This window comes from Variovorax sp. OV084 (assembly GCF_900111625.1).
Lineage (GTDB): Bacteria > Pseudomonadota > Gammaproteobacteria > Burkholderiales > Burkholderiaceae_C > Variovorax.
Genome location: NZ_FOII01000033.1, coordinates 1 through 43,935, shown reverse-complemented (window position 1 = coordinate 43,935; position 43,935 = coordinate 1). Strand labels below are relative to the sequence as shown.

The window sequence follows — 43,935 nt, the reverse complement described above, 5'->3', positions numbered from 1 at the left end:
TCCCGTCCCGACGGTCGTGCCTTGCGTTCCTCCCGCCGAACTGCAGGCGATGGCCGCACCCGTGGCCACGCAATCCGCCGCGGCCGGCATTGACACCGTGGCCAGAGCCAGTGTCACCGCTGCGCCTGCCGCGCTCACAGTGGCGCGAGCCTTCGCATGACCACGACTCAATTCCGAAGCTACTGTCCATGCTGCGAGAGCATCGTTCCACACGATTCGAAAGACTTTGTTCATGATGTTCCTGGTTGATTCCGCCGCCGCGGAGTAGCGACGCAATCCAAGCCAAGATCAGGGAGAACGGCCCTTGCCGAACAAGCCCTCAGTACTGGAGCGTCTAGCGTGAGGGCGCGAGCATATGTAACAAGTGGTCGCGCGGGGCGATGCTTTGTTAACTCTAGTTAACTTTTATTAACTAGTTCACACATATAACGGGATTTCGCTTCAAAACCTTGTTGCCTGGGCCCGACAGGGCTTGTCCGGCTTTGAGAGCGGAATGCCGCTCAACTGGTGGCGAGGCGCATGGGTAGGTTGCTTGCGCATGCAAGCCAAGACCAGGCGATGTCACGGAGGACGACGTCGATCATGGTCCTCAATACAACCCCGTCAGACGGAGCGGAGACAGGCGAGGGCCGACACACCAACCGACGTGAACATCATTGCGCGTGCGCGGCAACTGATACCACGGCACGCAGACCGAGCAGGTAGCTGTCCACGCCAAAGCCGCAGATCTGTCCTTTCACGATTTCGGCGAATACCGAGTGATGGCGAAACGTCTCGCGCGCGTGGATGTTCGACATGTGCAGTTCGACCACAGGCACGGTGAGGATCGCCAGTGCGTCGCGAATGCCGTAGCTGTAGTGCGTCCAGGCACCGGCGTTGATGAGCACCGCGTCCACGCCCTCGGTGAAGCCGCGGTGGATGCGCTCGCACATCGCGCCTTCGCTGTTGGTCTGGAAGCTCTCGACCTCGGTGCCCAACTCCTTGCCGAGTGCCTGCAACTGCGCATCGATCTCCGACAACGTCACCGTGCCGTACTGCTTCGGGTCGCGCTTGCCGAACATGTTGTGGTTGATGCCGTGCAGCATGAGGATCTTCATGGGGGTCGTCTCCTGCTCGTCGGGTCAGACCAGGGGAATGGTCATGCGGTCGATAAGGCTGCGCGTGTCGGGCCGCACGCCGCGCCACCACAGGAAGGCTTCCGCAGCCTGTTCCACCAGCATGCCGACGCCGTCGGCCAGCTTCGGCACCCCGGCGTTCTGCGCCAGCCGCAGGAAGGGCGTCAGGCCCTTGCCGTAGGCAAGCTCGTAGGCCAGCTTCGCACCCTGCAGCGCCTGCGCGGGCAGGGGCGGCAATTCGGCCCTGAGGCTCGCGGAGGTGCCGTTGATGACGATGTCGAATCGCTCGCCTGCCAGATCGCCGTAGCCGCAGCCTTGCACGCGGCCGTGCCCGGCGAACTGTTTTGCCAGGTCGACGGCCTTGGCCTGCGTGCGGTTCGCCAGCACCACCACGGCTGGTTGTCGCGCGAGAAACGGCTGCAGTGCGCCACGTACCGCACCGCCCGCGCCGAGCACCAGCATGCGCGCGCCCTCGAGCGGGAAGCCCAGGTTGCTCTGGATGTCGTTGGTCAGGCCCACGCCGTCGAAGTTGTCGGCAAGGATGCGGTCGCCATCGAACTTGAGCGCATTGGTGGCGCCTGCGAGTTCGGCGCGTTCGAGCCGTTCAGTGGCCAGTGCATAGGCCTGCAGCTTGAACGGGGCGGTGACGTTCATTCCACGCCCGCCCGCCTTGCGAAATGCGTGCACGTCGTCGGCGAAGCGCTCCAGCGAGCCTTCGATCGCGCTGTAGTCGATGTCCTGGCCGGTCGCCTGCGCGAAGCTGCCATGGATCATCGGCGACTTGGTGTGTCCTATCGGGTTGCCGATCACGGCGTACTTGTCGGTCATCGCTGTTTCCTTACTTGCTGTAGAGCACGCCGTCGGCCTGCATGTCGGCGATCTGCGCGGCGTCGAAGCCGAGGCTCGCCGCGATTTCCGCGTTGTGCTCGCCCAGTTCGGGCGCCACCTGCGTGATCGAGGTGTCGCAACCCGACATGTGGAAGGGCAGGTTCGGCAGGCGGATCTTTCCGAGCACCGGATGGTTCTGCTCGACCACCATGCCGCGCGCGCGGATCTGCGGGTCGGCCAGCACTTCATCGATGCGCTGGACCTTGGCGGCAGGCACGTCGATGCCGTCCAGCATCTTCAGCACCTGCGCGACCGGCCGCGCCGCCACCCACGGCTTCACCACTTCGAGGATCTCGGCGCGATGGGCATTGCGCCCGGCCGAGGCGTGCAGCCGCTTGTCGCCGCCGAAACCCGCGGGGCCGCCGTTCTGCTCGACCAGCGCGGCAAAGCGCTTCCAGGCGTCGTCCACCTGCGCGGCGATCACGAGGTCGCCGTCCTGCGCGCGGAACACGCCGTAGAGCGTGGAATTGGGCATGTCGTGCCCGGTCTGCACCGGCACCTCCTGTCCGTTGGAGAGCGTGTAGCACTGCACCGCGTACTCGTGCATGGACACCAGCGTGTCGTACAGCGCCATGTCGATGTGCTGCCCGCGGCCGGACTTCACCCGCCCCAGCAACGCGGCGTTGATTGCGGCGACCGCGTGGATGCCGGTGTACATGTCGCCGAGCGAGATGCGCAGCAGCGGCGGCGCCTCGCCCGGATTGCCGACCATCTGCATGATGCCGCTCTTGGCCTCGGCGATGAGGCCGAAGCCGGCGCGGTGCGAGTCGGGGCCGGTGTGGCCGTACGCCGAGATCGAGCAGTACACCAGGCCGGGGTTGGTCTGCGCGAGTTCGGCGTAGCCCAGGCCCAGTTTGTCGAGCGCACCGGGGCGGTAGTTCTCGACGAACACGTCGGCGCTGTCGACCAGCTTCTTCATCAGTGCCCGGCCGCGTGGGTCCTTCGTGTTCACGCTGAGCCCCTTCTTGCCCATGTTCTGCTGCAGGAAATAGCCGCTGTGGTCGCCGACGAACCACGCATGCTGACGTCCTGCATCGCCCGTGCCGGGACGCTCGACCTTGATGACTTCGGCACCGAGCGCGGCAAGGCAGCGGCCGACATAGGGCCCGGCCAGGAAGTGGCTGTAGTCGACGACGCGGAAACCGGCCAGCGGAAGCGCTTGCTTCGGCGACGCGCTCATGCCGGCTTCCTCGGCACCATCACGCGGTGCTCGCCCTTTTGCACGACCTCGTCGCGCTGGTTGATGAGTTCGGACGGCAGCACGAGGATGCCCCAGCCCGGCTTGCTCTTCGATTCGCGCTTGCTGCCGACGTGGAATTTCACGCGCACCGTGTCGCCGAGCTTGATGGGGCCGACGAAGCTCCATTCCCAGCCGAGCGACATGCCCGGCATGAAACGCATGTCGCTCTTCGTCTTGAGCCCGTCGGCCACCGACAGGCCGAACAGCCCGTGCGCCACGCGGGTGCCGAAGGGCGTGGTGCGTGCATAGGCTTCGTCGGTGTGAACGGGGGTGTGGTCGCCGGTGAGGTCGGCATACGCCATCACGCGCGCCTCCGTCACTTCATAGGGCGGGCTGGTGCACTCCTGGCCGACGACGGCGTCGTCCCAGTACTTGTCTTCGATGGTCAAGGTGGTCATTGGTGTGTGTCTCTGTATTGGGGGAGCGGCTCTTCAGGCGCGGGGATCGATGGCGAGCGCGCGTGCCACGGCGCCGGCGCTGGCCTGGATGAATTCGACGGCCAGGCCGTCCGGCAGGCGCAGCCAGTTGCGGCCCTGCGGCATTTCGGTCACGCCGAAGGCCTGTGCGGCGGCGAGTGCGGCTTCGAGGTCTTCGCACATCACGCCGAGATGGCCGAGGCGGCCTTCAGGCCCTGCGTAGTCGGGCTTGGCCATGAACTGCATGCCGCCGAGGGTCCAGTACTGCACCGGCTCTTCGAGCGTGCCCTGCACTTCGCGCATCGTCATGCCGCAGACGTCGTGGAAGAACTTGATGTGCCAGTGGATGTCCTTCACCCAGATGGCGACGTGCTCCACGTAGGCGCGCGGCGTGCTCATTTCGCCTCCAGCCGGCGTTCGATGCCCTTGATGGCCGCAACCAGCGTCTGGTTGACCGGCGTCGGCACGTTGTGCAGGAGCCCGCCGCGCACCACCGCGCCGTTGATGAAATCGATCTCGGTGATGGAGCCTTTCTCCAGGCTCTGCAGCATGGAGGTCTTGAACTCGTAGGGCAGGCCTTCGGCGGCCATCACCCATGCATCGCGCGGAGACTGGATAGAGAGCTTCACGCCGACGGCCCGCGCGACGGCCATGGCCTCGGCCACGGCGGCGATGGCCGTGGCCTCGATCTCGGGCACCGCGTAGAGGCTTCCGTACACCTGGCCCGTGATGCCGCTCAGCGCGCCGGTCGAGACGTTGATGAGCAGCTTGTCCCACATCACGCCCAGGATGTTGTCGCTGACCTCGCAAGGGAGTTCGGCGTGCTCGAATTCGGCCGCGATGGCCCTGGCGCGTTCGCTCACGCTGCCGTCGAGTTCGCCGATCACCGTGCGCTTGCCGCGCGTGCCGGCAATGACGCGGCCCGGGCCGAGCAGGACGCCGCCGACGTAGGTCTTGCCGGCCAGCACGTGCTTGCGGCCGGCGACGTCGGCCAGGATTTCCTCGTGGCCCATGCCGTTCTGCAGCGACATCAGTGCGGTGTCGGGTCCGACGATCGACAGCGCGCCTTCGATGGCCGAGCGCGTGTGGAAGGACTTGACCAGCACGATCACCAGGTCGGCCGGCGGCAGACCCTTGATGCTGGTCGATGCGCGCACCTTGATGCGGCGTTCCGAGTCGCCTTCCTTCATGAGGAGGCCGTCGCGCTGGATGGCGTCGACGTGCGCCTGGAACGGGTCGATGAGCGTGACGTCCGACCCGCCGGCGGCGAGCGTGCCGCCGATGGCACAGCCGAGGGCGCCGGCGCCCAGGAAGTAGATTTTCATGCCTGTCTCTTGAAGGAGTGTCTCGAAGGGATGCGTCGAAGATAGGGTTCGACGAACATTTCGTCCATGACATGGAGTGAATGGTCTACATTCCGTTTTGAAATGAATGCGGACGACGACAACCTCGATGCGAGCGCGGGCCTGCTCAGCCTCAAGCTGCTGCGCCTGTTCGACCTGATCTACACCACGCAGAGCGTGACGCGCGCGGCCGACCAGCTCGGCCAGAGCCAGCCGACGGTGAGCAACTGGCTGGGCCGGCTGCGCAGGCATCTGGGCGACGAGCTGTTCGTGCGTACCGCGGCAGGCATGCAGCCGACACCGCGCGCGGAAGAACTGATCGTTCCGGCGCGCGAGGCCCTGGCGGCGCTGCGCCGCGTGGCCGCGCCGCCGGAAGTGTTCGACCCGTCGAGCGCGACGCGGCGCTTTCGCATCTGCATGACGGATGCCAGCCACATCACGCTGCTGCCGCAACTGCTGGCGCACGTGCGCGCCGTGGGCCCCGGCATTCGCCTGGAGGCTGCGCGCATCGACGAGCAGACCGGGCAAGCGCTGCAGTCCGGCCAGGCCGACCTCGCGATCGGGCTGGTGCCCTGGCTCGAATCAGGCTTCTACCAACAGGTGCTGTATCCGCAGGATTGGGTGTGCCTGGTGAATGCACGGCACCCGCGCGTCGGCTCGAAGGGCATGGGCCTGCGCGACTACAAGGCCGAGGCGCACATCGGCATCGTCGGCGGTACGGGCGTGCAACTGCTGGAGGCAGCGCTGCTGCGGCACCGCGTCGAACGGCGCATCCTGCTGGAGCTACCCGGCTTCCTGGGCCTGGCCGCCATCGTCTCGACCACCGACCTCGTCGCCACAGTGCCCCGCCAGATCGGCGAGACGCTGGCCCGCACCAACGGGCTCGCCGTGTTCGATTGCCCGGTGCCCGTGCCGCCCTTCACCGTCAAGCAGCACTGGCACGCGCGCTACAACCAGGACCCGGCGAATCGCTGGCTGCGCGGTTTGTGCGAACGGCTTTTTGCCAAGAAGTCGAACGCGCTAAATAGAGGATCGAGCCTGTCGACGGCCAGGGTGAAAAGCACGATGCGCTTTTGAGCGCCTGCTCCGGGCGATAGCTTCAACCCGGAGCGCGGTGAACGAAGTGGCCTTGATGGTGCGGCCCGACGGCACGACCGAATGGCATTGCGAGACCGACCTGGGCCCGATCACCGTCGCCCCAAGAAAACCCAAGTGGCCGATCAAGCTCTTGAGGGCCATGACCGAGCGCGTTTCGACGACCACGTTGGGCAGCGCAAGGTTCTGCCGCGCTGCACGTTTCGCCGTTTCGGAGAAATCCAACCGTCGCTTGGGCGGCACGCGCCACTGTTGGTCAAGACAGAGCCGCATCACCTGATCAATGCATTCACGCGTTGTCAGGCGAGCACCCCTCGCGAGACATCGAGCGAATCAGCTTCGCGCTTCCGGGGATGTCAGGTGCCGTTCGGCGTGTTGCGTGAGCGGCTCGCCGACATGGCTGTGGAGAAGCTCAGTCATCGGGATTGGGTGCCAGCATCCAGTGCATAGCGTTCAGAGGCTGCGCGCCCGCGTGAGAGAACAACGCCATTCCTATGAAAAATGAATGAGTGAATCTCGATTTTCGACGCATTCAAAAAGCAAGGGATGAAGTCTTGGTTGCTCTACTCCGTCGATCGCTGCATCGTGAATGGAGCGCCTTGTAATGCACAAGTGTTGGTTGATGTTAGGCCTGATGCGCCGGTATTTCCTTTTTTGTCGGACTCCACTTAAGAGCTGGCCATAACTTGTCACACGATGAATCCGAAGCGACGCTCCGCGTCACTTTCCGGGATCAATTGGCGCGTTCTTCTCCGGCGGGGTCTGAGGCATGAATCGTGCGCCTCATGGCGTGGTCGGCGAGTGCATCCGGGCCCGAGCCTGCGACATGCATGCTGGCCATGCACGACAAAAGTATTCCCCCGCATGCGAAGTACGCAACGCGTGGGGCGGCTGGTTCTCTTCAATCTCAAAAAAATCATTCCCATGATGATGTTTCCCCGAGGATGCGTTTCCGCACTGATGCTTTTGGTGCTCCTGTCTGGCTGCGGCGGTGGGGGTGGCGGCAACCAGGGCAGTGGCCTGGCCGGCCTGTCCGGTCTGGGCGGTGGCAGCCAAGGCAGCAATGGCACCGGCCAAAGTGGCGGTGGCACAGGCGGCGCGAGCGGCACAGGGGGCGGCATAGATGGGGGCACTTCGCCCGTCGCAGCGACCACAGCACTGGTGGCCAGGCTCGGCAAGCCCGCCCGGGTGCTGTTCGGGCTCGGCTCCGGTTCCATCGACGAGATGAAGAAACAGGACATTCACCCGGACATCGTGGACACCTACCTGGTAGGCACTGGCGCAGGCGCCTGGCCTACCTGGAACAGTCCCGACGGCGCGTACCTCACATACACCGCGCAGGCCAAGCAGGCCTACGGCGCGATTCCGATGTTCACGCTCTACCAGATGCAGGGCGATCTGAGCGGCATCAACGACGCGGCCTTCATGAACAAATACTGGGGGCAGACGCGGCTGATGTACCAGCTCATTGCGGACCTGCGCGGGCCCGTTCTGATCAACCTGGAGCCGGACTTCTGGGGATTCCTTGCGTCGAAGAGGCCCGATCACGATGCGACGCAAATTCCGGCCGTCGTGAACAACCAGCCGGAATGCGCCGGGCTGCCGAACACCGCCGCGGGCCTCGGCCAATGCCTCGTGCAGATGGGCAGGCAGATCGCGCCCAAGGCGCTGGTGGGATTCCCGCCCTCCTTCTGGAGCGGCACCGCTGCCGAGATCGGCGCGCAGATGCGCGTGGTCGGGGCAGACAAGGCGGACTTCATCGTCGCCCAGACCAGCGACCGCGACGCGGGCTGCTGGGAAGCGGACTCGCCGCCCGACGAATGCAGGGGCCGAACCGGAACGTTCTACTGGGACGCAAGCAACAAGACCAGTCCGAACTTCCACGACTCCCAGAAGCAGATTTCGGACTACCGTGCCGCACTGGGCAATGGCCTGCCGATCCTGTGGTGGCAGACGCCGATGGGAGTGCCTTCCGATACACCCGGCGGCACCGACCAGCACTACCGCGACAACCACGTCGACTACATGCTGCGCAATACCCAGGAGTACGGCGAAATGCACACCATCGGGATCGTCTTCAGCGCAGGCGGCAGCCACCAGACCTCGATCAGCACGGACGGAGGCCAGTTCGCCCGCCTGTCGGGCCAGTACCTTGCGCGAGGCGGTGCGGCCTTGAAGTAGCGATCGGACGCTGGAGTTGCACTTGATCCGACGGCGACGTATTCGACCACCATGTATGTGGAAGGCGCCCCGGTTCTACATCCTCTTCCTGGATGAACACCAGGATCAGTCAGCCTCGCGAGCCGAAAGGCCTTCAAGGCGGATCGCGGGCTTGTCAATGAAATCAGCGCCTCCAGGAAAGCTGGCGGCCCGTGCCGGGCTACGCGACTTTTCTGCGCATTAACCAACGGCTCCCATGTTTGACAAAACTGATTTTGCTGCTGCGTTGCTCGTGTTGAGCGCGGTCGTGCTCCCGGGTTGCGGGGGCGGAGATTCGGAAAATTTCCAGGCAGGCGCTACGGTCCCTGTTGTCGCAGGGGGCACCCCAGAGGTCCCAGCTGTCGCGGGAGGCACACCGGAGACTCCCGCCACCACGGGAGTCACCTCCGAAGTCCCCGCCGCCCCGGGAGACACCCCGGTGGCCCGCGTTATCAAGCACCCCGGTGTTGGGGTCACCCTCTCGGATCTCGCGACGCTCAAGGCATACGTCGACCAGGGCAGGGAGCCATGGACGTCCGGCTTCGAGCAAGTGGCGGGCAGTCCCATGTCCAGGCTCAGCTACGGAGGGCATGGCCCGTTCGCGAAAGTGAGCCGCGCCCCTGACGAGAATCTCTGGGCCTGGCGCAACGACATGGTCGCGATCTCGAATCTCTCGCTGATGTGGTACTTCACCCGTGACGAGCGATACGCGGAGAACGCGCGCAAGTTTCTGCTTGGGTGGGCCACCACCCAGACCGAGTTCTCGGGTCGCGAGTCGATGCTCGACCTGGGCGACTACGCGCTCCAGTTCGTGGGCGGCGCGGAAATCCTGCGCGCCACATGGCCGGGCTGGAAGGAGTCCGACACGGCGACGGTGAAGAAGTACTTCAAGGACGTCCTGATGCCGGCGGCGAACCCCTACGGCGAAAGCTCGTTCGGCGCCGCCAACAAGGGCGCACTGTCCCTCACCGCGCTTGGGCTGATGGCGATCTACAACGACGACATCGAGGCATTGGACAAGGTCGTCTACCAGGCCCGCACGCTGGCCCACATCGGGCTGCGAAATTCCAACGACATCGGCATGCTCGGCGACTCGCTGCGCGACCAGGGGCATGCCTATGGGCAGCTCAAGTCACTGACCATGCTCGCCGAGGCGCTCTGGAGCCAAGGCATCGACATCTATTCCGATTTCGACAACCGCCTGCTGGCCGCGGGTGAGTATTTCGCGAGAGTGAACGAGCGCGTGCCCACGGCAGCGCTTCCTTTCGGCACCACCGATCGCTACTACCTCACCGACGTCACCGGGCACGGCTGGGACGGCGCCAATGGCGGGAGCGTGGCGCTGACCCAGATCTATGGCGCCTACGTCCTGCGCAAGGGTCTCCAGGCCCCCTTCATCGCGCAGAGGCGCCTCCGAATGCCGGTGGACGGCAGCAGCTTCATGTTCCTCAAGGACGCCGACACGTCGAAGGCGACACCGCCGCCGGCGCTGCCCATTCCTTCGACCGCCTCGATCACCTCGGGATTCAGCAATGCCGACATCGGGGGCGCCAGCCCGGCCGGAACGGCCACCTACGCCGACGGCAAGTGGATCGTTCAGGGAGCGGGCAACGATATCTTGTGGGGCACCCAAGACGGTTGCCACTTCACCTACAAGGCCCTCGCCGGCAACAGCGCCATCATCGCGAAAGTCGAGTCGGTGCAGAACACCAGTCCGGTCGCAAGGGCGGGCGTGATGATGCGCACAAGTCTGGAACCAGGGGCTCCGCGCGCCTGGATGGCCATCGCCAGCAGAGGCGACGCCGGACAGAACATGCAGAAACTCGCCGTGTACGGTGGCTCGAACTATGGGACCAAAGCCATGGCTATCGCCAGCGCCACGGCCTCGTACTGGGTGAAGCTCGAGCGCATCGGGAACATCATCACCGGCTACGTTTCTCCCGACGGCACCAATTGGGCCGCCACCGATGTCGGCCGCATCGACGCCCCCGTTCCCGACACGATTTATGTCGGCCTGGTGGTCTCCTCGGTCGCCAATGGTGGCCTGAACAGTTCCACCTTCAGCAACGTGCAGATCACCGGCGGCGACGGTGGTGCGCCGAGCGTCATCCCGGCGGCGCCCGCCATGCTGCTGGCCTCGCCGGGCGATGGCACCGTCCCGTTGCGCTGGCAGGCGTCCTTCGGCGCCAACGGATACACGGTCGGCCGCTCCGAGTTCAGCGGCGGACCCTACGAGACGATCGCGTCGGGCGTCACGGGCAGCAGCTATGCGGACACCTCCGTGGTCAATGGCACCACCTACTACTACACCGTCACGGCGAGCAACTCCGCCGGAACGAGCGGCCGTTCTCCCATGGACAGCGCCACGCCGGCCCGTCCGATGGTGAACGTTGCCACCGGCGGCACCGCAAGCGACAGCGCGGGCAATGCGACCCAAGCGAAACGCGCCTTCGACCGGAACTCGCTGTCGCAATGGCTCTACGTGGGCACGACCGGCTGGCTGCAGTACGACCTCGGCCATACGGAGCGCGTCCAGCGCTATGCGATCACCAGCACCACCAACCCGGTCCCGCGCGATCCGAAGGACTGGCAGTTCCAGGCCTCCAACGACGGCGTCACCTGGACCACGCTGGACACGCAAAACGACCAGGTGTTTGACTACCGCCTGGAACTGAAGACCTATGCGATCGCGAATCCGGCCTCCTATCGCTACTACCGGCTCAACATCACAGCCAACAACGGCGACAGCACCCTCACGGATCTTTCCGAACTGGGGCTGTTCGTTTCCAAGTAGCCGTAATGAACCCGATGCGCCCTTCTGGGGATGGCCCGACGACATGGAGATCGATCCTGCCGACCGGGATCACATCCTGTACGGCCATGGCGGCGGGGTCTGGGAAACGCGCGACGCTTCCTCGGCCACGCCGAGCTGGAACGAGCTGAACGACGGCATCGAGGAGACCGCCGTCCTGGGCCTGGCCACGCCGCCGGCCGGCGCCACGTACACCGTGATCAACAGTACGGGCGACATCGGCACCTGGGTGCACACCAACCTCGCGACCAAGCCGACCCTGACGCCGGCCACCAGCTGGAGCAACGGCTTTGCCGCCGACATGGCGTGGTCCGATCCGCAATACATGGCCACCATCGGCGTCGTCCTGGGCAACAGCACCGGCTACGGCGTCTGGTCCGGCGATGGCGGCAAGACCTGGGCGAAGTTCGCCACCTACCCGCAGGGCGTCGCGGAAAACAAGGGTGGGGAAGCGAGCATCGCCGTCACCGCGCGCAACAGGGCGGTCTGGGCGCCCGGCTACTCGGTGCCGTCCTACACCACGGACAACGGAGCCACCTGGGTGCCGACCGATCTGCCCGCGATCGACACCATCTTCCCCCGCGCCTACCACCTGGTCGCAGATCGCAAGAAGCCGAACAAGGTCTATGCCTACGATTCCGGCGGCCACTGGTGGGGCACGCCGGGCAAGGTCTACGTCTCGACGGATGGCGGCCACACGTTCACGCTGAGCCAGGGCTCGGTGGACGCGGGGCTGGCCCCCAACTACTTCACGAACACCTCGCTGGCGGTCAACCCCAACGTCGAAGGCGAGCTCTGGCTGGCCGACGGCAACGCCATGTACCACTCGGTGGATTCAGGAGCGACCTGGACGAAGCTGAGCCAGTTTGCGTCGATCATGGGCAGCAACTCGTGGCCCGACGTCCAGGGCGCCACCTTGGTGGCCTTGGGCAAGGCAGCGCCTGGTGGGGCGTACTCGGCCTCAGTCTATGTGGTGGGCGTGGTGAACGGCGTGTGGGGTGTGTGCCGCTCCGATGACGCTGGCGTCACCTGGACTCGCTTCAACGACGACGCTCACCAGTTCGGCGGCATCGGCGTGATGGCGGCAGATCAGAACATCTACGGACGCATCTACGTGAGCGGCACCGGCCGGGGCGCGTTGTACAGCAACTGAACCCCGTCGCTTCATCCCCGCATCGCTCATGCGCAAGACCGTGCGGGGTGCTTCACATATCGACGCAGCGCTCGACTGCTTGTTCTTGCCGCCCTTCCAGTTGGCGATCTTGTGCCGGCCTTCAATGGCACTGAACACCTCCGCTTGCTGCCCTACGGAAGCTCCCGTGCGCTGACCGGATCGGCCGTCGGCGGCAGCGCACCGCGCGGGGAGCCGGGCGCAAGCTTGCGCGTATCGGGCAGCACCGGCGCGGCGTTCACCCCGCGCAGCATGATGTTGTCGGTGTTGGGCTGCGTCTGCAGCTGTTGGCCGCGGATCTCGTCGTAGCGGTCGTAGGCGAAGGCCTCGGTCGAGGCGCCATCGCGCATCACCGCCGGGCGCAGGAACATCATCAGGTTGCTCTTGGTGCGCGTGCGGTTCTCGTTCTTGAACAGGTTCCCCAGCACCGGGATGTCCCCGGCCAGCGGTACCTTCTCGATGTTGTTGTTGTAGGTGTCCGACAGCAACCCGCCCAGCATCACCAGGCCGCCGTCCTCCACCAGCACGCTCGACTCGATCGAGCGCTTGTTGGTGGTCGGGCCGTTCACGTTGGTCAGCGAGTTCTGGTCGACCGTGGAGGTCTCCTGGAAGATCGTCATGCGCACCGTGCCGTTCTCGTTGATGGTGGGGCGCACGCGCAAGGTCAAGCCCACGTCCTTGCGCTCCACGGTGGTGAACGGGTTCACGCCCACCGAGCCCGAGGTGCTGGCGTACGAGCCCGTAGGGAAGGGCACGTTCTGGCCGATGATGATCCTGGCCTCTTCGTTGTCCAGCGTCAGCAGGTTGGGCGTGGAGAGCACGTTGGCATCGCCATCGCTGTTGAAGAAGTTGGCGATCGCGCCCAGGATGTACTGGCCGCCGATCTTGCCGGCGATGCCCAGGTTCAGCCCTGGCTGGATCGAGGAGGCCAGCCCGGCGGCATTGCGGGTGGCCAGCGCCTGGGTCAGCGCCAAGATGTTGGTCTTGTTCAGGCTGGAGTTGGTGCCGATGACCCCGTTGTTGCCCAGCGCGCTTTGCCACTGCACGCCGAAGTTGGCGGCCTTGCTGGCGCTGACCTCCACGATCAGCGCCTCGATCATGACCTGCGCGCGCCGGCCATCGAGCTTGTCGATGACGGCGCGCATCTGGCGGTACTGGGGCTCGGGGGCGGTGATGATCAGCGAGTTGGTCGTCGGGTCGGCCTGGATCTGGCCGCCGGTGGAGGGCTGGTTGGCGGCTGGCGAGCCGCTTTGGCCGCCCGTGCTGTTCTGCGTGGCCTGCTGTGGCACGGCGCTGCTGCCGTCAGCCGCACCCGCACCCGCGCCCGTGGTGCCCGATGGCCGGTTCGCCGCCATCGCGGCGCGCAGCGTGGCCGCCAGGCGCACCGCTTCGGCGTTCTTCAGGTAGACCACATAGATGTTGCCGGCAGCGCCATTGCTGCTTTCGGCGGGCGGGCGGTCGAGCTTCTCGATCAGCGTGCGCACGAGCTGCGCTCGCGCCGGGTTGGCCGCGCGCATGAGCACCGAATTGCTGCGCGGGTCGGCCAGCAGCGTGGTGCGAAACGATGCATCGGCGCCGCCCGGCGCTTCGCTGACGCTCGGTGCGCCCGACGCACCGCCATCGATGAGCCGCTGCACCAGCGGAATCAGGTCGGTGGCGATCGAGTGCTTCAGCTGGATGACCTCGACATCGGAGGCATTCGGCACATCGAGTGCCGCGATGATGCGTGCGAGCCGCCGCATGTTGTCGGCGTAGTCGGTGATCACGAGCGAGTTGCTGCCCGGGTTCACGTTGATGGTGTTGTTCGGCGGAATCAGCGGACGCAGCACCGGCATCAGGGCGTTGGGCGACTCGTGGTTGAGCCTGAAGATCTGGGTGACGACCTGGTTGCTTGCCGATGCTGGCACGGCACCGATGGAGGTGTTCACGGCGACGCTCTGCAGCTTGGCGTTGGCTTCGAGCACCACCTTGTAGAGGCCGTCGGCCTCCACCACCGCAAAGCCCTGCAGGCGCAGCGCCGCGGCGAACTGGTTGAAGGCGGCGGCTGGCTGCACGGCGCGGTCGGTCACGAGGTCCATCGTGCCCTTCACGCGCGGATCGACCACCACATTGCGCCCGGTCACCACCGCCATGGTGCGCGCCACGGCCTCGATGTCGGCGTTGGAGAAATTGAGCGTGATCGGACTGCTGCGAACAACAGGCGCTGCCGCGGCATCGGCCGGCGCGGGCGCGGGCGTCTCCACCGTCCGTGGCTCGACAACGGCAACGGCAACCGCCTGAAGCGTGACCCGCACCGAATTGCCTTGCAGCTCTGCCGTGTACGGCACCGGCTGCCGGAGATTCAACACCACCCGGCTGCGCTCGCCGGCCTGCACCACATTGATCGAGCGCAGGTTGGGTTGATTCACTTCGATGGCTGCGCGCCCCACATCGTTGGTGGCGCCAAGGAAGTCCAGTGCGATGCGCGCGGGGCTCGCGACCGAAAAACTGCTGGGCACGGCGGCGAGCGGTCGTGCCAGGTCGATCTGGATCACCTCCACACCCTGTTGCATGGCGCTTGCGACCGCCTTGATCGCGTTCTGCGCGCAGGCGGTGTCGACCGCGCCGGCTGCAAGCAGGCCCAGGCACACGGCCCGAAGGCGGAACCGGAGAGCGCCCCGTGCGCCGAGGTCTTTCACTGGCGGGCGGTTTGTCTCAGATCGAATGACCGAGCACCATCGCGACGCCGGGTTGCTTGTTCGGCCGGACGAAGCTGTCGCGTGTCAGGCGTCCCATCTTGATGGTGAGCGTCTGGGTGTTGAACCACTTGTCATAGAGCGCATTGATCTCGCCGCTGGCGTACAGCTGCGAGAGGCTCCGGTCGACCGCCGCGAGCAACGCGGTGTCGCCCTTGCGCACCATCACTGCGTACGGTTCGACCGACAGCGCAAGCCTGCTCAGGCTGAGCGTATCGATCCCCTTGTCGTTCGACACGAGGCCCTGCAGCAGCGAATCATCCTGCGCAAACGCTTGCACCTTGCCTTCCTTCAGGGCTTTGTAGGCCTCGCCGTTGTTGTCGTAGGTGGTGAACTTCGCGTCGCGCAGCTCGCCGTCGCCCAGTTGCTTGAAAAGCTTCTCCGAGGTCGAACCCTTGGCCAGCGCGATCGGCATGTTCTTCAAGTCCTTTACCGTCTCCACGTGAAGGCTCTTGTTCGTCAGCACGCGCATCCCGGCGACGAAGAAGGTGTAGCTGAAGTCCACCTTGTCCTGGCGCGCCATCGTGTTGGTGGTCGAGCCGCACTCGAGGTCGATTTCGCCGGCGAGCAGCTTCGGAATGCGCTCCGGACCGGCCACGAGCTTGTACTGGACCTTGATGTCGGGAAGCTTGAGCTCGCGCTTGATCTCCTCGACCGCGTGCAGGCACAGATCGATCGAATAGCCGACTGGCTGCTTCTGCGCATTGACGAACGAAAAGGGCGGCACGGCTTCGCGCACGCCGAGCACGATCGTGTGCGTTTCGCGGATCTTGCTCATCGTGTCGGCGGCCTGCGCCGGCAGTGCCGCCAGCGCCATCAGCGCGGGGACCAGGGGAATCATTGCGGCATGCAGCAGCCGCAGGGGAAAAGGGAACATGGGGGTACGACGCCAACGGCGGTTTGAATTTCGATGTCGATCACACGCCGTTGCTGTCTCGCCGACCCTCGGGGGTCGCGTTCGCACCCACCGCCCGGCATCGCTCGCAAGAGATTCGGTTCTTGCGAGCGATGCGGACCCCATGTGTCATTCGGTAACCTTGCGCGTTGATTGTTTACTGAAACGTGTGCCTTCCATTGGCATGAAAAATGGAATTCAAACGCTCGTTTTTCGAGGCAATCGCCACGTTCTGCCGGCGCTCGAGGGAGCCATGGTCGTTCCAGCTTTGTCCTGGACTTGCGACAACTCGCCCATCGGGTCAAAGACGCTCACGTTCCAGTAGGTCGGAACGTAGTCGTGCCCCGCCAGCGCAAGGGCATTGCCGACAACGATGTGCACTATATTTCTGAACGCTGATGACGAAAAAGGCCGAATCCAGACTGCTTTGTTGAGTCGCTTCACTCACAGCCACTGCACGGCGTATTCCCTAGCGACGGGATAACCCGTACAAGCGAAGTTTGTGGGAGATGCCTAATAGTTCATGTTGCACTCGAAGGTGGGCAAAAAAATGCACTTTCTTGCAGCTGGCCCTAACTTGAAGGAGACACATGAAAACTCATCAGCCTTTGGCAGTTTCCGCAATCGTTGCAGCCGTTCTCGCCAGTGGGTGCGGTGGTGGCGGCAACAACAACACACTTCCTTTCATCGGAGTCAACAACCCGCCTGTCGCCACGGTGCCGCCCCCGTCAGGCCCAGCGGCGCTGACATGTGATGACACGCTCAAGGCCAATTTCAAGCCTGACGCCAGCACCAGTGTTGTTGCGGTCAAGTCATTCAAGAAGGGAGACGCCCTCGTCCTGGGTGGCGCGGCGACGGCGGCAACGCCGGTGGCTGCCAACGACGTCTGCATGGTCAAGCTCAATGTGGGGCCTGGAAACCCTGGACCCGAAGGCGCCCCTTCAACGTCGCCCGGCATCGGCATCGAGATCTGGCTGCCATCGAAAGCAGCCTGGAATTCGCGCATTCATGCGTTGGGAGGCGGTGGTTGGCAAGGGGGTGTCGCCGGCAGTGCGGCAGCGATTGCGAGCAGCGACGCGGCCAACGTGGCCGGCAAGGAGGGCGCTGTCTCATCGACCACGGATACCGGGCATTCCTCGCTCGCGGGCGGCTCGTTCGCAATGAACCCGGACGGCACCATCAACAAGACGTTGTGGACCGACTTCGCGAGCCGAGGCATTCATGAACAGGCCGTCAAGACGAAAGCACTGGCAGCGGCCTACTACGGAACGCCGGCCAAGTACGCCTATTGGGAGGGAGGCTCGACGGGTGGACGCCAGGGACTGAATCTGGCGCAGAACAACCCCACCGACTTCGACGGCATCATCGCCAACTATCCAGCCATCAACTGGAGCAGGTTCATCACCGCTGAGCTGTATCCGCAGATCGTCTTCCAGCGCGACCTGGGTGGTGTTGCACCGACGCAAGCTCAGCAGGATCTGGTTTCCAACGCTGCCATTGCCGCATGCGATGTGGTGGCCGGCCAGCACCTGGGCTATGCGCTCGACCCTGCGTCTTGTACGTACGACCCGACGACAGATCTCACGGTTCTCTGCACATCCGACGGTGGAACGAACGGAACGAGCGCGTGCGTCACGAAAGCACAAGCCACGGCCATCAACAAGGTCTGGTACGGCATGACCGCCGACGGCTCGGCACCGTCGCCAGCGACCGACAACGGCTGGTCTGCGGCTTCGTCCTCCACGCTGCTTGGCTCCGCAAACCAGCGCTGGTACGGACAGAGCCGCGGCACTTCGCTGTATGGCGCCATGTTCGCTTCTTTTGGTCTGAACGGCCTGACCAGCCCGAACGGTGCATTCCCCATCGCGTCTGATCAGGTGGCGCTCGAGTTGCAGAACTCGACCATCGGCGACCCTTCGTTCGTGAATGCGACCGGCAACGGCCAGTCGCTTTGGAAGCAACTGAGCTACGCGCAGTTGAGCAATGCCTACGACCGCGGCGTGACGCTGCAGCCGCAGTTCGGAAACATCAACACGGACAACCCGGACCTCTCCGCGTTCAAGAATCGCGGCGGCAAGATGCTGACCTGGCATGGTTTGGCCGACGAGCTCATCATGGCGCAGGGGACGGTCAACTACTACAACAGCGTGGTCGCCAGGAACGGCGGGTTGAGCGATGTCCAAGGCTTCTATCGACTCTATCTGGTGCCAGGTGCCGGCCATGGCGATCCGAACGGAACGTCCAACCCGGCAGCGGAAGTTCCCTACTTCACGCCGACCCAGTTCTACGACGCACTGACGGCGTGGGTGGAAAAAGGCACCGCTCCGGATGCCCTGGCCCTGCAGACCCTTGGCGGTGCCCCGACGAAAACTCGCCCCATCTGCGTGTACCCGAAGAAAATCACCTACACCAGTGGAGACATCGGCTCAGCGGCGAGCTATACCTGCTCGTAGTTGCGGCCACTGTCAGAACTCGTGGTGTGGAGTCAGGCGACTGAACTGCGCTTGCAGCCACTCTGCGAGTGGATCCCAGCCATATCAACCCATGGTGACTGCCGTCAGGGTCAAAGCCGGCAGGTGCCGAGAGACTTCCTCGTTCCACATCGTCAGCCGCTAGCACGAGCGGACTGAGAGCCACACCCAGGCCGGCAGACGAAGCTTCCACAAGCGCGGCGGCGAGCAGGGCGTTGGCGTTGTTCGCCTGCAGTCTGCCGCTCGCTGGGATGGCGATTTCACGGCCATCGCGCAGGAACCGCCAATCGGTCGACGGCGAGCGAGTGCCCACGAATGCCAGGCATTCGTGGCCCTCAAGGTCTTTCGGGTGACGTGGCGTTCACGTCGATGGCGCAGCACGCCAATGCCATGGCGGCAAAGCTCGCATCCGGCATCACCTCGGCGGGCCACGCACTGGCTGCGGATACCGAGACCAACCAGGTGTTCCCCATCCTGCCGGACCCGGTGATCGCTGCGTTGCAGAAAGACTTCGCGTTCTATGTGTGGGGAAGGGCGGGCGACGGCCACTCCGTGATCCGCCTGGTCACCTCATGGGCAACGGACGAAAGCCAGGTCGACTTGTTCTTGTCTCGCCTCGCCATTGCCGGTAGCGGCGCGTGAGCCGCTGCGTTCTTGCAAGCATCAAGACCGTGCTGACCAGCGGCGAATAGGCCCGCCGATTCGATCGCCCTTCACCAAGCGCCCAGAGCCGGCGCTTGACCATTGCCATCGATGCGAGTGCGGCCATGGTCTTGTCCTTCCAGCGCACAGGGGTGGTGTCGCCCGTCGGGTGCTTGCCTGCCAGCCACTGTGCGGGCAGATCGGGCACGAGTGCGAGCGCGGTGGCCATGCCGGCAATGGCCACGCCGCCTGCGATGACCTTCTCTGCCACCGCCATGCTCCGGATGCCACCCGTCGTCATCAGCGGCATCTTCGCCACGGCCGCGAGCTTCGATGCGAACTCGAGAAAGTACGCCTCGCGGGCCAACGTGCGGCCGTCGGCGGTGGCGCCTTGCATTGCAGGGCTTTCGTAGCTGCCGCCGGACAACTCGACCAGATCGACTGGCAACTCGTTCAGCCAGAGAATGACTTGCCGCGCATCGTCTTCCGAGAACCCGCCCCGCTGGAAGTCGGCCGAATTGAGTTTCACCGCGACACAGAACCCCGGCGAGACACGCGTCCGAACCGCTTTCACGACCTCGAGCAGCAATCGCACACGGTTGGCGAGGCTTCCGCCCCAACGGTCGTCGCGCCGGTTGGTCAATGGCGACAGGAACTGCGAGATCAGGTAGCCGTGCGCCGCGTGGATTTCAACGCCGGTGAAGCCCGCGCGTTCTGCCGCCGTCGCAGTGTCGGCAAAGCGGGTGATGATCTCGGCGATCTCGGCCTCGCTCATTGCCTTCGGCATGGCGAACAGCTTGCTGTGCTTGCCAAGATCGAGCGCAACCGCAGACGGCGCCCACGCCTCTTCGCCCATGTTGGCGCGCACCTGCCGGCCTGGATGGTTGATCTGCATCCACGCTTGCGCACCGCGGCTGCGCGCGACCCTCGACCACTCGATGAACGGCTCGATGGCCGTTCCGGCGTCGAGCACGATGCCGCCAGGCCCCGTCAACGCCCGCCCGTCGATCATCACGTTGCCGGTGATGATCAGGCCGGTGCCGCCGCTTGCCCACGCCCTGTAAAGCTCGAAGATCGCGGGCCCGGGCAACTGCCCGACGGCCGCCATGTTCTCTTCCATGGCCGCCTTGGCGATGCGGTTGGGAACGACGCTGCCGTTGGGCAGGGTCAAGCTGGAGAAGAGGGGACTGTTCACGTTGCGCTGGCCTTCCGTACTCACGAAGAGAAGAATGCGGGTGATGCTAAGTTTGAAGTCAACTTGAAGGTCAAGCGCCATGAAGATCGGTGAACTTGCCGCGGCAACGGGCGTGGCCCCGTCCGCCATCCGGTTCTATGAAAAGAGTGGCCTGCTGCCGGCGGCACGGCGTGGCAGCAACGGCTACCGGAGCTACTCGAACGATGCGATCGAACGGCTCAGGCTGATCCAGGTCGCGCAATCGCTCGGCTTCTCGCTCGACACGCTTGGGGGCGTCTTCGCAAGCGCCGAAGGATTCAGGAAGGACGAGTTGATGCGCAACCTCGACGTTCGGCTCGCCGAGATCGACGGGCTCATGTCGACGCTGAGGTTGCAGCGCCGCGAGCTTCGTGATCTTCGGGAAACGTTGCGCAGCAGCTGGGCTGCGGGTGATTGTGTCGATGCGGTGGCGCTGGCAAAGGAGATGTCGGCGAAACCGGCGCCGATGTCGCGGCGCCTGACTATCCGGTCTTCAGAGGCCCGTTGAACCTGTAAGCACTGAGGATGATTCCGGACGGCATTGCTTTCGTGCTGACGAGCTCGAAGGAGCGCGGTGGCGTTCCCTCCGCAAAGAGGCGCTTCCCGGTGCCCAGCAGGACCGGATAGACGATCAGCATGGCTTCATCCGCAAGCCCATGTTCGAGCACCGTCGATGTCAGCGTGGAGCTGCCCCAGAGGACAAGGTCCGGGCCTGCTTGCGACTTGATGCGTTGAATGCTCTCGACGATGTCCGGTCCAAGGCCTTCGAACGGGCCCCACTCAAGACTTTCCGGACGGTGGGTAACGACATATTTGGTTGCCGCATTCAAGCCGTCTGCCATCGGACTGCTCGGTGCCTTTGGCCAGAAGCCCGACCACATGTCGTAGGTGCGACGGCCGAGCAGCAGATCGAAGCGCCCGCCGTGCGCGGCGAAGACTTCATCCCGGCCCTCGGGCGTCCGATAGGGCGCGGTCCAGTCAGCGTAGGGAAAGTCGTCTTCGCCGGAGGACTGGATCACGCCGTCCAGCGACACGTGCTCCATGATCTTGAGCTTTCTCATTCGGGTCTCCTTGCTTGGGGCCGATAGTACCCATCCGCACGTATGGGTGGAAGGTCGGCATCAAGCCTTCTCGGGAGCCAACGCGCCGGCCTTGGCTCTTGACTGCCGAAACAGGATGACAAGTCCGGAAATCAGAAAGTACACAGCCCCGACCGCCGCATAACCGCCAAAGGTCTGCACAACGGGCGCCGCACTGCCTTGCTGCGCCACAAAAAATCCCCCCGCCAGCGCAGACTGAGCCCCGCTCAGCATCATCACCCACTGCCCTCGATCGCTCTTGCGGCGACGAATGGCCGTCGCCAGCTGAAGCAGCCCCGCAACGATGGCCCACACCCCGAAGATCACCAAGATGATCTGCAGCTTGAGCACAAGCGAAACCACCACGGCAATCGTGACCAGCCCGCTCATCCAGGCATTCAGGACCTGTGTGGGGTTGGCCTTTGCGCCCCCCGTCATCCTGGCGTCCAGCAGGTTTGCCAGCGCATCCCACGCGGGATAGACGATCAGCAGGCCACTTGCGAGTGCGGGCGACCCCTTGGCTGCGGTGAACGCCAGCGCGACCCACGCGAAGGAAAAGGCGGCGCGAATGAAGTAGAGCTTGCGCAGCCACGCGGCTCGCTGAAGAGGGGACTGGTTGGTGTTGGACATGGCATTGGCGGTGAAGACCGCGAGATCGGGTAAGAAGGAAGGTCGCAGCCCCTTGAGCGGGGCCGGTGCAGGAGATTCTGTTTCGGCGGCACCAGGCGCGGTATCGGTCGAATGACCGACAGGCCCCGAAAAAGAGCGACTGTGCGATGCTGGGCTTTTGCCCCAGCCATTTCATGTCCGACGACACGACCATTGCCGTTTTCGACGCAGTCCGCGCGCTTGCTTTCATCGGCGACCTGAGCATGGGCCAGCCGACCGACCATTCGCTGCGCACTGCGTGGCTCGCCGGCATGATCGCGACGCAGGCCCGCTGCGACCCATCGCAGGTCGAGGCCGCCCGGCACGTCGCGCTGCTGCGCTGGTCGGGTTGCACTGCCAATGCCCAGGAGTTCGCGGACTTTCTGGAAGACGACGTGCAAGGGCGAAGCGCCCTTCTTGCATCGCAGAAGCCGCGAACGGCGCAGCAGCCGTCCCGCAGCGTGCCCATTCCCAACGCCATGCTCGCCATGGCCAACATTCACTGCGAAATCGCCGGCGACATCGCGAACACGCTGGGCCTGGGTTCCGATACCGAAGCTGCGCTGCGCGCCATCTTCGAGACCTACGACGGCGGCGGCGTGCCCGGCCTTCTGCAAGGCAACGACGTGCCGCTTGCGACGTACGTCGTGGCCCTGGCGAGCGACCTCGAGATTTTCAGCCGCCTGTACGGGCTCGACGAAGCGCTCGCGCTGGCCCGCGGACGCGCGAACAGCGTCTACCCCGGCGCTCTTGTCGACGCCAGCGCACCGTGGGGCTCGACGTGGATGAAAGCGCTGGATTCCGCCGCCCCGCCGTGGACCGACGCTGCCGACCAGCCCGCTTCGATGCTTCGACGGGTCGGGCTGGAGCTCGTGGGCGACGTGATCGATCTCAAGCTTCCCTGGATGACGGGTTACTCGCGTCGCGTGGCCCAACTGGCGCGCGATTGCAGCGCGCGTGCCGGCCTGGACGAGGCCTTGTGCCGCCGCACGTACAAGGCTGGACTGATCCACGGCATCGGGCGGGCGTCGGTGCCCAATGCAATCTGGAACGCGCCCGAACCGCTGCCGGCCTCGTCACTGGAACGCCTGCGGCTCGTGCCGTACTGGACCTCCCGCGCCGCCGGACAGATCGACGGACTCGCGCTCGAAGCAGAAATCGCATCCTTCGCCTTCGAACGGCGCGATGGCTCCGGCTATTTCCGCGGCCGATCGGGTGCGGCGATGCCGCAGGAGGGACAGATCGTTGCCGCAGCCGAGCAGTGGGTTTCTCTTCGAACCCGCCGTCCGTGGCGAGCGGAGTTCACCGAAGCGGAGGCGCTCGATCGCATGAAGGAAGAGGCCGAGGCGGGCCGCTTCGACCAGGAAGTCGTTGCCGCTTTGCTTGCCAGTGTTCTGTCGCATACGTATACGCATACGCCCGCGAAACCCGTGGCGCCGGCGCGCGGCGAGCAGTCTCTGTCAGAGCGCGAACTGGAGGTTTTGCGCTGCATCAGCCGGGGCGAAAACACCAAGCAGGTTGCTCGTGCGTTGGGCATCAGTCCGCGCACGGTGCGAACGCATGTCGAGCGTCTGTTCCTCAAGCTCGAATGTTCGACGCGAGCGGCCGCGACGTTGAAGGCGGCGACCAGAGGGCTTATCTGACGAGACCTCGGGCATGGGTGACCCCAGCCCTTGCGGGACTCCTGAGCAAGCTCGCCACGCTCCCGGCCAATGCAGCCAGGGCCGCCACCGCCAGACCCCAGTGCACTGCGCTGTGGGACGGCAGCAGCCCGAACATCAGGCTCATCAACAGGCTGCCGAGCGTCAACCCCGTGAGTCGGGCGGTGCCCTGCGCGCCACCGGCCGCGCCACTGCGCTCCTTGGGTGCTGAAAGCAGCATGTTCTGGTTGTTGGGCGTCTGGAAGAAGCCGAAGCCCAGGCCGGCGAGGCTCGTGAACACGGCGATCGGCAAAGCCGGGTTGCTGCCATGCAGCGGCCACAAGGCACACAGCGCCAGCCCACTCGCGAAACAAGCGCTTCCAGCCGCGCAGAGCCATGCGCTCGGCACGCGCTGGGCCAGGCGCGCCGACAGCGGCGCGGCCAGCATCACCGCCAGAGGCCAGGGGGTCATCAAGAGGCCGGCGGTCACCGCGCTCTGGCCCAGCTCGTGCTGGATGTAGAACGGCAGCGCGACAAGGCTGGCCATCTGGCCGGTGAAGCAGCACACGGAGGCAATGACTGAGACCCGAAAGGAATGCACGCGCAGCAGGTCGAGCGGGATCAACGGCGCCGCCTTCGGCTTCTCGCGCCGTACCAGCAGGATCATGCAAGCGGCCGACAACACGAGCAACGCGCCGCCGTGCAACGGATGCACCACGAGCCGGTCGCTCCCGAGCACGAAGGAGGCGAACATGACCGCGTTGAGCGCGATGCTCCAAACGTCGATGCGGCGCACCGAGCGCGGCGGGCTCGGCAACCCCGCACAGGCGGCGAGCACGACCAGGCCGATCGGCAGATTCACCGCAAAGAGCCACGGCCAGCTTGCCGCGGAGAGTATGAAAGCGCCAAGCGTGGGCCCCGACGCGGAAGCGGCCGCGACGGCGAGCGCATTCCAGGCGATCGAGCGCGCCAGCAATCGACGCGGATAGGTAAAGCGCAAGAGCGCCAGCCCAAGAGGCATCACGGCCGCACTGCCCAGGCCCTGGAGGCACCTCGCGGCCACGAGCCATGGCAGCGACGGAGCCAACGCGCACAACACCGACGCCGCGGTGAACAGCGCGACGCCGCCAGCGAACACGCGCCGATACCCGAACCGCTCCCCGACAGCGGAAGCCGGCAACAGGAACATGACCACGGCCAGCTGGTAGGCCGTGATGATCCAGACGGCATCGGCGGGTGTCGCCTGCAGTTGCTGGGCGATGCCCGGCAGCGCGATGTTGGCGATGGCGCCGTCGAGCACCACCAGCACGCCCGCGCCCAGGATCGCGGCGACGGCTGCGAAGCGCCGCGGCAGAGGCAAGCCATCGGCGTCATGCACCGCGTTCACCTCCTGGGTTTCGGCGGTGCGGGCCATGGTGGAAGAAGAGTTCGGTCGAAGCGTGGAGGACAACATGATTGGGCAACTGGGAGAGGCACGCTCTATTGCGCCAAGCCAGCTTAGGACTGCACACACGGCTTGCCCAGCGCGTGGCGCGCAGCTTGTTCCTGCATGCGGCGCCTGTCGAAACCATCGCAGCCGTGCTAGGTTTCGGGCATGCCAACAGATGCCGACCTGAACCTGCTGTTTGCGTTGAACGCACTTCTTTCCGAGGGCAGCGTCGCGAAAGCTGCCGAGCGCCTGGGTCTGAGCGAATCGGCCATGAGCCGGGCGCTCGCGCGATTGCGGGAATCGACCGGGGACGAGTTGCTCGTTCGCGCGGGTCGCGCAATGGTGCTCACGCCGCATGCGCTGGCACTGCGCGACCGCGTCAGGGAGTTGGTGCAAGAGTCACGCGCAGCGCTTCAGCCCGCCGGCGCGAGCATGGACCCTCGCACGCTCCAGCAACTGTTCACCATACGGGCCAACGACGGCTTCATCGAGGGCTTCGCGCATCGGCTCGTGGCTCGCACGGCGCACGAAGCGCCCGGCGTTCGCCTGCGCTTCGCGCCCAAGCCCGACAAGGACGTTCGTCCCCTGCGCGAGGGATTGATCGATCTGGATGTCGGCGTTCTCGGCGAGGCGGGCCCGGAGGTGCGCGTTCAGGCGCTCTACCGCGACCGCTTTGTCGCTGCGGTGCGCGAGGGCCATCCCCTGCTCGCCGAACCCGGGATCACTGCCGAGCGCTACGCCGCCTGCGACCATGTGGTCACTTCACGCCACGGCCGGACTGTAGGGCCGGTGGATGACGCTCTCGCAGCGATGGGCCTGGTGCGCAATACCGCAGTCGTCGTGCCCAGCTTCAGCACTGCCTTGTCGATAGCGGCCGCGACTGACCTGGTGGCGCTGATACCGTCTTCGTACTTCGAACACCTGAGGGCGCGGGGCACGCTGCGCTCGTTCCCGCTGCCGATGCCCACGGAGCAGATCACCGTGTCGCAGATGTGGCATCCGCGTCTTGACCGAGACCCCGCGCATCGGTGGCTGCGCGCAGTGGTGCTGGAGGTTTGCCGGCCGCTGAATGAGCAAACAGGAGCGGCGTGAGTTCGTGCTCCCGGCCAGAACCGGACACTCCATGAACGGCGGGTCAGGGCGTGGTGGAAGTCGCCGTGGTGGCTTGAGTCATCACGGTGGCCCATGCACCGTCGATGCGCTTCCAGACTTCCACTACCCATAGCCCGCCGCTGAAAAAGCGAGTGACTACAAGGTCTCCTTGCTGTTCGTGTTGCTCGCGTTCGCGTGGGACACAGGGCCGCTGCTTCTGCGTTTGAAGGTTGCCGATACGTTCGGCCCGAGACATGAACTGGCCGTTCTGCTGGACAGTCGTGAAGTCGCTTGCGGTGTACTTGCCCCACTGCGCCGAATCGACGGTATAGAAGGCTTCGTCTCGTGCACGCATGGCGGCTTGCAGGTCAGGAGGGAGCATGTTTGTGTCGGTCATGAGAGCACTGTAGCTTCCACAGTCGCCGCCGCGAATGCCGCGACGGGCAGGAGGCCGAGCTTTTCCACTTGTGCCCACTATGGAGTCCAGTGCGACCTGCCACGCATAAGATGCGAGGGTCGGGAGCGATTTCTCTTTGAGACGCTGGAGTCTTCCAATGACTACGATTGCCGAGAACACAGGTTTCGTCACGCTCATCAACGTATGCGTTCAAACCCTGTCACGTCTCCATCCCTTCCAGCGAGGGAGACGTGCAGCATCTGGCTTCGCCCTCCGTCGCCCGCCCCTCATGTCATCCGTTAGGCCTAGGAGCGCCATTCATGCCAAGCGAACTCACACTAGTAAAGCCGGTTGCTCTCCCCAGGCAGTCTGCCGTCGCTACTATTTATGAATCAACGAATCTCGCGGACGCATTTGCGGTTCAACTTCCCTTTGGCACCTCCAGCGATCCAGATGTCCTGTGGCGATTCCTTATTTCGCAGCAGCCATCCTGGATCGGATGGCTCACCAACGCCCGGGATGCAATCGTTGCGTGCTTTGGTCTGAAGACCGCCAAGCACCTCGCGACTCTCTCCAGCGAAGCCAACGCCGACCGCATTGGCATCTTCAAGGTCTATGCCAAAAGCGAAACCGAGATCGTCTTGGGCGAGGACGACAAGCACCTCGATTTCAGACTGTCGGTACTCCACACCCCCGACTTGTCTCCAACGCTCGGTGGCCAACTGACTGTCTCAACCGTCGTCCACTGCCACAACCTCCTGGGCCGAGCCTACATATTGGTTATCGCTCCTTTTCATCGCCAGGTTGTGAAAGCCAGTCTTCGTCGCGCCGCACATATCGGTTGGCCCAAGGCAGCCGCAAGATAGAGGCGTGCCAGCCGCAACGACAATGCAGGGCATCACGCGCCGCCACCCGCCATGATCTCGCCCGACCTTCTGAAACGAATGTGCGATGCCCGCCATCGCCTCCAGTTCGAACTGGAGCCGCCGGCAAGCGTGGCGCATCTGGCGCAAGAGGCTGGCTTGTCGACTTCGCATTTCATCACCCAGTTCAGCGCGCTCTTCGGCGAGACGCCCTTGCAATGCCGGACGCGCGCACGCCTGGACCGCGCGCGCGAAATGCTCCTTGCCACTGACGAGCCCGCCACGCAGATCGGCCTGGCGCTGGGCTTCGAGAACCCGGGGAGCTTTTCGCGCCTGTTCAGCAGGCGCTTCGGTGTGCCTCCACGGGCATACCGTCGGACGGCCAAGCTCATCGTTGCGCCTGCAGGGTGCATCGCGCTGATGAACCAGTCCCATGCGGGCGACCTCAATTTCGGCGAAGTCGTGCCGGGCCATGTCGGGCAGGATGGTGGCCTCACACCTCACTGATCCCATTCATCATGCGCATCAACCTCACGAGCATCTTCGTCGACGACCAGGACAAGGCCCTGGCCTTCTACACGCAGGTCCTCGGCTTCGTGAAGAGCCAGGAGATCCCGCTCGGGGCATACAAGTGGCTCTCGGTACGGTCTCCTGAGGGCGGCGACACGGAGCTTTCTCTGGAACCCAATGCCAACCCCGCGGCCCTCGCGTACCAGCAGGCGTTGATGAGCCAGGGGATCCCATCGACGGCCTTCGAGAGCGACAACCTCGAGGCAGACGTGAAGCGCCTGAAGGAGCACGGCGTGCGCTTCACCATGGACCCGATGGACAGCGGGGCGGTCAGGCTTGCGATCTTCGCGGATACGTGCGGCAACCTGATCCAGATCTACCAGCATCGCAAGAAATGAAGCTGGCTTGAAGCCGGGCGCGGTAGCGCCGATTGTCCGTTCCGGCTTGTCAATCCAACAAGCGTTTGCCGTCTATTCGGGTGTGGGTGCGGCTCCTAGACTGCGTGGATATTGCGTCCGCGCAGCCAACCTGGGAGAACCCGATGAAGCATTTCGCCGCAGCCGCGCTGGCCCTTTCGATGTTGCCGCCCGTGGCAGCCGCCGAGCCCGAGTTGCAGATTTCCCGGGCCGGCACACGCACGGCAAACAGTGCATCTGCACAGAATTTCACAGGCAGCGTGCGTGTCGAGATGCTCTACACGCCGGCCGGGCCTGAGCGCACGTCCGCCGGCTCGGTGAGCTTCGCCGCCGGTGCGCGCACTGCATGGCACACACATCCGCTGGGGCAGACCTTGATCGTCACCGCCGGCGTTGGCCGCGTGCAGTGCCTCGGCGGCCCGATCGAAGAGATCAAGGCCGGCGACGTCGTGCACATTCCGCCGGGCATGAAGCATTGGCATGGGGCCGCTCCCACCAGCGCGATGGCGCACATCGCCATCACGGAAGCTCTCGATGGCAAGGCGGTGGATTGGCTGGAGCAGGTCAGCGATGCGCAGTACGGCGCGTCGCAGGCTGCCGCGGCCGCCGGGCCGTCGCAGGCCCAGCGCCTGCTTGGCGACGTCGCTCCGAAGCTGGCACAGCTCACCGACGACGTGCTGTTCGGCGACGTGTGGGCGCGGCCGGGTCTTTCGCCGCGCGACCGGAGCCTGATTACCGTGAGCGCGCTCATCGCAATGAATCGGCCCGACCAGTTGCGCTCGCACATGTCCCGCGCGCTCGACAACGGTTTGTCCAAAGACGAGCTGGCCGAGGCACTGACGCACCTCGCCTTCTATGCCGGTTGGCCCAACGCGGTGACGGCAACCGGCGTTGCCCGCGAAGTGTTCGCGACGCGGCCTTGATGAAAGAACTCGATATGCAATACGTGACTTTGAACAATGGCGTGCGGATGCCGATCCTCGGCTTCGGCGTCTTCCAGATTGCCGACCCGGCGCAGTGCGAGCAAAGCGTGGTCAATGCCATCGAGGCCGGCTATCGCCTGATCGACACGGCAGCTTCGTACATGAACGAAGAGGCTGTCGGCAAGGGGCTGCGCCGCAGCGGCGTGGCGCGAGACCAGCTGTTCGTTACGACGAAGCTCTGGGTCGAGGACAACGGCTACGAGCGCACCCTGCTGGCCATCGACAAGTCGCTGCGCCGCCTCCAGCTCGACTACCTCGATCTGTACCTGATCCATCAGCCCTTCGGCGACGTTCACGGATCGTGGAGGGCGATGGAAGCAGCCCACAAGGCCGGCAAGCTCCGCACTATCGGCCTGAGCAACTTCCATCCCGACCGGCTGATGGACATCAAGGTTTTCAACGAAGTGGCGCCCGCGGTGAACCAGGTGGAAGTGAATCCCTTCCATCAGCAGACCGACAGCGCGACGTTCATGCACCACAACGGAGTGCAAGCCGAGGCGTGGGCACCGTTCGCCGAGGGCCGCAACAACCTGTTCGGCAACGAGGCCTTGCTGGACATCGGTGGAAAGTACGGCAAGTCGGTCGGGCAGGTCGTGCTGCGCTGGCTTGTTCAGCGCGGCATCGTGGTGCTCGCCAAGTCGGTGCGCAAGGAGCGGATGGCGGAGAACCTGAACATCTTTGACTTCCAGCTGGACGACTCGGACATGCTCCGCATCGCAGAACTCGAAACCGGCACGAGCAGCTTCTTCTCGCATCGCGATCCGGCAATCGTCAAGTGGATGAGCGAACGGCGGCTCGGCGTCTGAGATGCATTCCAGGCAGAACAATTCGCCAGTGACTGGCGTACTCATTGCCGCTGCACTGGCGCTCGCGACCTGCGTGGTGCCCGCCGTGCCCGCCCATGCGGCCGATGACAGAAACGCGCAGCCGGCTGCGCTGATGATCAAGGAACAGGGCAGCTTCGCCGTCGGCGGCACGGTGATCCGCAGCCCCGGCGCAGAGGGCCAGACTTTGCACGGCGACCATGCGCGTGTCTTCTATCAGGTGCCGCTCGACGCCCGCAAGCTTCTGCTCGTGATGTGGCATGGCTTCGGGCAGTTCGGCAAGACGTGGGAGACCACCGCCGATGGCCGGGAGGGCTACCAGACCATCTTCCTGTGACGCCGCTTCCCGGTCTACCTGGTCGACCAGCCCCGGCGCGGCGGTGCGGCGCGAAGCACGGTAGGCACGACCATCAGCGCGGCACCGGACGACCAGCGCTGGTTCAACATGTTCCGTTTGGGCCGCTGGCCGATTTCTTCGCGGACGCGCAGTTCTCGCGAGATCCTGAGGCGTTGAACCAATACGTCAGGCAGGTGGTTCCGGACACCGGGCCGTTCGACTCGAAGGTCGCGACCGATGCCGTTTCGGCGCTCTTCAACCGCGTGAGAGGCGGGTCCGCGACGAATATGACTTCCTAAGGTGCTGTATGAGCATTTCAGACAGCAAACCCGCGATCAGGGTGATCGGGGTGCAGACGTTGTTGACGGTCCTTCCTGTCCTGTCTGGCGAGTTGTATGTCGTCGGTGTCCTGCTTCATCGAGGCCGTCGTCCGACGGCGTGCTGATCGACTGCCTCCACAGCACGACGCCTCCAATCGATGCGAAGACGCGGCAGCGCACCGCTGACGCGCGACAACGATCTTGCATGACAAGCAAGTGCGACGAGCCGTGGCTTCGCCCCGCTCGTGGGCAAGGCGAGTCTTCGCAGCCTTGATGCCCCGCGGAGCTTTTTGCGCACCAGGCAGGAGTTGATTCGGCGCGTTGTGGACGCAAGACTTGGCTTTCAATTCTCGAATCAGGTTTTGCCATGTCACTCTTGGTTTTTCGAACGCATGCCGCTCGTCTGCTCTGTCTTTTCGGGGCGCTCGCCTGTATCGGTATTGCCTGCGCGCAGTCGTCAGGCGCGAATCGCCCCGGTCCCGGCCTGGCGGGTGCCCCGAGCGCCCATCCTGCCGGCCTGAACTGGCCGACGCGACCGCTGCGGCTGGTCGTCGGCTTCGGCGGCGGCTCGTCGCCGGACTTCGTGGCGCGCATCCTGGCCGCTCCCATGGCGAGGGCGCTGGGCCAGCCTGTGATCGTCGAGAACCATCCAGGCGCCAGCGGCAACATCGCGGCGGACATCGTCGCGAAGTCCACCGACAGACACACGATCGGCATCCTGATCAACGGCAATATGACGATCGCCAAGATCCTCAATCCGGCGACCTCCTACGACCCGCAGAAGGACCTGGTGCCGCTGAGCATCATCTGCACGGCGCCACTGGTGCTCGCCACAACGTCGGAGGTCTCGAAGGCCGATCCCCGCAGCTTCCTCGAGGCGGCGCGGGTCGCAGGAAGCAAGTGGAGCTATGGCACGCCTGGCATCGGCACGATCGGCCACCTCGGCATGGAGCTTTTCAAGGCCCGCACAGGCATTGGCGCCGTGCATGTGCCCTACCAGGGAAATCCGCAGGTCATCACGGGTCTGGTCGGAGGGCAGTTGCAACTGGCGCTCCTTCCGCCGGGCCTCGCCCAGGAGCAGGTCAAGGCCGGAAAGCTGCGCGCAATCGGCGTGACCTCGGCGCGCCGCTCCGAACTTGTGCCGGACTACCCGACCCTGCAGGAAGCGGGCCTCAAGGATTTCGAACTTGAGATCTGGACCGCCGCGGCGGCACCCGCCAGCCTACCGGCTCCCATCGTGCAGCGCTTGACCCAGGTTCTCTCGGACGTCACTCGTCTGCCCGAGGTGCAGCAGAAACTCTTCCAACATGGCTACGAGGCCGCCGGCATCTCGGGCGAGGCGCTGGTGCGCCGGGTGAAGGCCGACACGACCACGCTCACCGAGATCATCTCGAGCCAAGGCATCAAGCTCGAATAAGGAGATATCCATGAATTCAGAACAAGGGCGCCCGAGCGGGCGCCAGGAAACCGCGGCAGCGGTCCATGACACAACCCCAGTTGATGCCGGCAGCCGAGAAGACGCCCAACGGATCCTGGGGTCGCTGCGCGACGAACTCGACGGGTTGGACAGAACGCTGCTCGAGACCGTAAGGCGCAGGCTCGATTGCTGTTGCCGGATCGGACTGCACAAGCGCGACCATGCGATTCCGATGATGCAGCCCCATCGCATCGGCGTGGTTCAGGCGCGTGCAGCCGCCTTTGCCGCCGAGCACGGCCTGAGCCCGGCGTTCCTGCATGCCCTCTACGAACTGATCATCACGGAGACATGTCGGCTTGAGGATGAGATCATCGGTGCGCCCTCGACGTCTGCATGAGTCGCTCGTTTTGCGCTCGAGCAAGCGCGGGTTCCGGCTTTGCCGACGCTCGCGCATGCCGCGAACCCCATCAGATGGCCGTCGAGGCCGACCCACTGTCACCGTCATGCGGCACCGCCAAGGCGAACACATGCTGATCTTTTCAACGCTGGGCCACGAGGGCAGCAACCATCACTTCGTTCTCCAGCAGTACCTTGCTGCGCATGGCATTGCGCAAGCCTGCCGCATCGTGTTGTTCGACGACTTCCACAGCGGTGCACGCGCGCTGATCGCCGGGGAGGCGGATTACCTGCTTCAGTGCGCCGTGCATCCGACCGCGGCCGAGATCACGGGCACCTATCGCACGGCCATGGTGGTGGTCGACGCCTTCATTTCTCCCAGCCAGCCCATGGCGCTGGTGCGGTCCATGGCAAGCGGGCAGGGCGTTGGCAAGGTGGGCGTGCAGACTGCGACGCAGAGCTATGCCGACCTTTCCGCCTGGCCGATCATCGTCCACGAGCCGACGGTGCTTGCGGTCCAGTCCGGTCTGACAGAAGGACGCTACAGCGCGGGTATCGTCTTCACTTCCTTCGCGATGGCGCATGCAGAGCGCTTCGAGGTGGTCCAGTCCATCGGCACCGTCTGCGATGCATGGATCGTCTACGGACGCAAGGCCGTCGACGATGGCAGGGCCGTCGTCTGGGACGACAGTCCGGTCGCACGGCAGTTCCGGATGCGGATCAAGCGATCGTCGTAGTCAGGCGGAAGTTGAAGCCGTGGTCCCCTGTCGTGGCGGTGCGTAGCTCCGGTGCTGTGAGGCGCTGTTCATCAGTGCGGATGCTGATGCCGATGTGGGGCGAAGGATTCGAATCGAGGATTTGTGTCTGCGTGGCGGCGGCGTCCCCTCTATTCATCCGGATGTCGCAGCCACCTGCGGTGAGCCGTCGATCGACAGCAGGCCGTCGAGGTGCGCGATGGTCCTTCGCAGTCCTTCGGCGAGGCTCACGTGGGGCTGCCAGTCGAACATCTGCTCGGCCATGCTGACCTCGGGCCGCCGCTGCACCGGGTCGTCGCGCGGCAGCGGCGCGAAGGCGAGCTTCGACGAAGAGCCCGTGAGCTCGATGACCAGTTGGGCGAGATCGCGCACGGTGAATTCTTGCGGATTGCCGATGTTCACCGGCCCGGTGCCGCCCGGGGCGGCCTCCATGAATCGGTGCAGGCCGGCGACCATGTCGTCAACGAAGCAGAAGCTGCGCGTCTGCAGGCCTTTGCCGTAGATGGTGAGCGGCTCTCCGCGCAAGGCCTGCACGATGAAGTTCGACACCACGCGCCCGTCCTGCGGATGCATGCGCGGACCGTAGGTGTTGAAAATGCGCGCGACGCGGATGTCCACGCGATGCTGGCGGTGATAGTCGAAGAACAGCGACTCGGCGCAACGCTTCCCCTCGTCGTAGCAACTGCGCATGCCAACCGGGTTGACGTTGCCCCAGTAGCTCTCGGGCTGCGGATGCAAGCCGGGGTCGCCGTAGACCTCGCTGGTCGAGGCCTGCAGGATGCGCGCGCGTTCGCGTTGCGCAAGATCCAGCATGTGAAGCGCCCCCAGCACGCAGGTCTTCGTGGTCTGCACGGGGTCGCGCTGGTATTGCACGGGCGAGGCCGGACAGGCGAGGTTGTAGATCCGGTCGACCTCCACGTGCAGCGGCGCGGTCACATCGTGGCTCATCAGCTCGAAGCGCGGGTGGCCGAGCAGGTGTTCCACGTTGCGCCGGGCACCGGTGGAGAAATTGTCCACGCACAGGACGTCGTGGCCCTCGGCGAGCAGCAGCTCGCACAGATGGCTGCCGAGGAAGCCGGCTCCCCCGGTCACAAGAGTACGCCGCTGGGCGCTGTCGACACGCATGGGAGGGCCTTTCGGGTTCTTCACCGGCCTACGGCCCGGTAGTCGAACCCCCGGTCGCGGATCGCGGGGTCGTAGAGGTTGCGGCCGTCGAAGATCAGCGGCTGCCTGAGCGTCGTCTTCAGCGCGTCGAAGTCCGGGTGCTTGAATGTCTTCCAGTCGGTGAGGATCACCAGCGCATCGGCGTTGTCCGCAGCCTGCAGGGCATGGCCTGCAAAGCGCAGCCGGACCGCTTGGTTCGGCTGGCCGTCGAGGTCGCTCGCAAGCGCCTTGCGGGCCTCGGCGATGGCTACCGGATCGTGCGCGACCACCTCCGCACCGCGCCTGAGCAGCGCCTGGATGACGATGCGGCTCGGCGCCTCGCGCATGTCGTCGGTGCCGGGCTTGAAAGCCAGGCCCCAGATGGCGAAGCGGCGCCCGCGCAGGTCTTCGCCGAAGTGCCGCACGATCTTGCCGACCAGCACGAGCTTCTGCGCATCGTTGACCGCGTGCACGGCCTCCAGCACCTGCAGGCGCTGGCCGTGCGTGGCGGCCGTATGCACCAGCGCCTGTACGTCCTTCGGAAAACAGCTGCCGCCATAGCCGACGCCCGCCTGCAGGAAGCTGTCACCGATGCGCGGGTCGGCACCCACGCCGCGGCGCACCTGCTCGATATCCACGCCCACCTTCTCCGCCAGGTTCGCGAGCTCGTTCATGAAGCTGATGCGCGTGGCGAGCATCGCGTTGGCTGCGTACTTGGTGAACTCGGCCGACTCCACGTCCATGTGGATCGTGCGGTCGCGCTCACGGTTGAAGGGTGCATACAGGTGGCGCATGAGCTCGCGCGCGTATTGCCCCACTTCCCCTGGCTCGCTTCCGAGCACGATGCGATCGGGTTGCATGAAGTCGGCGATGCCCGTGCCCTGCTTGAGGAACTCGGGGTTCGAGACGATCGAGAGGTGAGGGCGCTGCGCCAGGTCGTCAGCAGCAGCGTCGCCGCCCGTGCGCCGGGTTGCGAGCTCTTCCTCGATGACGGCGCGCAGCCTGAGGCCCGTGCCGACCGGCACGGTGGACTTCGTCACAACCACCTTGGCTCCATGCATGTGGCGGCCGATGTTGCGGGCCGCGGCCAGCACCTGCTGGAGGTCGGCACGCCCATCTTCGCCGGCAGGCGTGCCGACAGCGATGAAGATCAACTCGCCGTGGTGCACGGCGCGCGCGATATCGGTCGTGAAGGCAAGGCGCGCGGCGCGCACGTTGCGCTCGATGAGTTGCGGCAGCCCTTCCTCATGGATCGGTACGTCGCCCGAGCGCAGCATCGCCACCTTGCGTTCGTCGACATCGAAGCAGACGACGTCGTTGCCGGTCTCTGCGAGGCAAGTGCCAGTGACAAGGCCGACATAGCCGGTACCGAGGACGGAGATTTTCATGGAATGGCGACAGCGATCAGGCCTTCGATTTCGCCGGCTGGGAGCAGATGCGAAACCACAGCAGGTACCACAGCGCCTTGAGTCCATCGCGCCAGTTGATCTTCTTGCCCTCTTCGAAACTGCGGCCGCGATAGCTCACGGGCACCTCGGCGATCTTCCAGCTGCCGGATCGCACGATCTGTGCGCTCATCTGGATCTCGCAGCCGAAGTCGGCGCAGGTCACATGCAGCGTGTCGTTCACCTCTTTCGTAAACATCTTGTAGCAGACCTCGATGTCGGAGAACCTCTTGCGATAGAGAACGCCGAAAAGGCTCGAGATCAGCCAGTTGGCCGATACCTGCGACAGGGAAATGAACTTCGCACTCCCGGTTCGCCGTCCTTCGAAGCGCGATCCGTACACCACATCGGCGACTTGGCGGTGCACGATCAGGTCGTACATGGCTACCCAATCGGCGGGGTCGTATTCGAGGTCCGCATCCTGGATGACGATGACGTCGCCGGTGACCGCGGCCAGGCCGGTTGCCACGCCTGCGCCCTTGCCCTGGTTGTGCGCGTGATAAAGCGCACGCACCGTGAGCCGCGAAGCCGCAGGCTCAAGGTTCCATGCCAGATTCCCGTCGCCGCCGATCGCCAGGTGCGAAGCCGTGCGCAGCCCCTGGGGCACATGGGTGTGGATCCATTCCCGGGTTCCATCGGTGGATCCGTCGTCCACCAGAAGGATCTCCTTGTCCACCTCGGGAAGCACGTTGGACACAGCAACGAGCACGCGAGGCAGCGTGTGGACTTCGTTGAGGACGGGAATGACGATGGAAAGCATGAGGCGTTGGATGAGGGGGGTGCGGGGTCTGGCGCCGGACGATGCGGTTACCAAGGCACAACGGTGGCCAGCATGGCCAGGCCGATGACCACGTGGATGTTCCTGTAGACGGTCTGCAGCCGGCGAACGCTCGCGTAGGTCAGGCCGTCGCGCAGAGCCTGCCACGCCGCGCCCAGGTGCAGGGCGTACAGCACGATGGCCAGCGACAGCACAAGGGGGACGAGCCCGCGCAACGCCATCACGGTCAGGGTGATGTAGGCCATGCTGAAGAGAAACAGGCCGGTGAGGAACGATGTTTTCTTGCCGAACGCGACGGCGTTCGTGCGGATGCCGTTTCGCAGGTCGCTGTCGTGGTCACGGGTCTCGTGGACCAGATGCCCTGCGGCAAAGACGAGCCCGAAGTAGCAACCGATGACCACGCCCTGCGGCGACAGGGGCGACAGCGCGAGGTACCCCAGCAGGAAGTGCAGCGTGCCGCCGACGACGTGCAGCAGGGAGTTCAGCATCGGCACGCCCTTGCCGTTGAGGCCCGGCAACGAATAGATCGCGCTCAGGAGCGCGATGAGCAGTGCGATGACGAACGGCGCTTGGCCGATCAGGGCGAAGACCAGCAACGCGAGCGCGAGCAGCGTCCATGCCAGGCGGCCCATCCTCGCGGCGTTTTCGCCCTTGGCCAGGTAGGTCCCGTCGGCGCGCATCGGATCCCGCTGGTCGCCATGCGTCCCCGCCCAGTCGTTGAGCACGAACACATGCGCCACGAGCAGGAGATTGCCGGCGATCAGCGCGGCAATCGTGAACAAGGTCGCGGCACGGAGGTCGGTCATCGCGAAGCACGCACCGATCACTGGCGCCCCCTGCAGCACGCAGACCTCGTCGAAGCGGATGCACGACAGCAGGCGCCACAGCGAGGCGGGGCGCCGATGGGCGAGGCCGGTCCTGGCCTCCGGCCGCGTCATGGAACGTTCCCTTGCTGGGCGCCGCCGGACGGCTCGGGCGGCAACTCCAGCCCCCTCGTGGAGTAGTAGAGCCGCAACCAGAGCGCATAGCCCACTTCCTGCGACCAGTAGAAGCGCCGCACGGAGGCGCTCATGTCGTTGTGATATAGCAATGGCGGATTGCCAGCCAGCGCGGCGAATTCATGGGATGCCAGGACCTGCAGCAGTCGCGTCGCTTCGGTTTTCTGCCCGGCGGTGGGCGCCGCGCTCTGCAGGTGCGTCACGAGCGTGGCGACCTGCGCCCATATTGCCTGCGCGGGAACTGCGGGTTGCAGGCGCGATGGCGGCACCTCCAGTGCACAGCCGGCACTGCGTAAATCCGCCAGCCTCAGGCTCATGACCGGCGGCGCACCGGCGTAGTAGACCCAAAGGCGGCCGTCGTCGGCGCGACGCATGACCGATGCGCACAGCGAGCGCGCTGCGGGCGGATCCTCCTGGGCGAGCAGCAGGTACAGGTGCATCTGGATGCCGATGTCCGCCGGATTCGAATCCGTTCCCGGATCGAGACATTGGTAGTCCGCGCGTGCTGCGAGCCAGGTGCGGTACAGGCCATCGTCGGTGCGAAAGCGCCGCATGATCTGCATCGCGGTCGCCAGCTTCGCGCGGTCGTCGCCCGGTGCCACGCGCCACACCAGCGCGGTGTCGTCCGAGTCCGGCGTGATCGCGCATCCGAGCACGCCGATGGTCGATGCATCGGGCCTGCCGTGATAGCGCACGAGGCCGTTGTCCTCGATCTGCCGCGCAAGGAAGCCGCGCGCGCGGGCCAGCATCTCCTCCATGTGCGCGACGTGCGCAATGGGCGCGGCGATGTCGAGCATGATCGCGTTGAGATAGGTGTTGAGTTCGGTCTGCGGCTGCTCGAAGCGCGTGCCGCTGGTGAACGCGGTGAGCCAGTAGCCCGGCGCCTGCTGGCCGGCGGCGATGCGCTCTACGGCCTGGCGCGATGCCCTGTCGAGGAACCGCGCCACGGCGTCGCCCATGCCCTTCGGCGCCAGATCGAAGGCCCGCTCCCGCAGCAGTCGCGCCTCGCCGCCGGGGTTGGCGCGTACGAGGACAGTCAGCGTGTGGCGTCCGGGCTTCAGTTCGCCCGCCGGCACGCGTAGGCGCCACCCGGCCGGACTCTTTTCGGCCAGCGTCCGGGCCACGTCAGGGCGCTCGAAGAAGTGGCTCGTGCCGCCCACCTCGCGCCCGTCGATCAGCACCGCGATGTCCCGGGGCGAGTTGAAATCGACGAGCGCCCATCCGGCCACATCGAGTTGCCGCTCCAGGCGATCGCCCGTTGCCGCGTCATGCACGACCACGTCGAGCGTCTCGATCAGATCTACATTGCCGCGCAGATCCATGAAGAGATCGGCCGGCACGCGCGGGTGCGACAACTCCGCCACGAAGGCCGCGTTGCGCACGTCCCACATGGGTCGCATCCTGTCGTCGGTCTTCATCGTCAATACCGCCGTGTCGACGGCGCCGGTGTACCAGAAGGCCCCGATCACCTGGATGGCGATGGACACGACGCACGCCGCGGCGAACAACACGCGCGCGTTGCGCGACAAGCGCGCCACGATGGGCGGCAGCATCCACACGAGCAGCGGCACGATGTCCGTGAGCCAGCGCGGGCCCCAGGCGATGCCTTGCCGCCAGTCGACCATCGCATAGCCGATGACCTGCACGACGATGGCCACGCACAACGCCAGCGTCAGGCCGCGTGCGTCGCGATCACGGAGCGCAAGAATCAGCAGGCAGGGTACAAAAAGCAGAAAGGGCGAAAAGACGAACAGCCCGCGCGTCGGGCTGAACAGCAGGCCGGCGATGCCCTCGAGGGTGTTGTCGTTGAAATCGCTGGGGTGCACGGTCAGGGCATAGGCACCGGCCACGTGGCCGACCGTCCCAAGGTTGTAGGCCAGCGTGAGGAGGACCGGCGCGACGCCAGCCGCGATCAACCAGCCCCATCGCTTTCCCGCCCACCGCAGTCCGCACAGGCCGAGCGCAGCGGCCAGGATCGCGTCGGGCGGTCGATTCGCCGCAATTAGCGCGCACAGGAAACCGGCCATCGCCACGCGCGCCGGCGTCGCCTGCCCGGTGATCAGCCACATCGTCGCGAGGATGAGCAACTGCGCCAGGCCGTGCATCCACAACGCCTGGCTGCTGATCACCCATGCGGTGGTGCCGAACGCGAAGACAAGACTGAGCACGGATGCAGTGCGCGCATCGCAGCGCCGGCGCAGCAACAAGTACATCAAAGCGACCGATGCCGCCGCGATCAGAGAGGCACATATCTTCTCCATGATGCGGGCCACCTTGTCGACGACGTGCGGGTCCCAGTTGATCGTGTCGAGGTAGTGCACCGCCGGCAGGTACAGCGGCGCGACGACCAGCGGTACGACGACGGGATATTTGGAGACAAGATGCCCGTTGCGCCCGCGCTGGATCCAGAACGCCGTGCCGTCGTCGCCTGCTGAGGGGGCGGAGCGCCCCAGCGCGACGGCGCCAACGATCGGGTCGAGCAATACGGTGTGATGACGCAGAATCGAGAACGGCAGGTAGCGCGCCGCGAAGGTGTCGGCGGCGGAGATCAGGCGGCCGTTGGCGTTGTAGATCAGAAACGCGGCGATCGCGAGCACCAGAGCGATCGCCACGTCATGAAGAGGAAACCTCGCCCGCGGTCGTTGTTCTGTGCTGCTGCTTGGCCGTCCGGGTTCGTTTCCGCTCATCGCCATGCTTTCTGGATGCCAACTCCGCACGCCGTTGGCGGTTCTGCTGCCGGGCGGGATTATGCCTTTGCAAACTATAGTAACAAGGTCTCGCCGCCTCGCGGCCGGAGTTTTCAATGCTGCGCCGCCATTCTCTCGATCGGTATCCCACGTCCACCGATCTCGCCGTCTTCACCATCTGCGCAAGCAACTATCTCGCCCACGCCTGCGTGCTGGGCGCCTCGTTGCGCAAGCACCAACCAGGGACCACGCTGGTCGTTTTCCTGCTCGACGAGCCGCCCGAAGGCACAGAGCTGCCGGAACACGTGACCCTTCTCGCGGCCGAAGTGGCTTTCGAGCGCAGGGAATGGAACCATCGACGCAGCCACTACAGCCTGCTGGAGTTCGCCACTAGCGTGAAGCCGGCCTGCTTCCGCTATCTGCTCGACCAGGGCATGCAGCGTGTGGTCTATCTCGACCCGGACATTCAGGTGTTCCAGCGGATCGATCAGCTCTGGCAGGGCGATGGGAACGATGCCGAGCTCGTGCTCACGCCGCATGCCTTGTCGCCGCTGCCGGACGACGGATGCCTGCCAGACGATCTCGTCATCCTGCGTGCCGGCCTGTACAACCTCGGTTTTGCGGCGCTGCGAGACACACCGCGTGTGCGCTTCCTGCTGCAGTGGTGGGACCACAAGCTACGCACACTGTGCCTCGAGGACGTGCATACGGGCGTGTTCACGGACCAGAAATGGATGGACTACGCACCGCTGCTGGTGCCGGGTACGACCGTGCTGCGGCACATGGGCTTCAACGCCGCCTATTGGAATCTTCACGAGCGCGCCCCGTACTGGCTGGACGGCCGCTGGCGAATGCAAGGCCAGGCGGGCGATGTCCAGGATCTGGTCTTCTTTCATTTCAGCGGCTTCAACCCCGATTTGAAGCAACTCTCGCGCTACGAGAGCCGCTTCGGCTGGGACCTGCCCGGCGACGCGCGACGCCTGTTCGGCGAGTATGCGCAGTCGCTGCTGGACGCCGGCATTCACGAATTCCGCGCGCTCGGCCTTCCGCAGGTCACCTTTGCCGATGGCACCGGCTGGGACCGGGTATGCCGTGCGGTGTACCGTCAGTCGCTCGCGGAAGGTGTGGGCCTGGGTGACCCGCTGGAAGACCCAGCGTTCTTTCATTGGGCGGCAGGCGAGGCGCCGGGCGATCACCTGACGCGGTACCTGCGGGCGGTGCTGTGCATGCGCGGCGATCTCGTGAGCACCTTCGCCGATGGCCGAGACGCAGTGGGCCTGATGGCCTGGATGCGAACCTCGGGCGTGCGCGAGCTGGGCCTAGATCGCAAGCTCGTGGAACGCCTGGGCATGACCGGCAAGGCCCATCGCACAAGCGTGAACTATGTCGGCTACCTCTGCGCACATCTGGGCGTCGGGGAGGCCGCGCGCAACAGCGTCGCGGGTCTGGATGCGGCAGGCGTCGCGGTCCATTGCCACGACATCTCGTTCGACGCGTCGGCTCCAACGGGCAGGTACACCCTTCCGGCCCCGCGCTGGGCCGCTGGCGCGCCCACAGCGACCATCCTGGGCTGCAATGCGGACATGCTGCCCGACGTGCTGTCGAAACTCCCGCCGGAGCTTCTCACCCCCTATCGCATCGGCTGCTGGTATTGGGAAACGCCCGACTTCCCCGACGAATGGGCGGATCGTTTCGACCTGGTCGACGAGATCTGGGTCGGCACGCAATTCATTGCCGATGCCATCCGGCGCAAAACGAACCTACCCGTCAACGTGATGCCACCGATGGTGATGCCTCCACCTGTCCTGCGAGACCGCGCATGGCTTGCGACCGTGCTGCCGGAGGCCACGCACGACGAGTTCGTGTTCCTGTTCCAGTTCGATGTGGCCTCCGTCCCGTTCCGCAAGAATCCCGAGGGGGTGGTGGCTGCGTTCATCAACGCGTTCCAGTCGTCCGACGCCGTGCGCTTGATCGTCAAGGCGCTCAATGCGCAGGCGGCGCCGGCGCTGATGCAGTCGCTGCGCGATGCGGGCGCGGGCCACCGCGTGTCGTTCCTTACCGATGCGATGGAAAGCGACGATCGCTTTCGCCTGCTGGCGTCCGCAGACAGTTTCGTCTCGCTGCACCGTGCCGAGGGCTTTGGCCTCTCGATTGCAGAGGCGATGGCCTATGGCCTGCCTGTCGTTGCGACGGGCTGGAGCGGCAACGTCGACTTCACGCATGCCGGCAACGCCGCGCTGGTGCCCTTCGACCTCGTTCGCAGCAATGTCGCAAACGGGCCCTATCCGGCCGGCACGCTCTGGGCAGAGCCAAGGCTTGACGCCGCTGCCAGACTGATGCGGCGTGTGTGGTTGGACCTGGCATGGCGCGCACAGATCGCGCAGGCCGGCCAGGAGACCGTGGTCTCGACTCTTTCTGCCGGCGTCGTCGGCCCTGCCATGCGAGAGCGCCTCGATCAGGTCGCCGGTCTGCGCCGAGGCCAGGCCGCTCCTCGGCAACAACCGGCGACCGAGCGCGCCGCGCGAGCACCAGCCCCGCGCGGCACGCCGCTCTTCGTCAGGGTGCTGCGCGACATGCTGCGCTATCCCGGCTATTACTTTGTGCGGCTGCCGCGCGTGCCCTTGCTGCTGTGGCGCCATGGCATTTCCGGCGTGATGGCGAGGGCCGAACTGGTCGCCAGCACGGCCGTGGACGTCAAGGGCCAGTACTTCGTCACACGCATGTTCACGCGGCTGCGCAAGCGAATCCTGCGCTGGCGATACGGCGGTTGACGCGCGCTAGCTGTTACGGCACTGTAGGTGGGCGAGCTGAAACACCTCTCAACTCGGTCGGTATCCCCCATTGATGATCAAACACTGGTGCTGAATGCCGCCTCCCCGAACCGCCTCATCGTTGGCGCGAAAGTAGGCTTGCGAACAATTGCGCAGACCCACCGCTCGCACGGTATTGCTCGATGAACGCGGCTGCTGGGGCGCCACTTGACACCATGATGATTGCCTGCGGCGAATCATCATGGTGGCGCAAGCGCGCTTGATTTGCCGGGCTGACATGCAACATCGCCCGAAAGCTCGGCAGTCACTTGCGAAGGCTTGCCACAGGTTCTTTCCAGTCATGCGGGTCTCAGCACCACAGCAATCAGTGACAGATGCGCAGGGTAGTAGGCGTAGAAGACCCATCGACAGCGGCGCAACGGAATGTCGACATGCCGGGCGCCCAAGATCAAGGGCAGGGCGGCCAGCGCGGAAAAGTTGCCGTTGACGATTGCGAGCGAGGCTGTCGCCAGGGCCCACAAGAGCAACGTGACCCCATCGGGACGGCGTGCGAACCCCCAGGCACCGAGACAGCAGAGCAGTGCGGGCCACCAGAACTCCACCAGCGCACCTCCTATGAGGAAGGCGATCAATGCCGCGACGCGCGCCACCGCGCCGCCGCGTTCGAGGATCCACACTGTTAGTGCCGATGCAATCTTGACCAGCTAAACCGCAAAGTGCCGATCCAATATTGACCAGGGTGTTCCACTGACCTGCTGAGAATTTCAGCAGG

General features: G+C 65.0%; 41 protein-coding genes. 20 read left to right on the top strand and 21 right to left on the bottom strand.

All coding sequences use genetic code 11. The annotated features are described in order from the left end of the window. The 7 genes from BMW87_RS35725 to BMW87_RS33600 all read right to left on the bottom strand — a co-directional run. The coding region (locus BMW87_RS35725; protein ID WP_218149813.1) for an ESPR domain-containing protein at positions 1-234 on the bottom strand (234 nt) is incomplete at its 3' end. 419 nt (positions 235-653) lie between these two features. Continuing rightward, positions 654-1,097 (bottom strand): type II 3-dehydroquinate dehydratase, encoded by a 444-nt coding sequence (aroQ, locus tag BMW87_RS33625; RefSeq protein WP_093082727.1) that lies wholly within the window; start codon positions 1,095-1,097, stop codon positions 654-656. A gap of 24 nt (positions 1,098-1,121) precedes the next feature. Then, positions 1,122-1,943, bottom strand: coding sequence for a shikimate dehydrogenase (aroE, locus tag BMW87_RS33620; RefSeq protein WP_093082724.1), 822 nt, complete (start codon positions 1,941-1,943; stop codon positions 1,122-1,124). Between the two features lie 10 nt (positions 1,944-1,953). Then, entirely contained in the window at positions 1,954-3,183 is a 1,230-nt protein-coding gene (locus BMW87_RS33615) for a CaiB/BaiF CoA transferase family protein (RefSeq protein ID WP_093082722.1), read from the bottom strand. Then, positions 3,180-3,632, bottom strand: coding sequence for a MaoC family dehydratase (locus BMW87_RS33610; RefSeq protein ID WP_093082734.1), 453 nt, complete (start codon positions 3,630-3,632; stop codon positions 3,180-3,182). Before BMW87_RS33610 ends, BMW87_RS33615 begins: the two co-directional genes overlap by 4 nt. A gap of 42 nt (positions 3,633-3,674) precedes the next feature. Beyond that, on the bottom strand, positions 3,675-4,058 hold the full coding sequence (locus tag BMW87_RS33605; RefSeq protein ID WP_093082719.1) for a VOC family protein: 384 nt from the start codon (positions 4,056-4,058) through the stop codon (positions 3,675-3,677). Next, positions 4,055-4,984 (bottom strand): ketopantoate reductase family protein, encoded by a 930-nt coding sequence (locus BMW87_RS33600; protein WP_093082717.1) that lies wholly within the window; start codon positions 4,982-4,984, stop codon positions 4,055-4,057. Before BMW87_RS33600 ends, BMW87_RS33605 begins: the two co-directional genes overlap by 4 nt. 102 nt (positions 4,985-5,086) lie before the next feature. Here BMW87_RS33600 and BMW87_RS33595 point away from each other — a divergent pair, with 102 nt between their 5' ends. From BMW87_RS33595 to BMW87_RS33575, 5 genes are all read left to right on the top strand, one after another. Beyond that, entirely contained in the window at positions 5,087-6,079 is a 993-nt protein-coding gene (locus BMW87_RS33595) for a LysR family transcriptional regulator (RefSeq protein ID WP_093082714.1), read from the top strand. A 135-nt stretch (positions 6,080-6,214) separates the two neighbouring features. Next, positions 6,215-6,547 carry a hypothetical protein gene (locus BMW87_RS35275; protein ID WP_177192912.1) on the top strand — a complete coding sequence of 111 codons (333 nt, stop codon included), beginning with the start codon at positions 6,215-6,217 and terminating at the stop codon, positions 6,545-6,547. 510 nt (positions 6,548-7,057) lie between these two features. Continuing rightward, entirely contained in the window at positions 7,058-8,278 is a 1,221-nt protein-coding gene (locus tag BMW87_RS33585) for a hypothetical protein (RefSeq protein ID WP_093082709.1), read from the top strand. Positions 8,279-8,735: 457 nt separating this feature from the next. Beyond that, positions 8,736-11,090, top strand: a complete 2,355-nt coding sequence (locus tag BMW87_RS33580; RefSeq protein WP_256217025.1) for a discoidin domain-containing protein — start codon at positions 8,736-8,738, stop codon at positions 11,088-11,090. Positions 11,091-11,133: 43 nt separating this feature from the next. After that, positions 11,134-12,261, top strand: coding sequence for a hypothetical protein (locus BMW87_RS33575; protein ID WP_093082704.1), 1,128 nt, complete (start codon positions 11,134-11,136; stop codon positions 12,259-12,261). Positions 12,262-12,413: 152 nt separating this feature from the next. On the opposite strand, the gene gspD is transcribed toward BMW87_RS33575, so the two are convergent. Together gspD and BMW87_RS33565 are read right to left on the bottom strand one after the other, a co-directional pair. Then, positions 12,414-14,957 (bottom strand): type II secretion system secretin GspD, encoded by a 2,544-nt coding sequence (gene gspD, locus BMW87_RS33570; protein ID WP_093082702.1) that lies wholly within the window; start codon positions 14,955-14,957, stop codon positions 12,414-12,416. A gap of 16 nt (positions 14,958-14,973) precedes the next feature. Then, positions 14,974-15,891, bottom strand: a complete 918-nt coding sequence (locus tag BMW87_RS33565) for an amino acid ABC transporter substrate-binding protein (RefSeq protein ID WP_256217024.1) — start codon at positions 15,889-15,891, stop codon at positions 14,974-14,976. A gap of 608 nt (positions 15,892-16,499) precedes the next feature. Between BMW87_RS33565 and BMW87_RS33560 the strand changes: the two genes are divergently transcribed. Next, on the top strand, positions 16,500-18,362 hold the full coding sequence (locus BMW87_RS33560; protein WP_093082699.1) for a tannase/feruloyl esterase family alpha/beta hydrolase: 1,863 nt from the start codon (positions 16,500-16,502) through the stop codon (positions 18,360-18,362). Here BMW87_RS33560 and BMW87_RS33555 read toward each other — a convergent pair. Continuing rightward, complete coding sequence (locus tag BMW87_RS33555) at positions 18,310-18,693, bottom strand: LysR substrate-binding domain-containing protein (protein WP_256217023.1); 384 nt, start codon at positions 18,691-18,693, stop codon at positions 18,310-18,312. The genes BMW87_RS33560 and BMW87_RS33555 overlap by 53 nt on opposite strands. A gap of 2 nt (positions 18,694-18,695) precedes the next feature. Here BMW87_RS33555 and BMW87_RS34930 point away from each other — a divergent pair, with 2 nt between their 5' ends. After that, complete coding sequence (locus BMW87_RS34930; RefSeq protein ID WP_143062658.1) at positions 18,696-19,022, top strand: hypothetical protein; 327 nt, start codon at positions 18,696-18,698, stop codon at positions 19,020-19,022. Here the strand turns inward: BMW87_RS34930 and BMW87_RS33550 are convergent. Beyond that, the gene (locus BMW87_RS33550; protein WP_256217022.1) at positions 18,946-20,217 is read right to left on the bottom strand and encodes an NADH:flavin oxidoreductase/NADH oxidase family protein; all 1,272 of its coding nucleotides are present in this window, start codon (positions 20,215-20,217) and stop codon (positions 18,946-18,948) included. The two genes, BMW87_RS34930 and BMW87_RS33550, sit on opposite strands and share 77 nt — an antisense overlap. A gap of 79 nt (positions 20,218-20,296) precedes the next feature. On the opposite strand from BMW87_RS33550, the gene BMW87_RS33545 reads away from it, so the two are divergent. After that, positions 20,297-20,743 (top strand): MerR family transcriptional regulator, encoded by a 447-nt coding sequence (locus tag BMW87_RS33545; RefSeq protein WP_093082691.1) that lies wholly within the window; start codon positions 20,297-20,299, stop codon positions 20,741-20,743. Here BMW87_RS33545 and BMW87_RS33540 read toward each other — a convergent pair. Together BMW87_RS33540 and BMW87_RS33535 are read right to left on the bottom strand one after the other, a co-directional pair. Beyond that, positions 20,718-21,296 (bottom strand): dihydrofolate reductase family protein, encoded by a 579-nt coding sequence (locus tag BMW87_RS33540; RefSeq protein ID WP_093082688.1) that lies wholly within the window; start codon positions 21,294-21,296, stop codon positions 20,718-20,720. The two genes, BMW87_RS33545 and BMW87_RS33540, sit on opposite strands and share 26 nt — an antisense overlap. A gap of 60 nt (positions 21,297-21,356) precedes the next feature. Then, entirely contained in the window at positions 21,357-21,944 is a 588-nt protein-coding gene (locus BMW87_RS33535) for a DUF308 domain-containing protein (RefSeq protein ID WP_093082686.1), read from the bottom strand. 173 nt (positions 21,945-22,117) lie between these two features. Between BMW87_RS33535 and BMW87_RS33530 the strand changes: the two genes are divergently transcribed. After that, entirely contained in the window at positions 22,118-23,605 is a 1,488-nt protein-coding gene (locus BMW87_RS33530; RefSeq protein WP_093082729.1) for an HD domain-containing phosphohydrolase, read from the top strand. Here BMW87_RS33530 and BMW87_RS33525 read toward each other — a convergent pair. Then, the gene (locus BMW87_RS33525; RefSeq protein WP_256217021.1) at positions 23,598-25,016 is read right to left on the bottom strand and encodes an MFS transporter; all 1,419 of its coding nucleotides are present in this window, start codon (positions 25,014-25,016) and stop codon (positions 23,598-23,600) included. The two genes, BMW87_RS33530 and BMW87_RS33525, sit on opposite strands and share 8 nt — an antisense overlap. A gap of 180 nt (positions 25,017-25,196) precedes the next feature. On the opposite strand from BMW87_RS33525, the gene BMW87_RS33520 reads away from it, so the two are divergent. Then, positions 25,197-26,123, top strand: coding sequence for a LysR family transcriptional regulator (locus BMW87_RS33520; RefSeq protein WP_093047998.1), 927 nt, complete (start codon positions 25,197-25,199; stop codon positions 26,121-26,123). A 43-nt stretch (positions 26,124-26,166) separates the two neighbouring features. Here the strand turns inward: BMW87_RS33520 and BMW87_RS33515 are convergent, their stop codons facing one another. Continuing rightward, positions 26,167-26,520: a nuclear transport factor 2 family protein gene (locus BMW87_RS33515; protein WP_093082681.1), complete on the bottom strand. Its 354-nt coding sequence runs from the start codon at positions 26,518-26,520 to the stop codon at positions 26,167-26,169. A 320-nt stretch (positions 26,521-26,840) separates the two neighbouring features. Between BMW87_RS33515 and BMW87_RS33510 the strand changes: the two genes are divergently transcribed. The 9 genes from BMW87_RS33510 (at position 26,841) to BMW87_RS33470 (ending at position 33,323) form a co-directional block, all read left to right on the top strand. Then, on the top strand, positions 26,841-27,386 hold the full coding sequence (locus BMW87_RS33510; RefSeq protein ID WP_093082678.1) for a DUF2867 domain-containing protein: 546 nt from the start codon (positions 26,841-26,843) through the stop codon (positions 27,384-27,386). 51 nt (positions 27,387-27,437) lie between these two features. Further along, positions 27,438-27,890 (top strand): helix-turn-helix domain-containing protein, encoded by a 453-nt coding sequence (locus tag BMW87_RS33505; RefSeq protein WP_093082676.1) that lies wholly within the window; start codon positions 27,438-27,440, stop codon positions 27,888-27,890. An 11-nt stretch (positions 27,891-27,901) separates the two neighbouring features. Next, positions 27,902-28,291 carry a VOC family protein gene (locus tag BMW87_RS33500; protein ID WP_093048029.1) on the top strand — a complete coding sequence of 130 codons (390 nt, stop codon included), beginning with the start codon at positions 27,902-27,904 and terminating at the stop codon, positions 28,289-28,291. A 143-nt stretch (positions 28,292-28,434) separates the two neighbouring features. Beyond that, positions 28,435-29,232 (top strand): (R)-mandelonitrile lyase, encoded by a 798-nt coding sequence (locus BMW87_RS33495; protein ID WP_093082673.1) that lies wholly within the window; start codon positions 28,435-28,437, stop codon positions 29,230-29,232. Between the two features lie 14 nt (positions 29,233-29,246). After that, positions 29,247-30,098, top strand: coding sequence for an aldo/keto reductase (locus BMW87_RS33490; RefSeq protein ID WP_093082670.1), 852 nt, complete (start codon positions 29,247-29,249; stop codon positions 30,096-30,098). A gap of 28 nt (positions 30,099-30,126) precedes the next feature. After that, positions 30,127-30,453: an alpha/beta hydrolase family protein gene (locus tag BMW87_RS35270; protein WP_177192911.1), complete on the top strand. Its 327-nt coding sequence runs from the start codon at positions 30,127-30,129 to the stop codon at positions 30,451-30,453. 687 nt (positions 30,454-31,140) lie between these two features. Then, entirely contained in the window at positions 31,141-32,190 is a 1,050-nt protein-coding gene (locus BMW87_RS33480; protein ID WP_093082667.1) for a Bug family tripartite tricarboxylate transporter substrate binding protein, read from the top strand. 10 nt (positions 32,191-32,200) lie between these two features. Further along, positions 32,201-32,587 carry a chorismate mutase family protein gene (locus tag BMW87_RS33475; RefSeq protein ID WP_093082664.1) on the top strand — a complete coding sequence of 129 codons (387 nt, stop codon included), beginning with the start codon at positions 32,201-32,203 and terminating at the stop codon, positions 32,585-32,587. A 130-nt stretch (positions 32,588-32,717) separates the two neighbouring features. After that, a complete protein-coding gene (locus BMW87_RS33470; RefSeq protein ID WP_143062657.1) occupies positions 32,718-33,323 on the top strand; it encodes a hypothetical protein in 606 nt (201 codons plus the stop codon). A 153-nt stretch (positions 33,324-33,476) separates the two neighbouring features. Here the strand turns inward: BMW87_RS33470 and BMW87_RS33465 are convergent, their stop codons facing one another. From BMW87_RS33465 to BMW87_RS33445, 5 genes are read right to left on the bottom strand one after another with little or no spacing between them, the layout of a single operon-like run. After that, the gene (locus tag BMW87_RS33465; RefSeq protein ID WP_093082659.1) at positions 33,477-34,466 is read right to left on the bottom strand and encodes a UDP-glucuronic acid decarboxylase family protein; all 990 of its coding nucleotides are present in this window, start codon (positions 34,464-34,466) and stop codon (positions 33,477-33,479) included. Between the two features lie 20 nt (positions 34,467-34,486). Next, positions 34,487-35,872: a UDP-glucose dehydrogenase family protein gene (locus BMW87_RS33460; protein ID WP_093082656.1), complete on the bottom strand. Its 1,386-nt coding sequence runs from the start codon at positions 35,870-35,872 to the stop codon at positions 34,487-34,489. Positions 35,873-35,888: 16 nt separating this feature from the next. Continuing rightward, entirely contained in the window at positions 35,889-36,689 is an 801-nt protein-coding gene (locus BMW87_RS33455; protein WP_093082654.1) for a glycosyltransferase family 2 protein, read from the bottom strand. Positions 36,690-36,736: 47 nt separating this feature from the next. Next, positions 36,737-37,645, bottom strand: coding sequence for a UbiA family prenyltransferase (locus BMW87_RS33450; protein WP_093082651.1), 909 nt, complete (start codon positions 37,643-37,645; stop codon positions 36,737-36,739). After that, positions 37,642-40,317: a hypothetical protein gene (locus BMW87_RS33445; protein ID WP_093082649.1), complete on the bottom strand. Its 2,676-nt coding sequence runs from the start codon at positions 40,315-40,317 to the stop codon at positions 37,642-37,644. The genes BMW87_RS33450 and BMW87_RS33445 overlap by 4 nt, the downstream gene beginning before the upstream one ends. A gap of 191 nt (positions 40,318-40,508) precedes the next feature. On the opposite strand from BMW87_RS33445, the gene BMW87_RS33440 reads away from it, so the two are divergent. After that, positions 40,509-43,163 (top strand): glycosyltransferase, encoded by a 2,655-nt coding sequence (locus tag BMW87_RS33440; protein WP_093082646.1) that lies wholly within the window; start codon positions 40,509-40,511, stop codon positions 43,161-43,163. Between the two features lie 338 nt (positions 43,164-43,501). Here BMW87_RS33440 and BMW87_RS33435 read toward each other — a convergent pair whose 3' ends face one another. Further along, the gene (locus BMW87_RS33435; RefSeq protein ID WP_256217020.1) at positions 43,502-43,840 is read right to left on the bottom strand and encodes a TraX family protein; all 339 of its coding nucleotides are present in this window, start codon (positions 43,838-43,840) and stop codon (positions 43,502-43,504) included. Positions 43,841-43,935: the final 95 nt, after the last annotated feature.

Coding starts and splice junctions, on each gene's coding strand:
- aroQ (WP_093082727.1), bottom strand. CDS start 1,097: ATGAAGATCCTCATGCTGCACGGCATCAACCACAACATGTTCGGCAAG.
- aroE (WP_093082724.1), bottom strand. CDS start 1,943: ATGACCGACAAGTACGCCGTGATCGGCAACCCGATAGGACACACCAAG.
- BMW87_RS33615 (WP_093082722.1), bottom strand. CDS start 3,183: ATGAGCGCGTCGCCGAAGCAAGCGCTTCCGCTGGCCGGTTTCCGCGTC.
- BMW87_RS33605 (WP_093082719.1), bottom strand. CDS start 4,058: ATGAGCACGCCGCGCGCCTACGTGGAGCACGTCGCCATCTGGGTGAAG.
- BMW87_RS33600 (WP_093082717.1), bottom strand. CDS start 4,984: ATGAAAATCTACTTCCTGGGCGCCGGCGCCCTCGGCTGTGCCATCGGC.
- BMW87_RS33595 (WP_093082714.1), top strand. CDS start 5,087: ATGAATGCGGACGACGACAACCTCGATGCGAGCGCGGGCCTGCTCAGC.
- BMW87_RS33585 (WP_093082709.1), top strand. CDS start 7,058: ATGCTTTTGGTGCTCCTGTCTGGCTGCGGCGGTGGGGGTGGCGGCAAC.
- BMW87_RS33575 (WP_093082704.1), top strand. CDS start 11,134: ATGGAGATCGATCCTGCCGACCGGGATCACATCCTGTACGGCCATGGC.
- BMW87_RS33565 (WP_256217024.1), bottom strand. CDS start 15,891: ATGTTCCCTTTTCCCCTGCGGCTGCTGCATGCCGCAATGATTCCCCTG.
- BMW87_RS33560 (WP_093082699.1), top strand. CDS start 16,500: ATGAAAACTCATCAGCCTTTGGCAGTTTCCGCAATCGTTGCAGCCGTT.
- BMW87_RS34930 (WP_143062658.1), top strand. CDS start 18,696: ATGCCAGGCATTCGTGGCCCTCAAGGTCTTTCGGGTGACGTGGCGTTC.
- BMW87_RS33545 (WP_093082691.1), top strand. CDS start 20,297: ATGAAGATCGGTGAACTTGCCGCGGCAACGGGCGTGGCCCCGTCCGCC.
- BMW87_RS33540 (WP_093082688.1), bottom strand. CDS start 21,296: ATGAGAAAGCTCAAGATCATGGAGCACGTGTCGCTGGACGGCGTGATC.
- BMW87_RS33535 (WP_093082686.1), bottom strand. CDS start 21,944: ATGTCCAACACCAACCAGTCCCCTCTTCAGCGAGCCGCGTGGCTGCGC.
- BMW87_RS33530 (WP_093082729.1), top strand. CDS start 22,118: ATGTCCGACGACACGACCATTGCCGTTTTCGACGCAGTCCGCGCGCTT.
- BMW87_RS33525 (WP_256217021.1), bottom strand. CDS start 25,016: ATGGCCCGCACCGCCGAAACCCAGGAGGTGAACGCGGTGCATGACGCC.
- BMW87_RS33520 (WP_093047998.1), top strand. CDS start 25,197: ATGCCAACAGATGCCGACCTGAACCTGCTGTTTGCGTTGAACGCACTT.
- BMW87_RS33515 (WP_093082681.1), bottom strand. CDS start 26,520: ATGACCGACACAAACATGCTCCCTCCTGACCTGCAAGCCGCCATGCGT.
- BMW87_RS33510 (WP_093082678.1), top strand. CDS start 26,841: ATGCCAAGCGAACTCACACTAGTAAAGCCGGTTGCTCTCCCCAGGCAG.
- BMW87_RS33505 (WP_093082676.1), top strand. CDS start 27,438: ATGATCTCGCCCGACCTTCTGAAACGAATGTGCGATGCCCGCCATCGC.
- BMW87_RS33500 (WP_093048029.1), top strand. CDS start 27,902: ATGCGCATCAACCTCACGAGCATCTTCGTCGACGACCAGGACAAGGCC.
- BMW87_RS33495 (WP_093082673.1), top strand. CDS start 28,435: ATGAAGCATTTCGCCGCAGCCGCGCTGGCCCTTTCGATGTTGCCGCCC.
- BMW87_RS33490 (WP_093082670.1), top strand. CDS start 29,247: ATGCAATACGTGACTTTGAACAATGGCGTGCGGATGCCGATCCTCGGC.
- BMW87_RS33480 (WP_093082667.1), top strand. CDS start 31,141: ATGTCACTCTTGGTTTTTCGAACGCATGCCGCTCGTCTGCTCTGTCTT.
- BMW87_RS33475 (WP_093082664.1), top strand. CDS start 32,201: ATGAATTCAGAACAAGGGCGCCCGAGCGGGCGCCAGGAAACCGCGGCA.
- BMW87_RS33470 (WP_143062657.1), top strand. CDS start 32,718: ATGCTGATCTTTTCAACGCTGGGCCACGAGGGCAGCAACCATCACTTC.
- BMW87_RS33465 (WP_093082659.1), bottom strand. CDS start 34,466: ATGCGTGTCGACAGCGCCCAGCGGCGTACTCTTGTGACCGGGGGAGCC.
- BMW87_RS33460 (WP_093082656.1), bottom strand. CDS start 35,872: ATGAAAATCTCCGTCCTCGGTACCGGCTATGTCGGCCTTGTCACTGGC.
- BMW87_RS33455 (WP_093082654.1), bottom strand. CDS start 36,689: ATGCTTTCCATCGTCATTCCCGTCCTCAACGAAGTCCACACGCTGCCT.
- BMW87_RS33450 (WP_093082651.1), bottom strand. CDS start 37,645: ATGACGCGGCCGGAGGCCAGGACCGGCCTCGCCCATCGGCGCCCCGCC.
- BMW87_RS33440 (WP_093082646.1), top strand. CDS start 40,509: ATGCTGCGCCGCCATTCTCTCGATCGGTATCCCACGTCCACCGATCTC.